Raw genomic sequence first — 56,340 nt, 5'->3', positions numbered from 1 at the left:
CGAGCGCGGCCAGCTGCCGATCTACGCGGAGTTGCAGGTGCCGTTCGGCGCCGGGGCGCACGACGCGCTGCTGGTCGAGATGCTCGACTGCGGCGCGGCGGTCGCCACCAGCTTCGTGGACTGGCTGCACGACGAGGGCGCCCTGCTCTGAGCCGTCCCGGCGGTGCCGGGCGCGGATCGGCGCACGACCCCGGTCGGGCCGACCGGGGTCAGGCCGGGCCCGCCGGGTCCTCCATTGCGTTGACCATGAAGAAGGCGGCCCGCTCCAGGTAGTCCCAGAGCGCCGTGGCGATCTCCGGCGGCAGGGCGAGACGGTCGACGGCGCGGCGCATGTGCAGCAGCCACGCGTCCCGCTCGGCGGCGCCGATCCGGTACGGCGCGTGGCGCATCCGCAGCCGCGGGTGTCCGCGCTGCGCCGAGTACGTGTTGGGGCCGCCCCAGTACTGCATGAGGAACAGGGCCAGCCGGTCCGCGGCCGGGCCCAGGTCCTCCTCGGGATACATGGGGCGCAGCAGCGGGTCGGTGGCGACCCCGGCGTAGAACTCGTCCACCAGCTTGCGGAAGGTGGGCTCGCCGCCGACCGCTTCGAAGAGGGTCATCGACGCACCGGGCCGGTCGGACTCACCTGCGGCATTCACCGTTCCATCCTGCCAGGTGCCGCGCCGGCCGACCGGGGGGTGCCGGCTGTGGGCCGGGTCACCGTGTGCCGCTGCCGTCCCGCCGGGCCGGGGCGACCGCCCAGCGCCCCGCCGGCCTGCCGGCCGGTTCCTCCCCGTGCCGCTCCGGCATGCCCTGACCCGCCTGCCGGGGGGCGGACGCGCCCGGCTGCTGGGCCGCCTCGATGGCCGCGTCGATCGTCGAGCGGCTCGGCCAGTGCAGGGCGGCGAGCGTCATCAGCAGCACCCCGACCGCGCTCCACACCCCGACCACGACCGGGATGGAGAACCGCTCGGCCAGCAGCCCGGTCACCAGGACGGCCAGGCCCTGGATGACCTGGACGCCGGTCGCCATCACGCCGAAGGCGCGGGCCCGGAAACCGTCGGGCAGGGCCCGGACGAAGAGCCCGTTGGCCACCGGCAGCATGCCGGCGACGGCGAACCCGCAGGCGGCGGCGAGCAGCGCCACCACCAGCGGCGGCGGGTCGAGCAGGGCGGGCACCAGGGCCAGCGGCGAGAGCACCGCCAACGGCCGCATCAGACTCAGCCGGCGGTCCGGTCCGAACGCCCGGCTGACGATCAGCCCGCCGAGGATGAAGCCGACGGGGTTCGCGGCCATGATGATGGCCTGGGCGGCCCCGGCGTCCAACTGGCCGGCGTGCTCGTTCGCCCAGGCGGCGGCGAGGCCCTCCGGCACCACGGAGAAGAGCATGGCCGCGAAGACCAGCACGGCGATGGCCCGCAGCACCGGGGTGCCGAACACGATCTGGAAGCCCTGCGCGGTCTCCCGCAGCAGGTGGCTGCGGTGCGCGGCGGTCATCGCCGTCGGCCGGTCGGCCACGCCGAAGCGCACCAGCGCGGCCGACAGGGCGAAGGTCGCGGCGTTCACCAGCAGCGCGGCGGTCGGATCGAACGCGGCGATGGCCGCGCCCGCCAGGTAGCCGACGACCTGCGCGGCCTGGCCGACGCTGCTGATCATCGACAGGCCGACCACCAGGCGGTCCCCGGTGAGGATCAGCGGGATCAGCGCCGACTTGGCGGCCTGGCTCGGTGGATTGGCCAGGGTGGTGGCGAAGAGCAGGGCCAGGATCATCGCGACGGGCATGCCGGGGATGGCGATGCACACCATCAGCAGCATCCGGACGAGATCGCAGATCACCATGACCTGCCGGTAGCGGTGCCGCTCCGCGAGCGTGGCGAGCAGGGGACCGCCGACCAGCCAGGGCAGGTAGCTCACCGCGAAGGCGGCGGCGGAGAGCGCGACGGACCGGGTCTCCTCGTAGACCAGCAGGGTGACCGCGGCCTTGGCGATGTAGTCGCCGATCCAGGAGAGAGCGCTCGCTGTGAAGACGGCGCCGTACTCGCGATTGGCGAACACCTCGCGGAAGGTAGCCGGACCCTCCGGGGATGGTCGCTCGTCAGGCACCGTCGCCTCCATCGTTCCCCTGGGCGGGCCACTTGTGATGGACGGCCCGGGAACCGTCGTCAGATCTACGGATCAGCGAGGACGTGATCACGCTCCGGGGGAGCGCGTGCACCGGATTTTGCCCGATCGTCCGACGACTGGCTAGGGCGAAGGGGTTGATCGTCGCATCCCCGACTGAACGAACGGACGATACCCGAGGGGCCGCCCGGCTCGCGACCCCCGCCGGCCGTCGCCCCGGCGCCTCAGGTGGCGCCCCCCTGCCCGGTCTCGCCGGGGGCGCGGACCGGGATGCCGGGATAGAGCCGGGCGGCGGCGATCTTCGCGGTGATACCCGAATTCTCCAGCGCCTCGGCGAGCCGGCGGCGCAACTCCCGGCCGACGGCGAACTGCCCGTCGGCGCTCGTCTTCACCACCGTACGGATCACCGCGCCGTCGACCGTCATCTGCTCGACGCCCAGCACCTCCGGCGCCTCGACGATCTCCGGCGCCAGGTCGGGGTCCATCGCCACCGACGCGGCGGCGGTCCGCAGCACGGCCGTGGCCTCCTCCGTGCCGGCGAAGCCGATGGGCAGGTCGACCACCACCAGGGCCCAGCCCTGGCTCTTGTTGCCCACCCGGACGATCTCGCCGTTGCGGATGTACCAGAGCACGCCCCGCCCGTCGCGCACGGTGGTGACCCGCAGCCCGACCGACTCCACCACGCCGGTCGCCTCGCCGAGGTCCACGGTGTCGCCGACGCCGTACTGGTCCTCGATCAGCATGAACAGGCCGGCGATCAGGTCCTTGACCAGGCTCTGCGCGCCGAAGCCCAGGGCCACGCCCGCGATGCCGGCGCTGGCCAGCAGCGGGGCCAGGTCGAAGCTGAACTCCTTGAGGATCATCAGCAGCGCGATGCCGAAGATGAACGCGGTGCTCAGGCTGCGCAGCACCGACCCGATCGCCTCGGCCCGCTGCCGGCGTCGCTCCGGCACGAACTCGCCGGGCTCGCCGGCGGCGGTGGGGATCCGCTCGCGCAGCGGACGCAGCATGGTCGGTACGCCGGCGTCGGTGGTCGTCCGCACCAGTCGGCGGATCGTCCGGTGCACCAGCCACCGGGCGGCGACCGCCAGCAGCAGGATCATCACGATCCGCAGCGGCTTGAGCAGGATCCAGTAGCTGCCCTCGGCGAACCACACCGAGCCGGTCATGTCGTAGACGCTCTTGCAGAGGGCGTCGTCCAGACAGGTCGGCGACGGAGCCGGGTCCGGCGCCTCGACGGCGGGCAGGGCGGGCAGCGTCAGGCTGGCAACGGTCACGCTGTCTTCGTACCGCACCCGGCGGGGCCGGATCCCGTCGACCCTCCGCGTCGTGACCCGGCCCCGGCTGAGGCGTGCGGCCGGGCGCGGGCGTACGGGCCAGGTGTGCCCCCGGGAATGCGAGGTGGCAGCGCACCTACCATGATCAAATGACAGCTTCCACCTTCGTCTTCGTGCCCGGTGCCGGCAGCAACTCGTTCACGTGGGCGCCCATGCAGCGGGAGCTGGCCCTGCGCGGGCACCGCTCGCTGGCCGTCGACCTGCCCGGGCACGGCTTCGGCGCGACGTTCCCGGCGGCGTACCAGGCCCCGCAGGACCTGGCCGCCCTGGCGACCACGCCGAGCGCGATGGCCGGCATCGGCCACGCCGACAACGTGGCGCACGTCCTGGACGTCGTGCGGCGGGTACGCGAGCACGGGCCCGTCATCCTGGTCGGGCACAGCCGGGGCGGGCTCACCCTGACCGGGGTCGCGAACGCCGCCCCGGAACTGGTGGACCGCCTGGTCTACATCTCGGCGTGGTGCTGCGCCGCCGACACCCCGGCCGGCTACCAGGCCTCGGCGGAGAACGCGTCGAGCGCCCTGAACGACGTCGGCGGCCTGCTCGCCGCGAACCCGATGGAACTCGGCGCGCTGCGGTTCAACTGGCGCACCGCCGACCCCGCACTGCTCGCCATCCTCCGGGAGGCGGTCCTGGCCGACGGCACCGACGACGAGTTCCACGGCTACCTCAACACCCTGGAGCCGGACGAGAGCCTGGACGCCGGCGAGGAGCGGGCCGACCCCGAGACCTGGGGTCGCGTCCCCCGCACCTACGTGCGGCTCACCGCCGACCGGGCGATGCCGATCGCGCTCCAGGACCGGTTCATCGCCGATGCCGACGAGCTCACCCCGGACAACCCGTTCGACGTCCGGTCCCTCGACGTCAGCCACGCCGCCGTGCTGGTCCGCCCCGAGGAGACCGCGGCACTGCTGTCCTCCCTGGTGCGGGTCTGACGGGGCCCGTGTCGACGCCCGACGCGGCCGGCGACGCGCGAAGGAGACGGCACCGGATCGCACCGCACGGTCGGTGATCGAATGCGGCCCGCCGTGTACGCCGGAAACGGCCTTCGTGGGCGTTTGCTCCCGCCGGCGTCCCATGGTGGATTCCCGCCTGACGTCAGCCACTCCAGCCATCACGATTCTCCTTGATCGTGTTTACCGGATTCAATGCGTAAACATGATCATCGGATCGTGGTTCCGGGGCGGTGGGGCGCGGTGGCGGGCGCCGGGCGGCCGGCGGCGTGGGAAGGGTCCGGCGCTGCTCAGAGGGCGGATCTGCCCGTTTCCGGGTGATGCCCGATCGGCTTCCGACATTAGTGCGTGCAATCCGGGGGCCGATCAGGGACGATGGGCGCACGGACGTCGGTGATCCGGCCGGCGTCGGCCGTGGTGGGCGACTGCGCCCGTTTCCGGTCGGCGGTGGCGAGTAGGGGCCGCTGAACCGGGAGGGTGAACGCGATGCCTGACATACGACCCACGGTGGGCTCCGGTGCGCTGGTCCTCAACGCCACCTACGAGCCGCTGTGCGTCGTGTCGGTGCGTCGAGCCGCCATTCTCGTGCTCTCCGCCAAGGCGATCTGCGTCGCCGACGGGGACGGCATGCTGCACAGCGCCCACGACGCGCTGCCGGTGCCGTCGGTCGTCCGGCTCACCCGCTTCGTGCGGGTGCCCTACCGCACCCACGTCGGGCTCTCCCGCCGCGCCATCTTCGCCCGCGACGGTTGGCGGTGCGCCTACTGCCGGGGGCCCGCCGAGACCATCGACCACGTCTTCCCCCGCAGCCGGGGCGGCCGGCACGCCTGGGAGAACGTCGTGGCCGCCTGCGCCCGGTGCAACCACACCAAGGGCGACAAGACCCCCGCCGAGCTGGGCTGGCGGCTGCACTCGCTGCCGGCGGCCCCGAAAGGCACCGCCTGGCGGGTGCTCGGCCACCGGGCGCCGGACCCTCGCTGGTCCGACTGGCTCGACCTGCGCGAGCCCGAGGCCGCCTGACCGTCGCCCCGCCCCGCCGAACGCGGCGGCGGCGCATGGCCCGGCGGTCGCGGCGTCGAGCGTCAACAGCCGCACCCGGCGGAGCCGCTCGCGGCCGGTGCCGGCGGTCGCCGAGGAGGCGCTGCCACCGGTCACGCCGGACGGGCCCGGACCAGGGACGCGAAGACCACCACGTTGTCGGCGTACCCGGTCTCGCCGCCCACCCAGCGCCCGCCGCAGGTGATCAGGCGCAGCCGGGGGCGGCTGAAGTCCCCGAAGACCTCGTCCACCGGCAGCCGGTCCTTGCCGAAGCGCTCGACGGAGTCCACCTCGAAGACCGCCACCGAACGGTCCTGCCGGGCCACCTCGATGCGGTCGCCGTCCCGCAGGTCCCGCAGCTTGTGGAAGACCGCCGGCCCGGTGCTGGTGTCGACGTGCCCGACGATCACCGAGGGCCCGTACTGACCGGGGGTCGGGCCCTGGTCGTACCAGCCGGCCTCCTGGGCGCGGGCGGCGTCGGGCACCGCGATGCTGCCGTCCGGGGCGATGCCGACCGCGTGCACGGGCGCCCGGACGTCGATCGGGTCGATGGCGATGCCGACCGGCCGGCTGGCGGGCAGCACCGGGAACTTCTTCGGCGCGGGCCGCAGCCCGGCGAGGAACCGCTCCGGCAGCACGCTCACGCCCGCGATCCGCTCCACCCCGAGCATGGTGACGATGAGCGCCATGAGCGTGGCGATCACCAGGACCGGCAGGCCCGGCCCCCGGCCGGAGGCCAGTCGCCCGCCGGCCGGAACCCGGCGGTAGCGGGGTCGGGCGGGCAGCGGACCGGCGGCCGGGTCGGTGGTGGCGACGCTCGCCGACACCGCCTCCCCGGCCACCCGGCGCAAGCGGCGGGCCGTCGCGGCCGCCGCCCGGCGGGACGCCCGCAGCGTCCGCCGGGTGGCCGCCCGGACCCGGCCCGGCCCGGATCGCCTGGTACGCCTCTTCGAGCCGGCCATGGCGACGGCGGGTCAGGAACCGGACCCGGTCCGGCGACGGTTGCCGAGGAAGCCGAAGCCCACGGCCAGCGCCACCACCGCGAGGCCGCCGACCATCAGCATCGAGCCGGTGCCCGAGGCGCCGGCGGTGCCACCGCCCCCGGTGGCCGGGCCCTTGCTGGGCTGCTCCATGTTCAGCACCGTGAGCGTGGTGGTCGCGGTGTTGCCGTTGTCGCAGCGCAGGTCGACCGGGTAGTCGCCGGGTTCCTTGCTGCCGGGGATGGTGACCTGGCCGGTCAGGAAGCCGTTGTCCGGTCGCAGCATCACCCGCCCGAATGCGTCGGAGCGCACGTCGGCCTGGCGGTTGTTCGCGTTGTCGCAACCGGCCCGGATGCTGACCCGGGTGCCGGCCTGCGCACTGTTGGGCACCACCTCGACGAAGGTGTTCTCTCCCGCCCAGCCGGGCGCGACGGTCGTCAGGACGAACGCCGCGACCAGGCCCAGCACGGTCAGGGCGCGCATCAGGGCACGTTGGAACGCTGTGAGCACCGGCATGATCCCCCCTTCCGGTGACGATCACCGGAAATCCTCCCCGGGCAACAGGGCCTGCTTTCCCGCTGGCCGGGGGGCAAACCCGGGGTGGGTCAGCGGGGCCGGTCGGCGGGGGGCAGGGGGGTCACGGGCTGCCACCGGAGCGGAGTGGAGAGCACCATCGTGCTGGACGGCTGGCCGTACGGGGCGAGCCGGTCGATGACCGCCTCGAAGTCGTCGATCGACCCGGCGGCCACCTTGAGCATGCTGCACGCGTCGCCGGTGATGCGGTGGATCTCCAGGATCTCGGGCCACCCCGCCACGTCGGGGTCGTGCAGGATGCACCGCGACCCGTAGCAGGACATCCGGATCAGCGCGACCACTGTGCGGCCGGCCCGGGTCAGGTCGACGTGGGCGTGGTAGCCGGTGATCACGCCCGACTCCTCCAGCCGGCGTACCCGCTCGGCCACGGCCGGCGGCGACAGGTGCACCCGGCGGGAGAGTTCGCTGAAGGAGAGCCGCGCGTCGGCCTGCAGTTCCCGCAGCAGCGCCCAGTCCATGTCGTCCATGCGGCGACCTTACTTCCTCAAACCCGAATCCAGCTCATGCCTTCCGCGCCGCAGGTCAGAGGGCCTGCGTGCCGTTGATCCGGCATTCCGATCAGGGGTTCCGCCGAGAGATCATGTCGGTCACCCCGAAAACGGCCGACCGTCGGTCGTCCCGGGTGACGCAGAGCAGAGGGAGGCCAACCGGTGGAGCAGACGGAGCTGCGGGCACCCGTCCAGGCGGCGGTGCGCCCGGCGACCCCGCGGCAGCGCGCCGCCCGCGCCGCCCGCAACGGCGGCGAACCGACGCTGGAGTTCGCCGAGCGGGTGCCGTACGACGCGTACGTGCACGCCAGCACGCTGCACCAGTTGCAGCAGCCGCTGAGCGACGACCCCGGCGAGATGTCCTTCCTGATGGTCAGCCAGATCATGGAGCTGTACTTCGGGCTGACCTGCCACGAGTTGCGCGAGACGCAGCGGCTGCTGCGGGCCGACCGGGTCTGGGACGCGCTGGCCCCGCTGCGCCGCGCCGCGCTGCACCTGGAGGGGCTGAACGCGGCCTGGAACGGGCTGCGCTGGATGACCCCGGCCGACTTCAACCGGTTCCGCAACCTGCTGGGCGAGGGCTCCGGCTTCCAGTCGGCCATGTACCGCCACCTGGAGTTCCTGCTCGGCCTCCGCGACGAGACGCTGATCCGGCCGTTCCGGCGACAGACCGAGGTGTACGCCGAGCTGCGCGCCACCCTGGGGGCGCCGAGCCTCTGGGACGACGTGCTCGCCCTGCTGGCCCGGCACGGCCACGACCTGCCGGCCGACCTGCTCGACCGGGAGTTCACCGCCGAGCACCAGCCGCACGCCGCCGTCGAAGCGGCCTGGGTACGGATCTACGCCGAGCCCGGCCCGGAGAACCACCTGCGGATGCTGGGTGAGGCGCTGACCGAGGTGGCCGAGCAGTTCGGCGACTGGCGACAGCACCACGTCAAGGCCGTGCAGCGCACAATGGGCGCCAAGGTCGGCAGCGGCGGCTCCGCCGGACTGGCGTGGTTGCAGCGCAGCATGGCCCGGGTGGTCTTCCCCGAGCTGTGGTCGGCCCGGACAGCGATGTGACCCGAGAGCGAGACAACCCCATGAACACCGGAGCACCTGAGTCGTTCGGGCTGGCCGACGGCGAGGCCGAGGCACGCCGCCTCGACGCCGCCGATCCCGGGCACCGCCACCTGTTCCACGTGCCGCCGGCCGACGGCGGCCGGCACCCCGAGGCCGCCTACCTGGCCGGCAACTCCCTCGGCCTGCAACCCCGGGCCACCCGCGACGAACTCGCCGCCGACCTGGACGCGTGGGGCCGGCTCGGCGTCGAGGGTCACCTGGAGGGCGAGCGCCCCTGGCTGCCGTACCACGAGCTGCTGACGGCGCCGGCCGCGCGACTGGTCGGCGCCACCCCGGCGGAGGTCGTGGTGATGAACTCCCTGACCGTCAACCTGCACCTGCTGATGGTCAGTTTCTACCGGCCGGCCGGGGCGCGCACCAGGATCGTCATCGAGGACAGCACCTTTCCCTCGGACAGCTACGCCGTGCGCAGCCAGGCCCGCTTCCACGGCCTCGATCCGGACACCGCGGTCGTCCGGCTTCGGCCGCGAGCCGGCGAGGACACCCTGCGCACCGAGGACGTGACCGCCTTCCTGGCCGCCGAGGGCGACACGGTGGCGCTGGTGCTGCTCGGTGGGGTCAACTACCTCACCGGCGAGCTGATGGACATCCCGGCGATCACGGCCGCCGGCCGCGCGGCGGGGGCCGTGGTCGGCTGGGACCTGGCACACGCCGCCGGCAACGTCCCGCTCGCGCTGCACGACTGGGACGTCGACTTCGCCGCCTGGTGCTCCTACAAGTACCTGAACTCCGGCCCCGGCGCGCTGGCCGGGGTCTTCGTGCACGAGCGGCACCTCGGCGACGCCGATCTGCCCCGCTTCGAGGGCTGGTGGAGCACCGAGGCGGCCACCCGGTTCGAGATGACCCCGGTGTCCCGGCCGCCGGCCACCGTGGAGGCCTGGCAGATCTCCAACCCGCCGATCTTCGCGATGGGCCCGGTGCGGACCTCGCTGGGGCTCTTCGACGCCGTTGGGATGCCCGCGCTGCGCGAGCGCAGCCTCCGGCTCACCGGCTACCTGGCGGGGCTGTTCGACGAGGTGACCGCGAACCGCCCGCTGACCGTGGTCACCCCGCGCGAGCCGGAGCGGCGCGGCTGCCAGCTCTCGGTGCGCATCGGCGCGGGCAGCGCGGCCGAGCTGGCCAAGCGGCTGCGGCACGAGCACGGGGTGATCGCCGACGCCCGGGAGCCGGACATCATCCGGTTCGCCCCGGTGCCGCTCTATTCCACGTTCCACGACTGCTGGCGGGCCGCCGAGGCGCTGGCGGCCACGGTGGCGGAGGTGAACCGATGACCGAGACCGAGGAACGCAACGAGATCGCGGTGGTGGGCGCGGGCCTGGCCGGCTGTCTGCTGGCCTGCTTCCTGGCCCGGCGCGGCTACCCGGTGGCGCTCTACGAGCGGCGGCCCGACCCGCGTACCGGCACCGTCGAGCGGGGCCGCTCCATCAACCTGGCGCTCTCCGAGCGGGGCCTGGACGCGCTGCGCCGCATCGGGCTCGACGAGCAGGTGCTGGCGGACGGGCTGCCGATGCGCGGCCGGATGATCCACCCCGTGGACGGCGAGGCGCAGTTCCAGTCGTACAGCGCCTCCGGCGACCGGGCGATCAACTCGATCAGCCGGGGCGCGCTGAACAACGCGCTGCTGGACGCGGCCACCAGCCTGCCGGGGGTGCGGGTCGCCTTCGACCACCGGCTCGTCGGGCTCGATGCGACCAGCGGCGAGATGACCTTCGAGACCCCGCAGGGCACGGTCGCGGCCGCCGCGTCGGTCGTGCTCGGCGCCGACGGCGCCGGCTCCGCGGTGCGCGGGCAGCTGCTGGCGTACGGGCTGCTGACCGAGAGCGTCGACTTCCTCGACTACGGCTACAAGGAGCTGACGATCCCGCCGCTGGGCGGGGAGTTCGCCCTCGACCCGCAGGCGCTGCACATCTGGCCGCGCGGCACCTCGATGATGATCGCGCTGCCGAACCCGGACCGCTCGTTCACCTGCACGCTCTTCTGGCCCACCCACGGCACCGCCAGCTTCGCCTCGCTGGGCAGCCCGGCGGCCATCGAGCGGCACTTCGCCGAGCACTACCCGGACCTGCCCCCGCTCGCCCCGGGCCTCGTCGACGACTACCAGCACAACCCGGTGGGCGTGCTCGGCACGGTCCGCTGCACCCCGTGGCAGGCGTACGGGAAGGTTGGCCTGCTCGGCGACGCGGCGCACGCCATCGTCCCGTTCTACGGCCAGGGCGCGAACTGCGCCTTCGAGGACGTCGTCGAGCTGGACCGCTGCCTGGACGAGTGCGCCGACGACTGGTCCGAGGCGCTGCCGCTCTTCCAGCAGCGCCGGCAGGACAACGCCGAGGCCATCGCGCAGATGGCGTTGGCCAACTTCGTGGAGATGCGCGACAAGGTCGCCTCGCCGCTGTTCCAGGCCGGCCGCAAGGTCGAGCACGCGCTGGAGCGGCTGCTGCCGGGCCGGTACGTCTCCCGCTACGAACTGGTGTCCTTCTCGACCACCCCGTACGCCCAGGTGCGTCGCCGGGTCCGCCGGCAGCACCGCCTGCTCGGGGCTGTGGCCGCCGGGGCCGTGGCGCTGCTGGCCGGCGCGGTCGGCCTCACGATCAGCCGAGGGAGGCGTCGATGACCGTGACCTGGGATCCCCGGCTGATGGCCGGGTGGGCGCCCGACGGCCCGCCGCTCCTGCGCAATTTCGTCGGTGGTGAGTTCGTCGATGTGGGGCGGCGGTTCACGAAGCGCAGTCCGGTCACCGGTGAGCCGGTCTTCGAGGTGGTGGAGGCCGACCAGGGGTGTGTGGACGACGCCGTCGCCGCCGCGCGGGCCGCGCTGCGCGGGCCGTGGGGCCGGATGGGGGAGCGGGAGCGCGCCGAGGTGTTGCGTCGGGTCGCGGACGAGTTGGAGCGCCGCTTCGACGACCTGGTCACCGCCGAGGTCGCCGACACCGGCAAGTCGATCTCGCAGGCGCGCACGTTGGACATTCCGCGTGGTGCGGCGAACTTCCGCGCCTTTGCGGAGATCGTGGCGACCGCGCCGACCGAGTCCTTCACCACGGTCACCCCGACCGGCGGCCGGGCGCTGAACTATGCGGTGCGTAAGCCGGTCGGGGTGGTGGCGGTGGTCGTGCCGTGGAACCTGCCGCTGCTGCTGCTCACCTGGAAGGTGGCTCCCGCGCTGGCCTGCGGCAACGCCGTGATCGTGAAGCCCAGTGAGGAGACGCCCACCTCGGCGACCCTGCTCGCCGAGGTGATGGCCGCCGCCGGGGTGCCGGAGGGTGTGTTCAATCTGGTGCACGGCTTCGGTCCGGATTCGGCGGGCGAGTTCTTGACCCGTCATCCGGACGTCGACGCGATCACCTTCACCGGCGAGTCGTCGACCGGCAGCGCCATCATGCGGGCCGCCTCCGATGGCGTGAAGGCCGTGTCGTTCGAGTTGGGTGGCAAGAACGCCGGGCTCGTCTTCGCGGATGCGGATCTGGACGCGGCGGTGGCGGGTTCGGTGCGGTCGAGTTTCACCAACGGCGGTCAGGTCTGCCTGTGCACGGAGCGGATCTATGTGCAGCGGCCGGTGTTCGAGGAGTTCACGGCCCGGTTGGCGCAGCGCGCTGGTGAGCTGTCGTTCGGGTGGCCGGCGGACGAGGCGACGGTGAACATGCCGCTGATTTCGCGTCAGCACCGCGACAAGGTGTTGGGCTATTACGACCTGGCTCGTGGTGAGGGTGCGCAGGTGTTGGCCGGTGGTGGTGTGCCGGCGTTTGGTGATGCACGTGATGGTGGTGCGTATGTGCAGCCGACGGTGTTGACGGGGCTTGCTGCGGATGCGCGGACCAATCGTGAGGAGATCTTCGGGCCGGTGGTGCATGTGGCGCCGTTCGATGATGAGGATGAGGCGTTCGCGTTGGCGAATGGTACGGAGTATGGGTTGGCGGCGGCGGTGTGGACGCGGGATGTGGGTCGGGCGCACCGGGCCGGTATGCGGTTGGATGCGGGGATCGTGTGGGTGAACACGTGGTTCCTGCGGGATCTGCGGACGCCGTTTGGTGGGGTGAAGGCGTCGGGTATCGGGCGTGAGGGTGGCGTGCACTCCCTCGATTTCTATTCCGAGCTGACCAACGTCTGCGTGGACCTGACATGAGCGGGCGTGGCGAGCGCATGGGTGTCGCGGAGTGTCGTGGCGGCGGCGAGCGGAGTGGGGAGCTGACATGAGCGTCGATTACGAGGCGGCGGCGCGGGAGCTGGTCGAGGCGCGCGAGAGCGGCAAGCCCTGCCCGCCGCTGCGCGGACGGCTGCTGCCCGAGGGGGACGTCACCTCTGCGTACCTCGTCCAGCAGCTCCAGGTGCGGCAGTGGTTGCAGCGCGGCCATCGGCGGGTCGGTGCGAAGGTCGGGTTGACGTCGCGGGCGGTGCAGGAGAGCTTCGGTGTGTTCCAGCCGGACTTCGGGGTGTTGACCGACGACATGGCGGTGCCCGACGGGGCCGAGGTGCCGATGGGCCGACTGTTGCAGCCCCGGGTGGAGGCTGAGGTCGCCTTCGTCTTGGGTGCGGATCTGCCGGACGAGCGGATCACCAGTGCGGATGTGATCCGGGCGGTGGACCACGTGTTGCCGGCGATCGAGATCGTGGATTCGCGGGTGGCGGGTTGGGACATCTCGATCGTGGACACGGTGGCGGACAACGCCTCCAGTGGCTTGTTCGTGCTGGGTACGGCGCCGCGTCGGCTCGCCGATGTGGACCTGCGGCTGTGCGGGATGGTCCTGGAGCAGGCGGGTGAGCCGGTGTCGGTGGGGGCGGGTGCGGCGTGCCTGGGCAATCCGTTGCACGCGGTGCAGTGGTTGGCGCAGACCCTCGCCCGCTCGGGTGATCCGTTGCGTGCCGGTGATGTGGTGCTGTCCGGGGCGCTCGGCCCGATGGTGCCGGTGACGCCCGGTGCGGCGTACGAGGCGCGCATCTCGGGGCTGGGTTCGGTGCGTACGTGTTTCTCGGCGGAGGCGTCGTGACCGTGCGGGATGGGTTGGCGGCCGGTGCGGTCTTCGGTGACAGGGGTACGTCGTGAGCGTCGGTGTGGCGGTGATCGGGTCGGGCAACATCGGCACCGATCTGATGATCAAGGTGTTGCGGTTGTCGGAGTCGCTGCGGATGGTGGCGATGGTGGGCATCGACCCCGACTCCGACGGGTTGGCGCGGGCCCGCCGGTTGGGTGTGGCGACGACCGCCGAGGGTGTCGACGGTCTGGTCGGGATGCCGGAGTTCGCGGATGTGGAGTTGGTGTTCGACGCCACGTCGGCGGGTGCGCATCGGCGCAACGACGCGGTGCTGGCGGCGCATGGTCGGCTGGTGGTGGATCTGACCCCGGCGGCGATCGGCCCGTATGTGGTGCCGCCGGTGAACCTGGATGAGCATCTGGGCGAGCGCAACGTGAACATGGTGACCTGTGGTGGGCAGGCGACGGTGCCGATCATCGCGGCCGTCGGTCGGGTGACTCCCGTCGTCTATGGAGAGATCGTGGCGTCGATCGCTTCCAGGTCGGCGGGGCCGGGGACGCGGGCGAACATCGACGAGTTCACGGAGACGACGGCGCGGGCGATCGAGGTGGTCGGTGGTGCGCAGCGGGGTAAGGCGATCATCGTGTTGAATCCGGCGGATCCGCCGTTGTTGATGCGCGACACGGTCTACTGCCTCTGCCCCGATGCCGACGCCGATCGGGCGGCGATCGCCGCATCGGTGGCGGAGATGGTGGCGGCGGTGCAGGAGTACGTGCCGGGGTACCGGTTGAAGCAGGACGTGCAGTTCGACCGGGTCGACACCTTTGTGCCGTCGCTGGGTCGGCATCTGAGCGGGTTGCAGGTGTCGGTGTTCCTGGAGGTCTCCGGCGCGGGCCACTACCTGCCGGCGTACGCGGGGAACCTGGACATCATGACGTCGGCGGCGCTGCGTACGGCGGAGCGGCTGGTCGGGCTGCGATCGGCAGCGACTGGCCATGACAGCGCGGGCCGCGACGGCGCTGATGGCGACAGCGCGGGCCATGGCGGCGCTGGTGGCGATGGCGTGGGTCGGGATGTCGTGGAGGTGACCCGGTGACTGATCTGTACATCCAGGACGTGACGTTGCGTGACGGCATGCACGCCGTCGCGCACCGCTACACCGTGGAGCAGGTCCGCACGATCGCGGCGGCGTTGGACGCGGCGGGGGTGGCGGCGATCGAGGTCGCTCACGGCGACGGGCTCGCCGGTTCGAGTGTGAACTACGGTCATGGTGCGGCCAGTGACGCCGACTGGATCGCGGCGGCGGCCGAGGTGATGACGAACGCGAAGCTCACCACGTTGCTGCTGCCGGGGATCGGCACGATCGCCGACCTCAAGGCGGCGAAGGCGCTCGGGGTGACGAGTGTGCGTATCGCGACGCATTGCACGGAGGCCGATATTTCGGCGCAGCACATCGCGTGGGCGCGGGAGAACGGCATGGACGTGTCCGGGTTCCTGATGATGTCGCACATGAACGACCCGGCCGGCCTCGCCGGACAGGCGAAGTTGATGGAGTCGTACGGGGCGCACTGCGTCTACGTCACCGACTCGGGTGGCCGGCTCCTCATGTCCGACGTCGCCGAACGCGTCGACGCCTACCGGCAGGTGTTGAACGCGGATACGCAGATCGGCATCCACGCCCACCACAACCTGTCCCTCGGCGTCGCCAACAGCGTGATTGCCGTCGAGCACGGCCGCATCGCCGGCAACGGGCCGCTGGGTTCGCCGTCGGGTCGCACGGTGCGGGTGGACGCGTCGCTGGCGGGGCAGGGTGCGGGGGCGGGTAACGCGCCGTTGGAGGTGTTCGTGGCGGTGGCGGAGTTGCACGGGTGGGAGCACGGTTGTGACGTGTTCGCGTTGATGGATGCCGCCGACGACATGGTGCGTCCGTTGCAGGACCGCCCGGTGCAGGTCGACCGGGAGACCCTGTCTCTCGGGTATGCGGGGGTGTATTCGAGTTTCCTGCGCCATGCGGAGCGGGCGTCGGACAAGTACGGGGTGGACGTGCGCTCGATCCTGGTCGAGTTGGGTCGCCGCCGGATGGTCGGCGGGCAGGAAGACATGATCGTGGACGTGGCACTGGACCTCGCCGGCAAGGAGACATCATGATCGGGCCGGACACCGCCGGTATCGCTGAACGGCTCGGTAAGGCGGCGGACACCGCCACCGCGATCGCGCAGCTGGCCGCCGAAACCGGTCTGGACGTGGATGCCGCGTACGGGGTGCAGACCGCGTTGATCCAGCGTCGACTGGATCGTGGCGAGCGTGTGGTGGGGTTGAAGATGGGCCTGACCAGCAAGGCGAAGATGGCGCAGGTCGGCGTGGACGAGGTCATCTGGGGCCGGCTCACCGACACCATGCGCATCCCCGACGGCGGCACCCTCGACCCCACCGCGTTCATCCACCCCCGCGTCGAGCCCGAAGTGGCGTTCCTCCTCGACCGCCTCCCCGAACCCGGCGAGCCCGTCGGCGACTTCACCGACGCCGTACGCGCGGTCGCACCCGCCATCGAGGTCATCGACTCCCGCTACGCGAACTTCACGTTCTCCCTGCCCGACGTCATCGCCGACAACACCTCCGCCGCCGCCTTCGTCATCGGCCCGTGGTCTCCTGTGCCGGACGGCCTGGACAACCTGGGTGTGCTGCTGGAGATCGACGGACGCGTGGCGCAGGTCGGCTCGACCGCCGCGATCCTCGGCGACCCCCGCCGCGCATTGGACGAGGGCATCCGCCTCGCCGGCCGCCACGGCGTACGCCTGCGCGAAGGGTGGGTGTTCCTCGCCGGCGCCGCCACCGCCGCCGTGCCCCTGAAACCCGGCGCCCACGTCCGCGCCGTCGTCGAACACCTCGGCACCACCACCCTGCGAGCCACCGCATGACCGCGAGCCAGGGCACCACCGCGAACCAGGGCACCACCGCGAATCAGGACACGACCGCGAGCCAGGGCACGGCAGCAGGCCATGGCACGGGCGCACAGGCGCACGTCGTCGCCGGCAAAGCCGTACCCCGAGGCGCGTTCCCACACGTCAAGGTCGCCGGTGGCTTCGTCTTCGTCTCCGGCACCTCCAGCCGCCGCCCCGACAACACCTTCGCCGGCGTCGAAGTCGACGAACTGGGCACGACCAACCTGGACATCCGCGCGCAGACCAGGGCCGTCATCGACAACATCCGAGACCTGCTGCGGACGGTCGGCGCCGACCTGAGCGACCTCGTGCAGGTCACCACCTACCTCGTCAACATGAACGACTTCGGCGGCTACAACCAGGTCTGGGCCGAATACTTCGACACCACCGGCCCCACCCGCACCACCGTCGCCGTGCACCAACTACCCCACCCGCACCTGCTCATCGAAATCCAGGCCGTGGCCCTTCTTCCGTCAGGAGGTCAGTCGTGAGTGAGATCGCGGAGCCGTTCAGCTTCCCGGGCTGGATCGCGGAGAACCAGCACCTGCTCAAGCCGCCGGTCGGCAACAAGGAGATGTTCCCGGGCGGGGACGACTTCATCGTGATGGTCGTGGGCGGGCCCAACCAGCGCACCGACTTCCACGTCGACCCGTACGAGGAGTTCTTCTACCAGGTCAAGGGCAACATGCACATCAACCTGATGCTCCCGGAGGGGCCGCGTACGGTGCACGTGCGCGAGGGTCAGATGTGGATGCTGCCGCGCAACACCCCGCACTCGCCGCAGCGCCCCGAGGCCGGCTCGATCGGCGTGGTCGTGGAGCGGGTCCGCGAGGAGGGCACGCTGGAGAAGTTCCAGTGGTACTGCGCCGAGTGCGGGCACAAGGTGCACGAGGTCGAGTTGCAGGTCCGGGACATCGCCGCCGACCTGCCCCCGGTCTTCGCGGCGTTCTACGCCGACGAGGCCGCGCGTACCTGCGCGAACTGCGGCGCGCTGCACCCGGGCAAGGGCTGATGCGCGATCCCGGGCAGGCCCGGCCGCCGGTGGTCGACGTGCACACGCACGTCGTACCGAAGGGGTGGCCGGACCTCGGCGCGGCGTGCGGCGGGTCCGACTGGCCCCGGCTGCGGGTCGACTCCGAGCGGGCCGCCATGATCATGGTGGGGGAGACGGAGTTCCGCCCCGTCGGGGCGGAGTGCTGGGACGCGCCGACCCGGCTCGGCGACATGGACGCCGACGGCGTGGACGTGCAGGTCGTCTCGCCCACCCCGGTCTTCTTCAGCTACGACCGCCCCGCCGAGCAGGCAGTGAAGGTGGCGCGGATCTTCAACGACCTGACCCTGGAGGTCACCGCCGCCGGTGGCGACCGGCTGGTGCCGTTCTGTCAGGTGCCGTTGCAGGACCCGGAGGCGGCCTGCGCCGAGCTGGACCGCTGCCTCGCGGCCGGGCACGCTGGGGTGGAGATCGGCAACCACGTCGGCGACCGCGACCTGGACGACGCCGGGATCGTGGAGTTCCTGACGCACTGTGCCGAGGTGGGCGCACCGGTCTTCGTCCATCCGTGGGACATGCCGGGCGGCCCCCGACTGGACCGGTGGATGGCCCGCTGGCTCGCCGGGATGCCCGCCGAGACGCACCTGTCGGTGCTGGCGCTGATCCTCGGCGGCGTCTTCGACCGGGTGCCCGACACACTGCGGATCTGCTTCGCGCACGGCGGCGGCAGCTTTCCGTTCTGGCTGGGCCGGGCCGACAACGCCTGGCACCGCCGTGGCGACCTGGTACGCGGTGCCTCCACCGCCCCGCCCAGCTCGTACGTCGACCGGTTCTGCGTCGACTCGGTGGTCTTCTCCGCGCCCGCCCTGCGGCTGCTGGTCGACACGATGGGTGCCGAGCGGGTGCTCGTCGGCAGCGACTACCCGTACCCGCTGGGGGAACGGCCGGTCGGCCGGGTGGTGCGCGAGGCGGACTTCCTCACCGGCGAGCAGCGCGACCTGCTGCTGGGCGGCAACGCGCTGCGGTTCCTCGGCGCCCGCTCCTGAGCCGCGTCCGGGCGGCGCGGTCCCCGAGGGGCCCGGCGCCGCCCGGCGGGTGGAATCCGGAGCCGTCGCGGCCCCCAGTGCGCGCGACGGCTCCGGAGCTGTGGGTTCAGGAGTGCGGGCAGGTGTCCCGGTACTCCTCGATCGCCGTGCCCCGGGGGGTCGGGCAGAGGAACTGCTCGTAGCGGGTGTCGTCGTCGACGAACCGCTTGAGCCAGGAGATGCTGTACTTCGCCACCGTCACGTTCGACGAGGTGGGCGCCGAGTGGCTGGCCGCGTTCAGCTCCAGATACGCCTTGTCCAGCGTGGCCGGCAGGCTGGTGTAGAACGGCTCCGAGTGCGACGAGACGGGGGCCACCGTGTCGTTCTCGGCCCCGATGACCAGGGTCGGTACGCGCACCGTCGACCAGCTCTTCTGGGTGTGCCAGCCGGTCAGCGGGATCGCCGCCTGCAACGCGGGCCGGGTGCTGGCCGCCGACAGGCTGCCCCCGCCGCCCATCGAGTGGCCCATCACGGCGAGCCGGTTCCGGTCGATGCGGGTGCGGACGGTGCTCGTGTTGGTCAGGTAGTCCAGGGCGGCCAGCAGTTGGGTGCCCCGGCTGGCCGGCTGGTCCCACACGGACCGGGTGTCGATGGTGATGACGACGAAGCCCTGCGAGGCCAGACGGGGGCCGAGCCACGCGACGGAGGTCTGGCGCGCGGTGAAGCCGGGGGAGATGGCGACCGCGCCGAAGGTGCCCTCGGCGGTGCTCGTCGGGTAGTAGATCGTCCCGCCGCCGAAGCCGCTGACGCTGCTGGCGGCCACGGTGGTCTGCGCGGTGGCGAACGGGCCCCGGGTGGCCTCGATGCTGGCCACGGTGGGCGCCGGGCCGCGCTCGTAGGGGTTGGCGGCGAGCGGCGCGGCCGTAGGCAGGTCCCGGGCGCCGGCCGGTGCGGCGGGGGCGGCGGCCAGGCTCGCGCCGACCAGGGCGAGGGCCAGCAGCGGACGGGTTGCGCGCGAGGACCAGCGGCGGCGGGGGACGGGGTGCAGAGCGGGTAGAGGTTGCACGGCGACGCTCCCTGCGGGGGTGGGGGTCGGTGGCGGCGGTGCGGGGGCCACCGGGTGGACGGTGATCGCCATCGATCGGGTCCATCCTGCGGGCCGGGTGCCGGTGGGCGGTCATCCCGATGTGGTCATGTCAGGGGGATATGGCGCGCGTCGCACCGTGGGCCGGCCGTGTCGTACGGCACAGTGGCGGCCGGGCGGGCAGGATGAGGGGATGGCCGAGCCGCACGACCTGACGGCGCTGGAGCAGGCCGCCGCGATCGCCCGCGGCGAGCTGTCCAGCGTCGAGCTGGTCGAGCACCACCTGACCCGGGTCGACGCGCTCGGCGACACCGTCGGCGCGTTCGTCACGGTCACCGGCGAGCGGGCCCGCGCGGCGGCCCGTGCCGCCGACGCCGTACCGGCCGACGAGCGCGGCCCGTTGCACGGCGTGCCGACCGCGATCAAGGACCTCACCCTCACCGCCGGGGTGCGCACCACGTTCGGCTCGGCGGCGTTCGCCGACTTCGTGCCGCCGGTGGACGCCGACGTGGTCCGGTTCATGGCGCAGGCCGGGCTGGTGAGCCTGGGCAAGACCACGACCTCCGAGCTGGGCTGCTCGCTCTACTCCGAAGGGCTGGTCGCGCCGCCGGCCCGCAACCCGTGGGGCCTGGCGTACACCGCCGGCGGCTCCAGCGGAGGGGCGGCGGCGGCCGTCGCGGCCGGGCTGGTCCCGGTCGCCCAGGGCTCCGACGGCGGCGGCTCGCTGCGCATCCCCGCGTCGCTGTGCGGCCTTGTCGGCTACAAGCCGAGCCGGGGCCTGGTCTCCGGCGGGCCGGTGGGCTTCGGCGCCTACGGTCTGCCGACCAACGGGCCGATCGGGCGTACGGTCGCCGACGTGGCGGCGCTGCTCGACGTGCTGGCCCGGCCGGTGCCCGGCGAGCCCTACCTGGCGCCCGCCCCGCCCGAGGGCGGTTGGCTCGGCGCGGCCCGGCGGGCCGACCCGGGGCGGCTGCGGGTCGGCCGGTTCACCGCCCCGATGCTCGCCGACGAGCCGGTGCACCCCGACTGCCTCGCCGCCGTGGACCGGGCCGCGGCGCTGCTGACCGCCGCCGGCCACGAGGTGGTCGACGTCCCCGCGCCCCTCGGGCCCGCCGTGTGGCCGCTGTTCGAGATCGTCTGGTACGTGCTGGCGCTCGCGCCCGTGCCGCCCGGGCGGGAGACCGACCTGCTGCCGCTGACCCGCCACCTGCGCGCCCGGGGCGCGGAGATCTCCGCCGGCACCCTCACCGCCACGCTCGGCGAACTCCAGGCGCAGGTACGCCTCGGCGTACGCCGTACCGCCGGCTGCGACCTGCTGCTCTGCCCCACCCTCGCCGCGCCGCAGGCGCCGCTGGGCTGGTTCGCCTCCGGTGGCGACCCGGCCGAGGACTTCGACCGGCAACGCCGGTTCTCGCCGTACTGCGCGGTCTTCAACGTCACGGGCGATCCGTCGGTTTCGCTGCCGGTGGGCGTCACCGCCGAGGGGCTGCCCGTGGGGGTCCTGCTGACCGGTCGGTACGGCGACGACGCGAGGTTGATCGCCACGGCTGCGCAACTGGAGCACTCCAGTGGCGGATGGGATCGCCACCCCGCAATCTGGCGGGCCGTGGGCTCCGCTAACGTGAATGGCAGCGGTGTCGGGCGGTCGGCGCCATGATCGTCCACCCGACCCGGATCCTTGAGGTCTCTTCTTCCGCCTGGGGGCGTTGGGATTGTCTGTAACCGAGACGTTGCTGGTCTTCGTCGGCATCCCGGCGGCCGCGGTGCTGGTGATCGCCGGTCTGGCGTACGCCGGTAACCGTGGTGGCGGCGGTGGCGGCGCGAAGCGCTACCGACCGGGCCGGCGCTTCGACTTCACTCCGGTCTGGTTCCTGGGCCGGCCGGAGCAGCTGGCCGACTCGGCCGGCACCGCCCTGGCAGCGGGCGCGCAGGCGCCGGCGCTGACCAGCCACAAGCTCGAGCGGGCCGGCGTCGAGGCGCCGGCCGGTGGAACCGGAGGCGCAAGTGACCGTTGGTGAGAAGCAGGCCGGGACTCCGCCCGAGGTGCTGGACGGGCCGTTCTCGACCCGCCAGCTGCTGCGCATCGACGAGGCCCTGCGCCTGGCCGACCAGGGCACCGGCCTGGTCTTCTCCGTCTTCGTCGGCGGCCTCGACGAGCCGATCCGGGAGCACGCCGAGCGGCTGCACCGCCAGCTCGCCGAGCCCGACCGGTCGGTCCTGATCGCGGTGTCGCCCAACCAGCGGCAGCTGGAGATCGTCACCGGCCGGCACGCCCGCAAGCGCATCCCCGACACGTACGCCCGGCTCGCCGCGCTCTCCATGGTGGCGGCGTTCGGCGGCGGCGACCTGGCCGGCGGCATCATCAACGGCCTCGACCAGCTCGCCAGCCACGCCGGCAAGGGCTGACCGACCCCGAGCCCACCCGACGTCCGACGGTGAAGCCCGGTCCGCACAGCGGACCGGGCTTCACCGTGTCGGGCGTACGTCAGGCGCCGCGGGCGTCCCGCTCGCGGGCCCGCAGGGCGCGCACGACGCCGTCGCGGCCCTCCGCCACCAGGCGGCGCAGCGACGCCGGGTGGCCGTCGCCGGCAAGCCAGGCGTCGGTGGCCGCCACCGTCTCCTCGTCCACCAGGAACATCGGGTACGCCAGCTGCGCGAACTCCTGCGCCGGCTCGCTGTCCCGGCTGCCCCAGACCTGGTCCACCACGGCGAAGTACTTCTCCCGGTAGGGCGCGGTCAGCTCCGTCTGGGCCGGGTGGGTGAAGCCCTGCAACAGCGCCCGGTTGCGCCAGTTCGGCAGCGCCTCCGGGCCGGTCAGCTCGGCCCAGACCACGGCCTTGTTCTCCGCCGTCGGCACCAGCGCGTGCGCGTACGCGGCCTCCCGCTCGCCGCTGGCCGTCCGGTCCCCGGCCAGCTCGGCCTCGATCTCGGCGGTGCCGGCCGCGCCGTTGGCGACCAGGGCGTCCAGCACGGCCCAGCGCAGCTCGGTGTCGATGGCCAGGCCGGCCGGGACGTCGTTGCCGGCCAGCCAGCCGCGCAGGGTGGCGAGGTCCTCGGCCGAGCGGGCCGCCTGGGCGTACGCGCGGGCCCAGGTGAGCTGGAAGCCGCTGCCCGCCTCCGCCGCCGCCAGCGCCGTACGCGCGGTGCGCGCCAGCTCCGCCCAGCCGGTCGGCGCCCAGGCCGGGTCGGCGTAGTAGGTGAGCGTCGTGTTGGCCTGGCGCAGGGCCGCGTTGACCAGGTTGATGTCGGTCTCGGCCGGCAGCCCCGCCAGCACCAGCGCCACGTAGTCACGGGCGGCCAGCTCGGCGTCGCGGGTCATGTCCCAGGCGGCGGTCCAGCACAGCGCGCGGGCCAACGACGACTCGAAGCCGGCGATGTGCTGCACGACGGTGGCCATCGACCGCTCGTCGAGGCGCAGCTTGGTGTAGGTGAGGTCGTCGTCGTTGAGCAGCAGCACGTCGGCGGCGGGCACGCCGCGCAGCGCGGGCACCTCGGTGCGGTCGCCGGTGACGTCGACCTCGTGGCGCTCGCGGCGGACCAGCCGGCCGTCGGTCAGGTCGTAGAGGCCGACCCCGATCCGGTGGGTCCGCAGCGTCGGGTGCCCGGCGGGCGCCTCCTGGAGCACGACCACCTGCTCGTAGGTGCCGTCCGCGCCGATCGTCAGCTCCGGGCGCAGGGTGTTGACCTGCGCCGTCTCCAGCCACTGGGCGGCGAACTTGCGCAGCTCCCGGCCGGAGGCCGCCTCCAGCTCGGAGAGCAGGTCGTCGAAGGTGGCGTTGCCCCAGGCGTGCTTGGCGAAGTAGGCGCGCAGCCCGGCCAGGAACGGCTCCTCGCCGACGTACGCGACGAGTTGCTTGAGCACGCTCGCGCCCTTGGCGTAGGTGATGCCGTCGAAGTTGACCTCGACCGCCTCCAGGTCCGGCATCTCGCAGTAGACCGGGTGGGTGGAGGAGAGCTGGTCCTGGCGGTAGCCCCAGTTCTTGCGGATGGACAGGAACGTCGTCCAGGCCTCGGTGAAGCGGGTGGCGTGGGTGTTGCACCAGTGGCTGGCCCACTCGGCGAACGACTCGTTGAGCCACAGGTCGTTCCACCAGCGCATGGTGACCAGGTCACCGAACCACATGTGCGCCAGCTCGTGCAGGATCGTGTTGGCCCGCTGCTCGTACTCGTAGTCGGTCACCTGCGAGCGGAAGAGGTAGTGCGCCTCGGCGTGCGTGACGCAGCCGAAGTTCTCCATCGCGCCGGCGTTGAAGTCGGGCACCCACAGCTGGTCGTACTTGGGCAGCGGGTAGCGCACGCCGAACTGCTCGTGGAAGAAGTCGAAGCCCTGCTTGGTGACCAGGAAGAGGTCGTCCGAGTCGAGGTGCGGCGCCATCGAGGCCCGGCAGAACGCGCCCAGGTCGATGCCGTCGTGGCTGTCGCGCACCTCGTGGTACGGCCCGGCGCAGAGGGCGGTGATGTAGGTGCTCATCCGCACCGAGGTGGCGAAGTGGACCGTCTTCAGCCCCTCGCCCGCCGCCTCCTCCCGCTCCACCGGCATGTTGGAGATCACCTTCCAGTGCTCCGGGACGGTGGCGTGCCAGGTGTAGACGCTCTTCAGGTCGGGCTGGTCGAAGCAGGCGTAGACCCGCTGGGCGTCGGCCGTCTCGAACTGGCTGTAGAGGTAGGTCTCACCGTCGACGGGGTCGACGCTGCGGTGCAGCCCCTGCCCGCTGTTCGAGTACGCGAAGTCCGCCTCGACGACGAGCATGTTGTCGCTGTCCAGTCCCGACAGGGTCAGGCCCTTCTCGGCCGACCAGTCGCCCAGGTCCACCGGGGCGCCGTTGAGCGTGGCGGAGCGTACGGAGTCGGCGGCCAGCTCGATGAAGGTGCTCGCGCCGGGCTCCGTGCACCGGAACCGGACCTCGGTCCTCGAACGGAAGGTGCGAGCCTCGGCCGCCCGTACGGCGGACGAGAGGTCCAGACTGATGTCGTATCCGGTCACGTCGAGCAGGCGGGCCCGCTCCGTGGCCTCGACCTGCGTCAGGTTGCGCACTCCCGGCACTTTCGTCTCCATCCCGTCTCGCCGCACGCCCCGTTGGCGCCGTGATCGGCCGCTCGTGACGGCCGGATTCGAGTCTTCCATGCACGAACACCCCTTGGTGGGCGAGGTCACGCTCTCATTCCGCTGTCGGTCGATACCTGCCGGGGTGAAGATCGCAGGAGGCGCCGGGAGGCCGGCGTACCCCCGTCTCGAAGGGACCAGCCGTGAGCGAGCGTGCCGCCGTAGACATGTTCTTCGACCCCCTCTGCCCGTGGGCGTGGATCACCTCCCGTTGGCTGCTGGAGGTGGAGAAGGTCCGGAACGTGGACGTCCGGTTCCGCGTGATGAGCCTGTCGGTGCTCAACGAGGGCCGGGACCTGCCCGAGGAGTACCAGGAGCTGATGCGGACCGGCTGGGGCCCGGTGCGGGTCTGCATCGCGGTGGAGCAGCGGTACGGCCAGGACGCCGTCCGGAAGCTCTACACCGCGCTCGGCACCCGGATCCACCTCGGGCGGGAGAAGCTCACGCGGGAGCTGTTCGTGGCCGCGCTGACCGACGTCGGGCTCGACCCGGCGCTGGCCGACGTCGCCGAGGGCAGCGACCACGACGAGGCGCTGCGGGCCAGCCACGAGGCCGGAATGCGCCCGGTGGGCACCGACGTCGGCACCCCGGTGATCCACGCTCCCGGTCCCGACGGCGGCACGGTCGCCTTCTTCGGCCCGGTGATCACCCCGGCGCCCAAGGGCGAGGCCGCCGGCCGACTCTGGGACGGCGTCCTGCTCGTCGCCGCCACCCCCGGCTTCTACGAGCTCAAGCGCTCCCGGGACCTCGACCCGATCTTCGACTGACCGCTCTCCCGCCGACCCGAGGGGTCCGGCGCCGGATTCCCGGCCCGGACCCCTCGCCCGGGCCATGGGACGGGGGTGAGCAGGGGCGGGAAGGGCGTGCGGGGCGTCACCGGGACGGCGGCGGGATCGTTGGCCCCGGTGTCCGCCGCAGCGACCCGCAGGGCCGCACCCCGCAGCTCGTGGAGGCAAAACCGATGGCCAAGCACCGTGTGCCCGGTGACGATCCGTCGACCCGGGAGGGGGTGACCGAGAGCCCGGACACGGCGTACTGGTCGGTCGACGACTCCCGCTGGCCGACGCTCCGTCCCGACCTTCCCGCCCACATGGTGGACCTGCTCGCCCCACCGATCGTGGTCGGCGTCGCCCGCGTGCCGGCCACCTCCCGGCTGACCCCGCCGACCGGGCGCCGGCCCGTCGCGGCGGCCGACCGGCCCGTGGCGCCGGCGGAGCACCGGCCCGTCCTGCCCGCCGACCGGTCCGTGGCGCCCGTCCTACCCGCCGAGCATCGGCCGGTGCCGGCGGCGTCGGCCGGGTCCCGCAGGATCGTTCCCGCCGGGCCGGGTGTGCCGGGCCGGCGACCGGCGGGCGCTCCCACGCCGGGCGGTCGGCACCGCCGGGCGGCGGGACAGTCCGACCGCACCGCCTGAACCCGGCGCCCGCCCGGTAGCTCTTTCATCTGGTGGACCACGCGCGGGTCCCGCGTCGGCGGGTCCCGCGCCGCCGGTAGCGTCTTCGCACATGACGGTCGTGCATCCGATCGCCCGGGCCTGGATCACCACTGGCGGCACCGGCGCGCAGAACTACGACGAGTTCGCCGACGACGCGGAGATCACCGCGATCATCGAGGCGAACCCGCACAGTGCCCTCGGCATCGAGATGCCGCATCGGGCGCCGGAGAGCCTGGGCAAGTCCTTCCTCGACGCCCTGCCGGACGCGGTGACCCGGCTCGCCGAGGCGAAGGCCGACGGCAGCTACACCCCGGCCGAGCAGGTCGTGGTCCTCTACCGGATCAGCGCGCCGGGGGAGGAGAACGCGTACGGGCTCTTCGCCATGGTCGACACCGACCAGATCTCCACCCGTGCCGACGAGCCCGGTCTGGTCATCCGCAACGAGGACGTCTTCATCGCCAAGGTGCGGGAGCGGGTGGCCCTCGCCGAGGCGCTGGGCCACCTGCTGTCGCCCGTACTCCTGCTCCAGACCGGGCGCGGCGACGAGCTGCACGCCGCTCTGGCGGCGGCGACCGACGCGGCCGGCGCGCCGGCGGCGACCGACACCGACCAGGCGGGGCGCACCCACGCCATCTGGCTGCTCGGCCCGGGCCCGAGCCAGGACGAGCTGACCGCCCTTGCGGGCGGCGGCGAGCTGGTCGTGGCCGACGGCAACCACCGCAGCCTCGCCGCCCAGACCGGCGGGCTGCCGCGCTTCCTGTCGGTGATCACGACCCCGGCGTCGGTGGCGATCCAGCCCTACAACCGGCTGGTCAGCGAGCTGACCACCACCGCCGACGACCTGCTCGCCCGGCTGCGCGCCGCCGGCGCGGAGATCAACCCGATCGACGGCCCGGTCGAGGTCCCGGCGGCCGGCGGCACCGTGCACCTCCGCCTCGCCGGCCAGGGGTACGCGGTCACCCTGCCGCACGTCGGCGACAACCGGCTGGAGAACCTGGACCACGCGCTGGTCGAGCGGCTGCTGCTGCGCGACGCGCTCGGGCTCGACCCGGGCGACAAGCGGATCACCTACGTCGGCGGCGACTACCCGGCGAGCTGGCTGACCGGCGAGGTCGACGCGGGGCGGGCCGAGCTGGCGGTGCTGGTGGCACCGGTGACGGTGGACGACTTCGTCGCGGTCAACCTGGCGCGGGAGAAGATGCCGCGCAAGAGCACCTGGTTCACCCCGAAGGCGCGCGGCGGCCTGGTGGTCGCCGAGCTGTCCCGCTGACCCTGTGACGAATCCGCCTCCGGGGCGCCGCCCGCGCGCCGCCCCGGAGGCGGGCCTGACAGACTGCGCGGTATGCGCGTCTACCTGGGATCCGACCACGCCGGTTTCGAGTTGAAGGTGCACCTGGTCAACCACCTGACCAAGGAGGGGTACGACGTTATCGACGTCGGCCCGCACGCCTTCGACCCGGACGACGACTACCCGGCCTTCTGCCTGCACACCGGCGACCGGGTGGTGGCTGACGGCGGCAGCCTCGGGGTGGTCATCGGCGGCTCGGGCAACGGCGAGCAGATCGCCGCGAACAAGGTGGCCGGCGTCCGGGCGGCCCTCGCCTGGAGCATCGACACCGCCCAGCTGGCCCGCGAGCACAACGACGCGAACGTCGTGGCGGTCGGCGCCCGTCAGCACACGCTGGACGAGGCGACCGCCATCGTCGAGGCGTTCCTGACCACCGGGTTCTCGGGCAACGAGCGGCACGCTCGCCGGATCGCCCAGGTGGCCGACTACGAGGGCACCCGCCAGCTCCCCGCGCTGCCCTGACCGCCCGACCGGCCGTCCCGGCGCCCGGGTGACTCCGGGCGCCGCCAGGCTGGTGGATCCGGGAGGGTTCGTGGCCCCGAGGGACCGGTTCCGCCACGGTCCGCCGTCGTGGCTCCCGCCACGGTCCGCCGTCAGCGGCGGGGGAGGTCCTCGCGGGGCGTCCAGTTGCGGCGGATGATCACCACGCGTTCCTCGGCCGCGGCCAGGTCCTCGTCCGTGGGGCGGGCGGCGTCGCGGGCCCGCATCGCGGCGGTCACGCTCACCTGGGAGGAGCCGGGGCCGACGAGACCCCGCAGGCCGCGGTCGCCCTCGTCGCCCGGCCCGCTGCGGCGGGCACGCGGGGGCTCGGGGCCGTCGTGCACCCCGGCGGTCGTCGCGTTCGGGCCGCCGGCCCCGCCCGTGTCACCGGTCGGGTGCCGCAGCCGGCGCCGGCGGCGCTCCGTTTCCCCCATCAGCCGACCGTACCGCCCCGGCCCGGTCCGCGCCGGGGCGCGCGCCGCCGTCGGTCGAGCGCTGGCCCTCCTCCGGAAGGCGCGACGGGGCGCGTGCCGAGCCGGGTGGCGCGGCGGGGAAGGGTGACGAGCCGGGTGGCACGGTGGAAGCGTGCCGAGGCGGGTGGGCGGTGACCCCGGTCACGGCGCCACGGCCCTGAGTCCGGCGCCAGGCCCGGCCGGCCCGTGCTCGGGCCGCCGGTTCGGGTGCCGTGCCCCGGTGCGGCCTCGGCGCCCGGTTTGCCGGCTGGCTACCCTCGGAACGGACGGCGGCCGGTGGTCGCCGTCGGTCCAGGGGAGGGACGAGATGGTCGACCAGACGCAGCCGTGGGCCGAGCGGACCGTCGAGGTGCCGCCGCAGCCCGGTGTCGGGGTGCCGCCGCAGCGCGACGCGTTCCAGCGGGGGGTGGCCTCGGTCGGGCAGTCCCGTACGTCGCGCACGGAGCCGTTCCCCGTCGTCGAGCACGAGCCGACGGGCACGGGCTGGCCGGACGCGCCGGCCCCGCGCCGGCCGCTGAGCTGGCACGTCGAGCAGTTGAAGCGCGGCGGCGAGTGGAGTGCCGCCGGCGCGCTCTTCGCCTTCGTCTGCTGGGGGATCTGGGCCATCTCGGGCGGCGGCGATCTCGCCGGCCCGTTCCTGATCTTCCTGCTGAGCCTGCTGGTGGCCGCCGGCCTGTTCGCGTTGGCCCGCCTGCTCGGTCGGGTGGTGCTGGAGCGGCAGTTGGGCCGGGTGCGGCGCAGTGCGCGCGGGGCGCACCTGGTGACGGCGGTCTTCCTCGCCGGTCTCGGGATCGCCTACCTCCAGCAGACCGAGTGGGTCGTGTCGGCCTGGAACTGGATCAGCAACAACTGACCGTACGCCCGGGCGGGCCGGCCTGCGCCGCCCGCCCGCGCGTCCGGTCGCGGGGTCTCGCGACCTCCGGTCGTTCCACCAGGTCGCGGGCTGCTTACCCGGCCCGGCGCGGTTCATCCGTGCCCGGCCGGGGCTGATCCGCAGCTCAGTGCTTCCCGCCGTGGCCCTCCGCGTCCGCCTTCGGGGAGGCCACCCGGGCCTCCGGGTCCTCGACGCCGGGCTCCCCGCCGTCGGGGGCCACCATTCCGTCGTAGTTGTAGACCGTGCCGTCCTCGCCGTGCTGCCTGGTGGTCCGGACGTAGCGGTGCATCATGCCGTCGATCTCCACCTCGAGGAGGGCGTCGCCGCCCGCGTCGATGGTGCTGCCGTCGCGGGGGCCGCCAACGAGGTGTGCCTTCGTGTTCGTGTCCATGCCAAGGCCCTACCCGGGCGGTCCCGGTGCAAAACGGGCGGCGTCCGGTCGGGCGGTCGGATCCCGTCGGGCCACGGTATGACCGACGCGGGATGTGTCGAGCCATTGCCATCGATCGATATCTATCCATAGGCTCCCGCCATCGGTTTTCGGCGCACCGCCTCGGCGCGCCGCGAGGGTTCGGGAGGCTCCCATGGTCCGTTGGCGCACACTCGTCGGCCGGTTGGCCGCCGCGTTGGTGGCGGTCACCGCCGGCTCGTTCGTCCTGGCCGTTCCGGCCTCCGCCAAGCCCGGGCCCGAGGTGACCCCGTACGTCGTCGGCGGGACGCTGGCCGCGCAGGGGGAGTTCCCGTTCATGGTGCGGCTCTCCATGGGCTGCGGCGGTTCGCTCTACAGCCCGCGCCTGGTGCTGACCGCCGCGCACTGTGTCGGCGGGACCGGTACGAACACCAGCATCACCGCCACCCTCGGCGTGGTGGACCTCCAGTCGTCGAGCCGGATCCAGGTGCGCTCGAACTACGTCTACCGGGCGCCCGGCTACAACGGCAACGGCAAGGACTGGGCCCTCATCCGGCTGGCCACGCCGGTCACCACGCTCCCGACGCTGAAGATCGCCACCAGCACCGCGTACGACAACGGCACCTTCACGGTCGCCGGCTGGGGCGCCACCCGCGAGGGCGGCGCGCAGCAGCGCTACCTGCGCAAGGCCACCGTGCCGTTCGTCAGCGACGCGACCTGCAACTCCTACTACGGCGGCCAGATCATCGCGAGCGAGGAGATCTGTGCCGGCTACACCAGCGGCGGCGTCGACACCTGCCAGGGTGACTCGGGTGGCCCGATGTTCCGGCGGGACGCGAGCAACGCCTGGATCCAGGTCGGCATCGTGAGCTGGGGCTACGGCTGCGCCCGGCCGTACTACCCCGGCGTCTACACCCAGGTGAGCACCTTCGCCCCGGCGATCGCCTCGGCGGCGGCGAGCCTCGGCGGCTGAACCGCGACTCCCCCGGGGGCCCGGCCGGCTCGTCCGGCCGGGCCCCCGCACGCGTGCTCCGGCTGGCCCTTGCCGGTGCGCCCGCCCGGTCGCCGGGTGTGCTGCTGGACCGCCTGGTCGCCCGGGCCCCGCGGGGCCAGTTCTTGCACTGTTACCGGGAGGTGGACGCGCGCTGATTACGTTCAGTTCGCGCTCGCGCACTATGGGGAGCGGCGACGGCGGTATCGCCGAGGGCGAGGTGCGGATGGCTCTGGTCAACCCGCCCGGCATGCGTCTCGCGGCTGACGCGGCGTGAGTCGCCTCCATCCGTACGCCCACTGAGGAGGACCCGGTGACTGTTCAGTTGCGCACGCTCGTCGACGTGGCGCGCAGGCACGCCGCCCAGCAGCCGGACGCCGTCGCCATGATCTGCGAGGGTCGGCGTGTCGACTACGCGACGCTGCATCGTGTCAGTAATCAGGTGGCGCGTGGTCTGCAGGCGGCGGGGTTGCGCCCTGGTGACCGGATCGCCTGGTTGGGCAGGGAGTCCGAGCACTTCTACGACCTGTTCTTCGGGGCTGCGAAGGCCGGTGTGGTGCTGGTGCCGATCAACTGGCGGTTGGCTGCCGGCGAGGTCGAGCACATCCTGCGTGACTCGGGTGCCGCTCTGCTGTTCGTCGACTCGGATTCGGCTGCGGTGGCCGAGAAGTTGGCGCCGGAGCTGCCGATGCTCAAGCAGGTGGTCGCGCTGGACTCCGGCGGTGTGGCCCGGGCCGGCTTCGCGGCCTGGGTGTCGGCCCAGCCGGACGCGAACGTCCTGACCAGGGTCACCTCCGACACGCCGCTGGTGCAGATGTACACCAGCGGAACGACGGGCCTGCCGAAGGGCGTCGTCCTCGCGCACCGCAGCTTCTTCTGTGTACGCGACGGGCTCGCCTCGGCGGACCTGGACTGGCTCGACCTGCGTGAGGGCGACGTCAGCCTCCTCTGCAACGGCGGCTTCCACATCGGCGGCCTGTCGTGGGCGGCGATGGGTTTCGCCTCGGGGGCCACGAACGTGGTGATGCGCGAGTTCACCACGGCCGGCGCGGTGGAGCTGATCAGGACGCTGCGCGTCACCACCATCCTCGCGGTGCCCTCGATGCTGCGACTGCTGCTCGCGGAGCCGGGCGTCACCAAGGCGGACTTCGCCTCCCTGCGGAAGATCGTCTACGGCAGCGCGCCCATCTCGGCGGCGCTGCTGGCCCGCTGCATCGAGGGCTTCGGCTGCGAGTTCGCCCAGATCTACGGCCTGACCGAGACCGGCAACTCCGCCGTCTGCCTGCCCCCGGCCGACCACACGCCCGACAGCGGCAAGATGCAGTCGGCGGGGCTGCCGTACCCGGGCTTCGAGGTCAGGGTCGCCGACGACAAGGGCAACCCGTTGCCGGCGGGTGAGGTCGGCGAGGTCTGGCTGCGTTCGCCGGGCGTGATGGTGGAGTACTGGAACATGCCGGAGGCCACGGCGAGGACGCTGGTCGACGGGTGGGTCGTGACCGGGGACGCGGGCGTGCTGGATGAGGACGGCTACCTGTTCATCCGTGACCGGATCAAGGACATGATCATCGTGGCGGGGGAGAACGTCTATCCGGCGGAGGTCGAGAACGTGATCGGCCGGCATCCGCTGGTCGCCGAGTCGGCGGTGGTGGGGGTGCCCGACGAGCGCTGGGGTGAGGCGGTGTACGCGTTCGTGGTGCCGGTGGAGGGCGAGCAGCTCAACGAGCGTGACCTGGCGTTGCATCTGCGGGGGCAGTTGGCCGGTTTCAAGCAGCCGCTGCACTACGAGTTCATCGACCGGGTGCCGCGTAACCCCAGTGGGAAGATCCTGCGCCGCGAGCTGCGGGAGCGGTTCTGGCAGGGTCACGAGCGCAGGGTGAGCTGATCGCGATGACGGCGGTGACCAGGACGAGGCGGCGGCGTACGGCCCCGGCCTGACCGCCGCCGTCACCGCGCCCGCGTCTGGGGCGGGGTCGGTCCAGCGGCCCGCACATCGCCGGCTACCGCGCGTCATCGTGCCTGCTCGTCCGCGTGGCGGGGGCGGTCCGTCCGCCCGTCGGCCCGCCTCCACGCGCGGCCGGTGGTCCAGCGTGGAATCTCCGCGTACGCCGGCGTGCGGGCGAAGGATTCCCTGGTGGAAGGCGTGTCCGCCGGACGGGCGGCGCACGGGGAGCCGCCCGGGGGCGCGGTCGCCACTTCCAAGTGACAGGAATCGATGTAGCAGAAAGTTGCATATTCCCTCCCTTCGATCGGCCCTCTAATGTCCTTGACCAGCAGCCAGGGCATCGACCGGTGCCGATAACTACCCTTGCTGTGCGTCGGGTCGGATTCGTCCCGTCCGCGGCGTGACGACAGGCCTGGCGGGCACGGGGACAGGAGGCGTGATGAGGGCGGGCGACACCGGATCCGCGGCGGCGGTTCCCGTCTCCGACGGGCCCACCTGCCGGTGCACCGCCACCCCTGTGGCGGCCGCCGGGACGCCGTACGGCGACCGGCCCTTCCTGGCCGTGCCCGGCATGGTCGAAGAGCGCGTCGACCGGCACCCGCACCGCCGGGCGGTGTCGTTCCGGGGCCGCTCGCTGACGTACCGCGAACTCGACGACCTGGCCAACGGCGTCGCCGCCGCACTGGCCGGGCGGGGCGTCCGGCGGGGCGACGTGGTGCCCGTCCTGCTCGCCGACGGGCTCGAACTGCCCGTCGTCGACCTGGCGTTGATGAAGCTCGGCGCGGCCTTCGTACCCGTCGATCCCGGCTGGCCGGCGGACCGGCTGCACGCCTCGTTGCGGGTGGTCCGGCCCCGGCTCGCGGTGGTACGCGGCACCGGCCCGCGTCCCGACACCGGAGACGTCCCCTGCCTGCCCGTCGACCTCGACGAGATCACCCCGACCCGCCGCCGGCCCGGCGTGCCGATCGGCCCGGCCGACCTGATCTACGGCATCTTCACCTCCGGCACCACCGGCACCCCGAAGTGCGCGCTGAACCGGCACGACGGCATCGCCAACCGGCTGCGGTTCATGACCCGCCACTTCGCGGCGACCGGCGACGAGGTGGTGCTCCAGAACAGCCGGCACACCTTCGACTCGTCGGTCTGGCAGATGTTCTGGCCGCTGACCACCGGCGGCCGGACGGTGGTGCCGGTCGAGGGCGGGTTCCTCGACGTCGAGCGGACCGTCCGGACCATCGCCGACGAGACCGTCACGATGACCGACTTCGTGCCGAGCGTGCTCGGCGCGCTGGTGTCGGTCCTGGACCGGGACCCGGCGGCCCGACGCGCGGTCGCCTCGCTGCGAAACGTGATCGTCGGCGGCGAGGAGATCGACCCCTGGGCGGTGCACCGGCTGGTCGAACTGGTGCCGGGCGTGGCGGTCACCAACGGCTACGGCCCGACCGAGGCGTCGATCGGAATGATCTTCCACACCGTCGGCCGCAGCGACGGCGACGTCATCCCCATCGGTCGACCCATCGACAACTGCTACGCCGCCGTCGTGGACGACGAGCTGCGGCCCCTGCCGCCGGGCGAGACGGGCGAGATCGTCATCGGCGGCGTGTGCCTGGGCGAGGGGTACCTCGGCGACGCGGCCCGCACCGCCGAGGTGTTCGTGCCCAACCCGCTGCCCGACATCCCGGGTGCCCGGCTCTACCGCACCGGCGACCTCGGCCGGATCGCCCCCGACGGGCGGCTGCACTTCGCCGGCCGGCGCGACCACCAGCTCAAGGTCAACGGCGTCCGGATCGAGGCGGGCGAGATCGAGACCGCCGCCACCCGGCTGGCCGGCGTACGGCAGGCGAAGGTCCTGCTCGCCCGCGAGCACCGGGGGAAGTCGCTGGCCCTCTTCCTCGCCGCCGACCCCGAGGTGACCGAGCCGCAGGCGCGGGCGCACCTGCGGCGGCTGCTGCCCCGCACCCACGTGCCCCGGCACGTCGTCGTGCGCGACGCGCTACCGCTGACCGGCAACGGCAAGGTCGACCGGCAGGCGCTGGAGGCATGGCTGGACCGTACGCTCGCCGACCGGATCCGTCCGTCGGCAGCGCCCGCCGAGGCGCGGACGCTGCCCGAGCGGGTGCTCGGGGTGTTCCGGACGGTCCTCGGCCGACCCGACCTCGACCCCGACACCGACTTCCTCGACGCCGGGGGCGACTCGCTCCAGGCCCTCGACGTGGTCACCGCCCTCGGCGCGGACCAGAGCCTGCGCGTCGGCGTGCAGGACCTGTTCACCCACCGCAGCGCCGCCCGGCTCGCCCGGGCGCTCGCCGTACGGCTGCGCGCGGCCGACCCCACCGAGACCGAGGACGAGCTGGTGGAGCGGGACGCGAAGATCCCGGCCGACCTGCCCGTACGCCCCGTCGGCCGGCGCCGGGCGCCGCGTACGGTCCTGGTCACCGGAGCCACCGGATTCGTCGGCGCGCGCCTGGTGCACGAGCTGCTCGCCACCACCGACGTCCGGGTGCTGTGCCTGGCCCGCGCGGCCGACGACGCCGAGGCCACCGCCCGCGTCGTGCGCGCGCTGGCCGAGCGGGGCCTGTGGCGGCCCGGCTACGACCTGCGCCTGCACGGGTACGCGGCCGACCTCGGCCGCCCGGCCCTCGGCCTGACCCCGCAGGCGTGGGACCGGCTGGCCCACGACTGCGACCTCGTGCTGCACGCCGGGGCGCTGGTCAACTTCCTGTTCGACTACCGGGCCCACCGCGCCGCGAACGTCCTCGGCACCGCCGAGCTGCTGCGGCTGTGCCTGACGGGCCGGCCGAAGCCGCTGCACCACGTCTCCACCCTCGGCGTCCTCGACAGCGAGGCCGCCCGCCATCCGCAGCCGCTGCCCGAGACGTACGACCCGGCCCTCGCCGTCGCGCCGACGAGCGGCTACAGCCGGTCGAAGTGGGTGGCGGAGCGGTACCTCGACGACGCCCGGCGGCGGGGCGCGACCATCACGGTGCTGCGCCTCGGCGAGGTGATGCCCGCGGCCGACGACGGCCACCCCAACCCCCGGGCCCTGACCCACCTGCTGCTGGCGGCCTGCCACCGGCTGCGGATGCGGCCCGACGCGCCCGTGCGCTCCGACTGGACGCCGGTGGACTGGGCCGCCCGGCGGATCGTCGCCACGGTCGTCGACCCGCGCCAGTGGGGCGGCACGCTGCACGTCCTGCACCCGGTGAGCGTCGACTTCACCGACCTGCCGCTGGGCGGCGCGGACGCCCTGCCCCGGGTGAGCTGCGGGCGGTTCCTTGCGGGGCTGCGCGAGGCGGCGGGCGAGGGCGACCGTGACGCCGCCGTACTGCTGGCGCTCTTCCCGCCCGGCGCGGGCACCGACGAGGAGCGGCTGCGCGCGGTCTTCGCGACGCTGCTCACCGACAACCCCCGGCTCTTCCGGCGCGACGGCTGCGCCGAGCTGGAACGGCGCCGGGGCTTCACCGACCACCGGCTCGGCCCGTCCGTCGGCGCCTACCGCGCCTGGCTGGGCGAGCACGAGGGGCGGGCGGCCGACCGGCTGCTGCTGCCGGCGGGACCAGGGTGAACGGCCGCGCGCGACGCGATGACCGGCACGGATGAGGGAGTGGAATGCGATACCGCAGGATGGGTCGGCTCGGCTGGCAGGTCAGCGAGGTCGGGTACGGGATGTGGGGCATCGGCGGTGGACCCGGCGGCTTCACCGGCTGGGACTACGACACCGCACCGGCCTGCCTGGACGAGGCGGTGGAACGGGGCTGCAACTTCTTCGACACCGCCTGGGTCTACGGGCGGGGCGTCAGTGAGCAGCTCCTCGGCGGCCTGGTGCGCCGGCACCCGGACCGCCGGCTGTACCTGGCCACCAAGATCCCGCCGAAGAACCGCGAGTGGCCGCCCGGCCCCCAGGACACCCTGGACGACGTCTTCCCGGCCGAGCACATCCGCGAGTTCACCCACCGCAGCCTCGAGAACCTCGGCGTGGACCGGATCGACCTGCTCCAGTTCCACGTCTGGGAGGACCGCTGGGCCGCCGACGGCCGCTGGCAGGAGGCCGTCGCGGACCTCAAGCGGGAGGGCGTGGTCGACGGCGTCGGGATCAGCGTCAACCGGTGGGAGCCGACGAACTGCCACGCCGCCCTCGACACCGGCCTGATCGACGTCGTGCAGGTCATCTACAACATCTTCGACCAGGCGCCGGAGGACGAGCTGTTCCCGCGCGCGCAGCGCGACGACATCGCGATCATCGCCCGCGTCCCGTTCGACGAGGGGACGCTGACCGGCACGCTGACCGCCGACAGCACCTGGCCGGAGGAGGACTGGCGCAGCACGTACTTCGGGCCGGAGAACCTGCTGCCGAGCGTGGAGCGCGCCGAGCGGCTGGCCGCCGACGTGCCGGCGGGGATGACCATGCCGGAGCTGGCGCTGCGGTTCATCCTGCACCACCCGGCGGTCAGCACGGTGATCCCCGGCATGCGCCGCGTCGAGCACGTGCGCGCCAACCTGGCCGTCAGCGACGGCGTACCGCTGGACGCCGGGATGCTGGACACGCTGCGCGGCCACCGGTGGGACCGCAAGCCCACGTCGTGGTCGCAGTGAGCGCGGCGCACCACCGGGCCGCGTCGCAGCGCCGGCCGACGCGGTACGGGAGGCCGGCATGCCGGTGATCGCCATGTGGGCGCACCCCCGGGCGCTCTCCACCGCGTTCCTGCGCATGATGATCGCCCGCGGCGACGTCACCGTCGTCCACGAGCCCCTGGTCACCCTCGTCGACGAGGGGCACGTGGAGCTGCCCGGCGTGGACGGCGGTACCGTCACCGTGACCGACGCGGCCGAGGTCGTCACGCACCTGCGGAAGCTGGGCCGGGACCGGACGGTCTTCGTCAAGGACACGCTCGAATACCGCTACGAGCACCTGTTCGCCGATCCCGGGGCGATCGCGGACGTCACGCACACCTTCATCGTCCGGGAACCGGCCCGCACGATCAGCTCGCACTACGCGATCAAGCCGACGGTGACCTGCCCGGAGATCGGCTTCGAGCACCAGTGGGAGCTGTTCGACCTGGTCAGCCGGACCGCGCACCGGCCGCCGGTGGTGATCCGGGCCGAGGACCTGCTGCGGCACCCCGCCGAGACGGTGTCGGCCTGGTGCGGGGCCGTGGGGCTGCCGTTCCTGCCCGAGGCGCTGAACTGGGCGCCGGGGGAGCGGGCCGAGTGGCGGCGTACGCGCAAGTGGCACCTCGACGTCGAACGCACCTCGGGGTTCTCGCCGGTCGAGAAGTCCTTCGAGGTGACCGTCGCCAACAACGACACCCTGCGGTCGTACCACGACCACCACCAGCCCTTCTACCAGCGGCTGATCCGGCACGCCATCTGCATCGGGGAGGACTCATGACCATCACCGCCGCGCCACCCGTGACCGCGTCGCCGACGCTGTCGCCCGGTGAGCTGTTCGCCCGCGCGTACGCCGACGATCCCGCCGGCGCCGAGGTGCGCTTCGACTACACCATCACGGACGCCTTCCAGCCGACCAAGGAACGCCCCCGGGTGACCGTGCGCAACCTGTTCCGCAAGCGGTCGGTCGGCATGGAGCCGGTCCGGTTCTGGTCCGAGGGCCGGCCCGACGCGGGCGAGGCCGCCGCCGTGCACGAGTCGGGCCTGCGCCGGGAGGCCGCCTTCCGGTTCGGCACCGCCTCCGCCGGGGTGCACCCGATCCGCGCCTGGGTGCGCATCCCCGAGGAACTCGCCGACGACCCGGAGGCGGTGGCCTCCTTCATCGACTACCGGCTGCTGGTCCGCCTCGCCACGGCGGAGAACCAGGCGCTGACCATCGGCGAGGGCGGCCTGCTGCGGCACCCGGAGATCGGGCGGCTGCCGTACCGGCACGACTGGCTCAGCGGCCTGCTCGCCGCCTGCGACGAGATCGAGCAGACCGGGGCCACCCCGCACGCGATGATCGTCAACCCGAGGGACTACTACACCCACCTGCTCGGGAAGGGCTCCCTCCTGACGGACCTGACCCGCAACGGCGTCCAGATCAGCCGTACGCGGATGGTGGCGCCGGGCGAGGCGGTGGTGGGGGACTTCGCGATGGCGGCCCGCCTGCTGGACGCGGGGCGGTCCGCGATCCGCGTCGGCACCCCGCCGCCCGGTACCCTGTCCATCGATGGACCGGCCGTCTGTGCCGAGATCCACGAGGGGCTGGCCGTGCACCTGCCGACCCACTTCTTCCACGTAGTACCGGCCTAGGAGCGTCGTCGCATAGCCATGACCGGCGGAAAACTGTTGTTCTACCGGCCCATCGCGCCGCTCTTCGCCGCGATCTTCCTGGGCCTGCTCGGCGTCGGCGCGTCCCTGGCCGTGCTGCCGTTCTACGTGCTCGACGAGCTGGACGGCAACCGGGTCGAGGTGGGGGTGGTGATCGCCGCGATCGCGGTCTCCGCGGTGATCGCCCGGCCCATCGCCGGCCGGATCGGCGACCGGCACGGGTACCGGACGGTGATGCTGGGCGGGGCGCTGGTGTGTGCCGCCGCCGGGGCGGCCTACCTGGTGGCCGGCAACGTCGGCGTGCTGGTCGGCGTCCGGGTCCTGCACGGGATCGGTGAGGCGGCCGTCTACACCGCCGGCGCGGCCTGGCTGGTGGCGCTGGCGCCGGCCGACCGGCGGGGCCGCGTCGTCGGCCTGTACGGCATCCACATGTGGCTGGGCATCACGCTGGGCGCCCTGCTCGGCGCGGTGCTGCTGCGTACCTCCGGTTATCCGGCGGTGTGGCTGTTCGCGATCCTGACGGCGGCCGCCGGGGCCGCGCTCGTCGCCGCCCGACCGGGGCCGCAGCAGGCGAGCCCGGCGGGCCGGGCCGGCCTCCTGCCGCGCAGTACGGTGGTCCCTGGCGTCGCGCTCTCCCTGGCCGGGTTCGGCTACGCCGCGCTGGCCGCGTTCGTGGCCCTGCACATGGCCGAGCGGGGAGTCGAGAACGGCATCGCGGCGTTCAACGCGTTCGGCTTCACCTACGTGGGGGTCCGGCTCTTCGTGGGCGGGCTGCCCGACAAGCTCGGTGCCGGCCGGGTGGCCGTCGGGTCGGCCCTGGTGGAGGCGGTGGGGCTGCTCCTCGTCGCGGTCGCGCCGAACCTGCTGGTCGCGGTCCTCGGCGGGCTGGTGATCGGCGCCGGGCTCTCGCTGCTCTTCCCGGCGCTGGCCCTGTTGGTCATCAACCGCACGGACCCGGCCCACCAGGGGGCGGCGCTCGGCGCGTTCACCTCGTTCTGGGACATCGGCCTGGTGGCCGGGGCGCCGCTGGCCGGCCTGGTCGCCAGCGTGGCCGGCTACCCGGCGGTCTTCCAGGTGATGCTGCTGGCGGCGCTGGTGTCGGCGGCCCTCTCGGCGTGGACGATGCTGCCCCGCCGCTCCCCGCGAACCAACACTCCGGCTGACCTCCCACCCACCTCCACGCCCCGCTGATCATGAGGTTGGCGGCGAAGTCGATCTCCTCGGCTGCCGCCAACCTCATGATCGACGCGGGTGGCCGGTGGCCGGTGGCCGGTGGCCGGGGGTCGGGGGTCGGGGGGGGCGGGTGGTGTCAGGGGAAGCGGGAGGGGGAGAAGGGGGCGGGGTCGACCAGGGGCGGGGCGTCGACCGCCAGCGCGGCGAGCAGGGCGCCCGCCGCCGGGGAGGTCTGGACGCCGTAGCCGCCGAGCCCGGCCATCCAGAGGAAGCCCGGCGCGTCGGTCGCCGGGCCGATCACGGGCACGTCGTCCGGGGCGGCGGTCCGCAGCCCGGCCCAGGGCTGGTGGACGCGGCGGATCTCCAGTGTGGTCGCCGCCTGCACCCGGTCTGCGCCGATCGCCACGTCGAGGTCCTCGGGACGGGCGTCGCCGGGCGGCGCCGGGGTGGTGTCGCACGGGGAGACCAGCAGGCGTCCCGACTCCGGCTTGAAGTAGAAGCTGCCGTCGACGTCGTTGACCATCGGCCAGTCCACCGCCGGGACGCCGGCCGGCGCGTCCACCAGGAAGGCGGTGCGCCGCAGGGGCGTCAACCCCACCGGTCGTACGCCGGCCGCCGTCGCGACCTCGTCGGCCCAGGCGCCCGCGGCGTTGACGACGACCCGGGCGGTGAACTCGCCGGCGTCCGTGGTGACCTGCCATCCGCCGCCGCTCCGCCGCAGCCGGCGCACCCGCGCGCCGCACACGACCCGGCCGCCGGCCGCCCGGACGCCCCGCAGGTACCCCTGGTGCAGCGCGGCGACGTCCAGGTCCCGTACGGCCGGCTTCACCATCGCCCGCCGGCACCACTCGGGCCGCACGACGGGGCAGTGCCGGGGCAGGTCGGCGACGTCGATCTCGCGGGCCGGCGGGTCCACCTCGGCCCCGTCGCGCAGCGCCTCCTCGAAGGCGTCCTCGCTGCCGGGTGGGCAGAGGCTGAGCACGCCGCGCGGGGTGAGCAGCGGGTGCTCGGCGAATCCCGGCGGCGGCGCGGTGAGGAAGCCCCGGCTGGCCCGGGTCAGCGCGCGCACCGCCGACCCGCCGTAGTACTCGGAGAACACGGCGGCCGAGCGGCCGGTGGAGTGCTGGCCGGGGACCTGTTCCATCTCCAGCAGCACCACGGTCCCGTACGCGGCGAGGTGGTGTCCGGCGCTGGCGCCCGCGATGCCCCCGCCGATGACCAGATAGTCGATCATCGATTGAACGGTAGTCGGCGGGTCGGGCGCGGACAAGGGTCGACAAGAATCGATCTTCCAGCCGCAGCCGCAGCCGCAGCCGCAGCCGCAGGCTGTGGACGCGGGTGAGCCGCGCGGCCCGCCGGTGCGACGGGCCGCGCGGACCAGGGCCGCGTGGGGTCAGGGGCCGCAGTAGAGCAGGCGGTTCGGCGTGCCGCTGACGACGCCCGTCACCACCCCGATCGTCGCCCGGCCGTTCAGGTGCGCCGCCACCTGCGCGGGGCTCCAGGTGGGATTGGCCGAGAGCGCGAGGGCGGCGCACCCGGCGACGTGCGCGGCGGCCATCGAGGTGCCGCTGATGGTGGTCACCGCCGTGTCGCTGGTGTGCCAGGTGGACCGGATGTTGGCGCCGGGGGCGTACAGGTCGAGGCAACTGCCGTAGTTGCCGCTCGGCATCCGGGCGTCGGTGCTGGTGGTGCCGGCCACCGTGAGCGCCGCCGCCACCCGCGCGGGCGAGTAGTTGCACGCGCTGCCGTTCGAGCTGCCCGCCGAGACGGCGTACGTCACCCCGGAGGAGATCGAACGGTTCACCGCGGCGTCCAGCGTCGTGCTGGCGCCGCCGCCGAGCGCCATGAGCGCCACCGCGGGCCGCACCGCGTTCGCGGTGACCCAGTCCACCCCGGCGATCACCTGGGAGAACGTGCCGCTGCCCGCGCAGTTGAGCACCCGCACCGGCCGCAGCCGCACCTCCTTGGCCACCCCGTGCAGGGTGCCGCCGACGGTTCCGGCGAGGTGGGTGCCGTGGCCGTTGCAGTCGTCCGCCGGGCCGCCGTCGACCAGGTCGACGCCGCCGCTGGCCCGGACGCCGAAGTCGCCGTGCGTGCTCCGGATGCCCGTGTCGATGACGTACGCGTGCACGTTGTGCGCGGTGTTCGGGTAGGCGTACCGGCCGTCGAGCGGGAGGCGGCGCTGGTCGATCCGGTCCAGCCCCCACGACGGCGGGTTGAGCTGCACGCCCGGCCCGACGAGGGTCACCACCCGGTCCCGTTCCACGTACGCCACGGCCGGGTCGGCGGCGAGCCGTCGGGCCGCCCGCTCGGGCAGGTGCGCCACGAATCCGCTGAGCGCGTGCCCGTAGACGCGGCCGACGGTGGCCCCGTAGCGGTCGGCCAGCCGGCCGGCGGCGTCCGTGACGGCGGCCCGCCGACCATCGGCGTGCCCGAGTGCGTCGTCCCTGAGTACCACCACGTATGCGTCGGTCACGGCGCCCGCGGCGTCGGCGTGCAGGATCCCGCCGGTGGCCGTATCCGCCGCCGCGGGGGTGCCCATCGCGGCGACGACCGTGGCGGCGGCGAGTACGCCCACCGCGCGGGCGCGCCATCGCCGGGTACGGGGAAGTGTCATCTGCCGGTCCTCCTCCTGTCGGCCCCGCGCCGGCTCGTGACCGACGCGAAGCTGCCTGGCCGTTGAGAGGAGGCTATCGGCTATATAGATCGTTATGAATCGCTGTCGGGAATCGGCTACTCGGCGAACCGGTAGAGCACGAATCCGTACGGGGACCGTGCCCCGGCGTCCCCGCTCCGCCTCCCGGCGCCGCAGACGATGACGCTGGTGTTCCACGAGCAGCTGTCGCTGCGTACGTCCTTCAACTGGCCCAGCTCGGCCACCTCGCCCGAGCCCACGGACATCCCGGCGACGCTGCGGTCGTCCTCGATCGAGCTCGGCGGGTCGGCGAGGAGGAGCACGTTGCCCGCGTCGAGCCGGACCGCCACCCCGCCGCGCTCGGAGAGCACGGCGCGACCGTCGGGGCCGAACAGCGTGCCGGCCGCCTCCGGGGTGGTCCGTCGGGCGAGCAGGTGCTCACCGAGCGGCACCAGCAGGGTCGCCTCCGGCGCCTTCCAGCGGGTCCACTTCTCCTCGGTCGCCGCCACGACCTCGGCGGTCTCGTCGTCGCCCCCGGTCACCTCCAGGAGGCACGCCCGGTGCTCGCCGCAGGGCACCAGCGACTTCGGCCGTCGCCGGTCGTCCTCTGCGGTGTAGAGCACCTTCGGCTGGGCGTCGCTCGTCAGGTCGTACGCCAGCAGCTGGTAACCGGCGTCGTCGCGCGCCACGTAGAGCCGGTCCCCGTGCGCCACCACCAGGTCGTCGTGGTCGGCCACCCCGGCGCGGGTGGAGACCACCCGGCCGCTGCCCATCTCGATCAGCCGGACGGACCGGTCCGCGCCCACCTGCACGATCCGGCTGACGTCCCCGCGCCACGGATCGCGCGGGGAACCGTCGAGGAAGGCCGGGCCGGCCAGCGCCTCGTCGGTGGTCACCGGGTGGACGGCGGTGCGCGTGTTGTCGTACTCGTCGCGCGGGCTGGGCTGCGCCCAGATCTCCCCGCCGTCGCGCAGGCGCAGCCCGACGAGCCGCTTGCCGGTGCGGTCGACCTGCACCGCGACGCCGTCGCCGAAGAGGACGTCGTCGTCGCCCAGGATCGGCCGGCGCCACCGCTGGTCGCCGGAGGCGCCGTCGAGCAGCACCAGGTCGCGGGGGGTGTCGTCGCCGATGGCGTCGGCGACGACCGCGACCGCGCCGGGCAGCGCGACGATCCGCTCCCACCGCTCGGAGGTCGCCGCCGTCTGCCTGCGCCACTTCACCGCGCCCGTGCCGGCGTCGACCGCCACCACCTCCAGCCGCCCGTCGCCGAGCGGATACCCGAGGTACGCCCGGTCGCCGAGGACGGCGGTGAACATGTCCGCCGGTCGCTCGGTGCCGGCGGGCACCCGCGTCAGCTGGTCGACGGTGCGGAACTCCAGGGCCGGGTAGCGGTCCCGGGTCAGGTACAGCACCGCCGCGGTCGCCACGCCGGCCAGCGCGAGGACGGCGGCGAGCGAGATCCAGAGCGCCCGGCGTCGGGGGAGCGCCAGCCCGCTCCGGCCGCCGCCGGGCGACGGCGACACCGGCGTCCCGGAGACGGGTACGCCCGACCACGCCCCCGCGGCACCGCCCAGGGGTACGCCCGGCGGTGCGTAGGGTGCCGTGCCTCCGGCCGGTGCGCCCGACGACGGGTGAGCCTCCGGCGCCCACGCCTGTGCGACCGGAGACGGGCCGGCGTCCGGCGGCGCGAACGACGACGGGCCGGCGCCCGGCGGGGCGAACGACGACGGGCCGGCGCCCGGCGGGGCGAACGGGGTGGCCGGCGACCGTGTCGCGGGCACGGTCGGAGCGGTCGGCGGGCCGGCGACCATGGTCGGCGCGAGCCCGGCGGGCAGGGCCGGCGTGACGCCCTCCGGTCCGCCGACGGCGGTCGGCGTGGGGGCCGGGCCGGCGGGCACGGTCGGCGCGTTGCCGTCCTGGCCGCCGGCACCCCCACCCGGCGCGGCGGGCCGGTGGGGCGCGGCCGGCTCGTACGGCGGCCCGCCGACGGACCCGGGCTGCGCCGTCAGGCCGGGCGGTGTCGACGCGGCGGCCTGTGGTGCCGGCGCGGCGGGATCGGGCTGTGGTACCCCGGCCGGTCTCGCCGGCACGGCGGGCGCGGCCGGTTGCGCCGGTGCGACGGCGGGTGCGGCGAAGGCGTCGGCGGCACGGCCGCGCCGGGGCAGGGGCAGGTCGGTCAGCGCCCCCTCGGCCACGGGCAGCTCCGGCTGCTCCAACACGGTCGGGGCGACGCCCAGCTCGGCGTGCAGCAGCCGGGCCACCATCGGCATCCGGGTGGCGCCGCCGACCAGGAACAGGCCCGAGAGCTGCTGCGCGTCGAGGCCGGCCGCCGCGATCACCTCCCGGGCCACCGCCACCGCCCGACCCAGCAGCGGCGCGGCCACCCGCTCCAGGTCGGCCCGGGTGAGCGTGACCGCCGCCTCCACCCCCGGTACGGCCACCGGCGCGGCCGGCACCCGCGACAGCATCTCCTTGGCGCCCCGGACGTTCTCCCAGAGCTCGTGGCGCTCCCGCCACTGGGTCGCGGACTCCGGACGGGTCAGCCGCGCCCACCGGTCGGGGTGCGCCTCGGCCACCAGCTCACCGAGGCGACCCAGCAGGGCGGCGTCCACGTCCAGGCCACCGAGATCGTCCGCGCCGCCCGCCGTGACGACCGTGAACCCGGAGTCGCCCCACGGGTCCGCGCCCTCGTTGCGCAGCACCGCGACGTCCAGCGTCCCCGCGCCGAAGTCGAAGACCGCGATCGTCCCGCCCACCGGCACCGGGCGGCGCAGCACCTGGGTGTAGTAGCGGGCGGCGGCCACCGGCTCCCGCAGCAGCCGGGTGCCCGGCGGCGTGGGACCGGAGAGCGTGTGCTCGGCCGCCGACGGCCAGCCGGCCGCCGCCAGGGCGTCGGCCAGCACCTGGCGCCGGGCCGCGTCCCAGGTCGCCGGGCAGGTGAGCACCGCCGGAGGCAGGAACCCGACCGCCTCGACGGCCGCCCGGGCCACCGCGTGCAGCGTCGCGGCCAGCAGCTCGGCCGGCGGGTACCGGCGATCGCCCAGCAGCACGGAGGGCTCGTCGACGCGCCGCTTCGGGTTGGGCTCGTACCGGCCCGGGTCGGTCCGGGCCAGCCGCTGGGCGTCCCGGCCGGCGTGCAGCAGCCCGTCCGCGTCGGCGTACACGCCGGAGGGGATGATCGGCTGCCCGTCCACGAGCAGCGGGCGGGTGTGCCCGTCGGGCCGGCGCAGCACGGCGACGGTGTGGGACGTGCCGAGGTCGACGCCGAGGGCGTACCCCTCGTGCTGGCCTGCCATCTGCCGTTACCTCCGCGGGACGAGGGGATGCCCGGCCCCGCATGGTACGCAGCAGCCGCACCGGCGCCGATCCCGCCCTGACGGACGGCTCAGGCTACGCGGGCCGTCAGCCGACGATCAGGTCCAGCCCGGCGATCTGGTCGGGGTCGGCGACCACCTCGATGCCGAGGACCCGGTCGGTGACCACGAAGCTGAGCACCAGGCGCGTACGGCCGTCGACGAGCACCACCGCTCCCGGCGCGCCGTCGACGAACGCCGGCACCGCTCCCTGCGCCTTGCCGGAGAAGAAGTCGGCCACCGTGGCCGAGCCGCGAGCCTCGCCGACCCCGCCCATCGCGACGGCCGCCGCGTCGGAGCGCAGGACGACGTGCGGGTCGAGCAGGGTGAGCAGGTCGTCGAAGCGCCCCTCGCGGGACGCGGCGAGGAACGCCTGGACGACCCCGCGCTGCCGCGCCCGGTCGGCCTCCGGCGCCGGCGACCCGCCCTGCACGCGCCGGCGGGCCCGGCTGGCGATCTGCCGTACGGCGGCCGGGCTGCGGTCGACCACGGGCGCGAGCTCGTCGAAGGAGACCGCGAACATGTCGTGCAGCACGAACACGAGCCGCTCGGTGGGGCCGAGGGTCCGCAGCACCACGTCCAGCGCACGCCCGACCGACTCCGTGAGCATCGCCTCGCGCTCGGGGTCGGCCTCGCCGGCCGCGGACGTGGTCGACTCGTCGGCGGCCACGTCGGTGGGCCGCTCGTGCCGCGCGGCGCTGGAGCCCAGCCGGTCGAGGCAGACCCGCCCGACGGTGGTGGTGAGCCAGCCCGGCAGGTTCTCGATGCCGTCGACGTCGGCGCGGCTGAGCCGCAGCCAGGTGTCCTGGACCGCGTCGTCGGCCTCCGCCCCGGAGCCGAGCATCCGTCGGGCCACGGAGCGCAGCCGGGGGCGCTGCTCCTCGAAGCGCACGGCGAGCAGGTCGGTGTCGCTCACGGCATCGCCATCCCGGTCGGCCTCCGGCCCTTGTGTGGCCCGGGTCACATCTGTCACGTCGCCCCTCCGACCGTCGACAGCAGGGTGACGAAGAAGGAAGCGCTGCGGCGGGGGCGTCGGCAGCGTAACAGGAAGGACGGCACGCGATGTCCGTACAGGCCCGTATGCAGAACCCCGCGACCCTGCTCCCCGACGTGGTGAAGGCAATCAATCTGCTCTACAAGGCGGCCCACTCGGCCGGGGTGCCGGGCAGCACCCTGGAGCTGGTCCACCTGCGGGCCAGCCAGATCAACGGGTGCAGCGCCTGCGTCGACTCCGGTGCCCGCAACGCCCGGAAGGCGGGGGAGACCGAGGAGCGGCTGTTTGCGCTGGCCGCCTGGCGGGAGACGCCGTACTTCACCGACGCGGAGCGGGCCGCGCTCGCGCTCGCCGAGTCCGCCACGCGGCTCGCCGACCGGGCCGACCCCGTGCCGGACGAGGTGTGGAACGAGGCCGCCCGGCACTTCGAGGAGAAGGAGCTGGCCGCGCTGGTGCTCTGGCTCGCCACCACCAACTTCTTCAACCGGTTGAACGCCACCACCCGCCAGCCCGCCCCGCAGCACTGGGGCTGAGCGGCGGCGACCCGGGCGTGCAGGCGTACGCAACCGCACGCCCGGGCCGCCGGATACCGTCGTCAGACGGTGTGCAGCAGCCGGAAGCGTTCGAGCAGGACCGGGGTGTCGTCGTGGACGGTGAAGCCCGGATCGCCCAGCTCCGCGCGTACCTCCGCGCTGTGCCAGAACGTCTCGTGCCCGGCCCGCCACTGCGCCACCGACTCGTACCCCTCGCCCTCGTCGAGGGCGTGTCGCAGGTCGACGTCGCCGAGCCGGACCACGCGTACCTCGGTCACCTCGATGACCGCGACCCGCTGGCCCGCCGAGTCGAGCACCGCCGAGCGCTGGCCCACCTCGGGCATCGGCTCGTCCGACCGCTCGTAGCCGAGCACGAGGCTGGACGTCGAGGTCTTCGTGCCGGCCAGGATCGCGGCCACCAGGCTGTCCCGCAGCGGTCCCGGAAACGCGAACTCCGCAGCCGGAAGATCATCAAATTCCACGTCGAAAGGCTACCCACGTCGCACGGCGGTCGCCTTCCGATCGCCGTGGCGTCGCTCGCCGACCAGTACCCGAGGACCCACCTGGCGGTGGTGCGGTGCCACCAACCGCTCTCGACGCTAACTACCTCTGATGTACGCGATCGTGGGCTTCTCCGAGTTGTACCGGACGAAATGGTCAGTATTGCTGAAGGTGTTGCACCGGTAACTGTCACCTTCCTGGTCGAAGAAGTCGTAGTCGTAGTGCTCTTCGTTGGAGAATTCCAGCCGGTAGGCATAGCCGCCGACTTCTTCCCCCGACATGTCGGTATTGGAGTGCAGCTTGTACCTCGAGATGGCCGTCGTGGTCTTGAAACTGGCCTCGGTGGTTATCCAGTCGTTTCCACCAACGGGCCAGTTGCAGCTGATGCCGAAGTCGGTCTTCCCCTTGGGCGCAGCCGATCCGCCCTGGTCCGCGTCGGGTTCGCCGAGGTGGCCCACCTCGTACTTCTTCCCCTTGGCGCTGGTGAACTCCTTCCAGACGATGGCATCCTCGTTTACTTTGACGGCAACCTTCTTCGCCATTTCCCACCTTTTCGACAGGGCGGTTGTTGCTCCGCCTCGACATGCTCTGGTGCGCGATCAATGGCCACGATAGGTGAGTGATAGGCAAAGCGACCTGATATGCTCACTACCGCCTCGGCCCGGCGGTGTTTCGGTACCATGTCGCGGTGCCGTACTGCCCGATCGTGACCGCCCGCTGACGGCTGGCGGGTCGGCTGCTGGCGCGTGTTGGCATGGCGACGCGGCGGCGTGGCTGTCCGGCGTCCTACGGCTTACCGCGGTGATCGGCGGGCACCCGATGGGCGTACCGACGGACGATCCCGCTGTCCGAACCGACCTGGGCACTTACCGTGAGCCGGCGGACCTCGGGTGTCGCAGCCCCGAGCAGTCCGACAGGAGTCGAGCCGATCGGCCAGGGAGTTTTCCCCACCTAGACGGGAGATTGAGCGTGCGCGGACTGACGGACAAGGTCGTGCTCGTCACCGGGGGCGGATACAGCCCCGATCAGGTCGGTTCCGGCCTCGGCCAGTCCATGTGCGTGGAGCTGGCCAAGGAAGGGGCGAAGGTCGTCGTGTCCGACCTCTCCCGCGAACGCGCCGACGCGACGGTCGACCGGATCCGTGCCGCCGGGGGCGAGGCGACCGGGGTGGCGGCGGACGTCACCGACGAGGCTTCGGTCCACGGCATGGTGAGCGCCGCCGTCGACGCGTACGGCCACGTCGACGTGCTGGTGAACAATGCCGGCGTGTTCGGCGCCTACCTCCCGCTGCTCGACATCGAGACCAGCCAGTGGGAGCGCGTCATGGAGGTCGACCTGAAGGGGGTCTTCCTCGCGACGAAGGCCACGCTTCCCCACATGCTGGAGCGTGGGAGCGGCGTCGTGATCAACGTTTCCTCAGCATCCGGGCTGGTCGCCAGCGAGGTCGGGGCCGAATACACCACGGCCAAGCACGGTGTCATCGGGCTGACGAAGCAGATCGCCTACGACTACGGCCACCGGGGCATCCGCGCCGTGGGCATCGGACCGGGCGTCATCAAGACGGCAGCGTTCGAGGGCGCGGAGATCACCAGCGACTTCCCGTTCTACGACCTGACGATGCAGGCCCCCGCGGGCCGGTACGGCGAACCCCACGAGGTGGCCCGGGCGGTCTGCTTCCTCGCGAGCGACGACGCCTCCTTCATCCACGGCCACACCATCCCGGTGGACGGTGGGTCGCCGATCAGGTGATGCCGTCCACGCCGCCCTGCGACGACGGCCGGCCCGCCGGCTCCCGTCACGGCCCAGATTGCTGCGTACGACCGGTCCGACGCCTGGCGCGGTGATCAAGGATTCCGTGGGTGACCAGCAGAGCCAACGCAGCCAGTAACAGCACGCCACTGATCCACCGACTCGGAGTGCGCCAGGCGCCGGGCGTGACCTCCGTGAGGCTTCCCAGCCCCAGCAGAACGTAGCAGCCCATGCAGGCTGCCCCTGCGGCCCACAACCGGGGGCGGTGCAGGCTCCGCCCGAACAGCCGCACCGTCGACGCGCCTCGACTGTGGATGACCACCCATGCAGCGGACCCGACCAGGGCGACAGCCGCGCTGGCGAGCAGAAGGTCCACGGCCGTTGCGCCCGCCTCGTAGGTCGTCACGGGCAACACGGTAGCGGCGCCGCGCAGCTGCCGGCTGAGATCACACATCGGTCTCTTCACGGGGTGGTGCGCAACCCGTCGCACCGGATGGTGGTGTCCGTGCCGCGAGCGCGCGTTCCACGCCTCGACGCATCTGTCTCGATGCGTGAGGAATCTGCTGCAAGCGACGCACCTCGTGCGGTTGTCAGCTCACGTCCGGAGGTCACGCCCTGCTCCAACGTGCCGTCGGCAGACAACCATGGACGTCGTTCGAGCCATAGGATCACCGGCACTGCGGCGCCGAGGCAGCAGGGACGCATCCCGGCACGGCGCCGGCAGGGAGGACAGAAGCGCGGGGTCGTGCGACGCCGCGCCAACGGGGAGGTACGAGTGAAGCCTTCGCTAAGGGCACTGACCGTTGCCGCAGTGCTCGCGGCGACGGTGGCGATGCCGGCGGCGCCGGCCGCCGCGGGCGGCACGGGCTGGTGGGCCATGTCCGGCTACCTGGTCAGCAACAGCGGATTCAATCCCAACGAGTCGAAGGTGACGGTCCCGACCGTCCCGAACCTCAAGCTCGCGTACGCCGGCACCCCGGCCCGGACCGGCCAGCGTGCACCGGTCGTCGCCGACGGACTCGTGTACACCCGGGACGACGTCGGTGTCACGGCCACCGACGAGGAGACCGGCGCGCGGAAGTGGCGCTTCGAGCCGGACCCGGAGAGGTACGGCGGGCCGTCGCACCTCGTCCACACGGCCGGCCGGATCGTCTGGGCGGTGAACGATCCCCCGGCCATGCCCGGCGCCGATTCCACCCAGGTCTTCGTCCTGGACGCCGCGACCGGGACGGTGGTCCGGGACTTCCAGGACGAGGGCGTGGTCACGCAGATCCTCGTCGACCGGGATGTCGTCGTGCTCTCCGGCGAGAGCCGCTACAGCAGTGACACACGTGCCTACCGCCTCGCCGACGGGCAGCTGCTGTGGCAGCGCGACCAGCACATGAGACAGCCGGTCTCGGCGAACGGTCGCGTCCTCGTCTCCGGGACCGGACTGGGCGCCGGACCCCTGACGAGCACCATTGTCGACATCGGCACCGGCAGAGTCGTCCACACCACTCAGGACCGCGAGTACCGGCCGCTCGCGGCGGACGAGACGGGGACCAGGTTCTACGTCGGGTGGGGGCACAGCCTGCAGGTCCTCGACGCGACGACCGGCACCCTGACCTGGCTCGCGTCGGGCCTGTACCCGAGGTTCGTGGTGGTCACCCCGACCCGGCTGTACGTCACCTCCACGGGGGGCACCGTCTCCGCGTTGAACCGCAGCTCCGGCGCCACGATCTGGAGCCGGAGCATTTCGGAAAGCCAGCACCAGCGGGCGATCATCGCGGGTGGTGTCTTGTACGTCACCGCCAAGAGCGACCGGGTGTACACCCTGAACCCGGTCGACGGTGCCCCGCTGAAAGCGCCGGCGTTCACCGGCGCGGTCGACCAGCTCGTGGTCACCTACGGCAGGGTGTATGTCACCGACGGCACGAAGCTGACCGTCTACGGCCTCTAGCCCCGGTCCACGGCACGGCCGGCGCCGCTGGCCCCAAGATCCGTACGGTCGGAACAAGAACGGCCCAGGCTCGGCGATCATGTCGCTGGCCTGGGCCGGTACTGCTGGAGCGGGCGACGGGAATCGAACCCGCACCGTCAGTTTGGAAGACTGAAGCTCTGCCATTGAGCTACGCCCGCATGCGCCTTGCCACCGCAGGGCGCGCCGACAGCGTACCCAATGACCCGCGCCGCCCGCTCAGCCGTGTCCCGGCGGGTCCCCGCGACCCGTCCGCAGCGCCCGGATGCCCGGTTGGTCCCTCTTCGGCGCGTTGAGGGACGCCCCGGGACTTCCGGCGGGCCGCGACGGCATAGACTGCTCGTCGCCACGGGGTGTGGCGCAGCTTGGTAGCGCACTCGCTTTGGGAGCGAGGGGCCGTGGGTTCAAATCCCGCCACCCCGACTGTCGTCCGCGGCCGGCCGCCGGGGTCGCCCTTCGCGCGGTTCCCGGCCGCTGCCGGTGCGTCCGGCCGGCTCGCCTACACTCGATGGGCTTATCACGCCCAGACTAAAACCGAGATCCGTCAAGGAGTACGCCTGTGAAGAGCACCGTCGAGACTCTGAGCCCGACGCGCGTGCGGCTCGCCATCGAGGTGCCGTTCGTCGAGCTCGAGCCGAGCCTCAGGAAGGCGTACCGGGAGATCGGACAGCAGGTCCAGGTGCCCGGCTTCCGTAAGGGCAAGGTTCCGGCGGCCGTGATCGACCAGCGGGTCGGCCGGGGCACCGTCCTCAACGAGGCCGTGCAGGAGGCCATCCCGCAGAACATCCTGGCCGCCGTCCGCGAGCACGACCTGAAGACGCTCGGCCGCCCCGAGGTCGAGATCACCGAGTTCAACGACGGTGACTCGCTGAACTTCACCGCCGAGGTCGACGTCCGCCCGGAGATCACCCTGCCGGACCCGGCGACCATCGAGGTGACCGTCGACGAGCTCCAGATCGACGACAGCGAGGTCGACGAGCAGGTGAAGAGCCTGCGTGAGCGGTTCGCCACCCTGAAGACCGTCGAGCGGGCCGCCCAGGAGGGCGACTACGTCCAGATCGACCTGAACGCGACCGTCGACGGCGAGGACGTGCCGGGCGGCTCCGCCAGCAACATCTCCCACGAGGTGGGCAGCAAGCAGCTCCTCCCGGGCCTGGACGAGGCCGTCGTCGGCCTGTCCGCCGGCGAGAGCACCAGCTTCACCACCCAGCTCGTCGGCGGCGACTTCGCCGGCCGCGACGCCGAGGTGGCGGTGACCGTCCGCACGGTCAAGGAGAAGGAGCTGCCGGAGCTCAACGACGAGTTCGCCCAGATGGCGAGCGAGTTCGACACCATCGAGGAGCTGCGCGGCGACCTGCGCGAGCGGGTCACCCGGGGCAAGCGGGTCGAGCAGATCTACGCCGCCCGTGACAAGGCGCTGGAGCAGATGGTGGCCGCCGCCGAGGTGCCCGCGCCGGAGGGCATCGTCCGCGAGGAGGTCGAGAGCCGCAAGCAGGCCATGGTCGACCAGCTCGAGCGGATCGGCGCCTCGCTGGAGGAATACCTCGCGGCCGAGGAGAAGACCGAGGAGCAGATCGACGCCGAGCTGACCGAGGCGGCGACCGAGGGCGTCAAGGTCCAGCTGCTGCTGGACACCCTCGCCGACGCCGAGGACGTGCAGGTCTCCGACGACGAGTTCGGCCACGAGATCGTGCACCGGGCCCAGCGCGCCGGGATGGCTCCGCAGCAGTACTACGACCAGCTGGTCCGCTCGGGCGCGGCCGGTGCCGTCTTCGGTGACGTGCGGCGGGGCAAGGCCCTGGCGTCGGTCATGGAGCGCATCAAGATCAAGGACTCGGCGGGCAACGAGGTCACCCTCGACGCGCTGCGCGCCGAGAGCGAGGCCGAGCACCAGCACGACCACGAGCACTGATCGTCGGGGAAGGCCGCCGTCCGCCGCCAGCGGTGGACGGCGGCCGATTCCCTTTTCGGGTACGCCTCGGCGGTGCTGCGCTGATAGCGAACACTGCCCGGACCGGCGCTCTGCCATCCGGCTGAGCGGTTAGTGTCGGGTAGGACGGTACGGAGAGCGAAGGGCTGCCATGACCGACATGCACATCCAAGCGAAGCCGCTCCGGGCGATCGATGCCCGCGGTGGCGACACCATTGGCAACCTCGACGACTCGGTCTACAACCGGTTGCTCAAGGAGCGCATCATCTTCCTGGGCAGCGAGGTGACCGACCAGGTCGCCAACCGCATCTGCGCGCAGCTCCTGCTGCTCGCCGCGGAGGACCCGGACCGCGACATCAACCTCTGGATCAACTCGCCGGGCGGTTCCGTCTACTCCGGCATGGCGATCTACGACACCATGCAGTTCATCGACAACGACGTCTCGACCGTGGCGATGGGCATGGCGGCGTCGATGGGTCAGCTGCTGCTCTGCGCCGGCACCAAGGGCAAGCGCTACGCCCTGCCGCACGCGCGGATCATGATGCACCAGCCCTCCGGCGGTCTGGGCGGCACCGCGTCCGACATCGCCATCCAGGCGGAGCAGATGCTCTACACCAAGCGGATGTTCCAGGAGCGGGTCGCGCACCACACCGGTCAGGACCAGGCGCAGATCGAGGCGGATTCCGACCGCGACCGCTGGTTCACCGCCCAGGAGGCCCTGGACTACGGCTTCATCGACAAGGTGATCATCGGGGCCGCCCAGGTTCCGGATGGCGCCGGGACCCTGAGCTGAGGAGCTGACGATGACCGACCTGAGCCTGCCGCCCCAGTTCGCGGCCGTGCACAACCGCTACGTCCTGCCGTCGTTCGTCGAGCGCACGTCGTACGGGGTGAAGGAGTCCAACCCCTACAACAAGCTCTTCGAGGACCGGATCATCTTCCTCGGCGTCCAGGTCGACGACGCGTCGGCCAACGACGTGATGGCGCAGCTGCTGACGCTCGAGGGCACCGACCCGGACCGCGACATCATCATGTACATCAACTCGCCCGGTGGCTCGTTCACCGCCATGACGGCGATCTACGACACCATGCAGTACGTCCGGCCGGACATCCAGACGGTCTGCCTCGGCCAGGCCGCCAGCGCGGCCGCCGTGCTGCTGGCCGCCGGCACCCCTGGCAAGCGGATGGCGCTGCCGAACTCGCGGATCATCATCCACCAGCCGGCCACCGAGGGCGGCTACGGGCAGGGCTCGGACATCGAGATCCAGGCCCGGGAGATCCTGCGGATGCGGACGCAGCTCGAGGAGATGCTCTCCCGGCACTGCAACCAGCCGCTCGACAAGGTCCGCAAGGACATCGACCGTGACAAGATCATGACGGCCGAGGAGTCCAAGGAGTACGGGCTGGTGGACACCATCCTCACCAGCCGCAAGAAGGGCCTGCTGGCGGCCAACGCCGCCAGCTGATGAGCTCGGGTCGAGGTCGGCCGGGAGTCCGCTCCCGGCCGACCGTCTGACACACCCGTTTTGGGGGTCGGAGAAACCTCCGCCAGCGGGTAACGTCGGGTCTGTGCGGCTCCACCGGTCCGCCGGCGGGGTGAACGAGCGGGGTGAAACGAGGCGGGCGCTTCCACGTCCGCAGGCGAGGGCCGGGGTCTCCGGTCGACGAGTGCAGGGAGAACGTAGGTGGCACGGATCGGTGACGGCGGCGACCTACTGAAATGCTCGTTCTGCGGTAAGTCGCAGAAGCAGGTCAAGAAGCTCATCGCGGGCCCAGGGGTCTACATCTGCGACGAGTGCATCGATCTCTGCAACGAGATCATCGAGGAGGAGTTGGCCGAGTCCGGCGAGGTGAAGTGGGAAGAGCTTCCCAAGCCGATGGAGATCTGCCAGTTCCTCGACACCTATGTCGTCGGGCAGGACCAGGCCAAGAAGGCGCTCGCCGTCGCGGTCTACAACCACTACAAGCGGATCCAGGCCGAGGCGGCCGGCGCGCCGGGCTCCGGCAGCGACGCCGTCGAGCTGGCCAAGTCCAACATCCTGCTGCTCGGCCCCACGGGGTGCGGCAAGACCCACCTGGCGCAGACCCTGGCCCGGATGTTGAACGTGCCGTTCGCCATCGCCGACGCCACCGCGCTCACGGAGGCCGGCTACGTCGGCGAGGACGTGGAGAACATCCTCCTCAAGCTGATCCAGGCCGCCGACTACGACATCAAGCGCGCCGAGACCGGCATCATCTACATCGACGAGGTCGACAAGATCGCCCGCAAGTCGGAGAACCCGTCGATCACCCGGGACGTCTCCGGTGAGGGCGTCCAGCAGGCGCTGCTCAAGATGCTGGAAGGCACGGTGGCCAACGTGCCGCCGCAGGGCGGGCGCAAGCACCCGCACCAGGAGTTCATCCAGATCGACACCACCAACGTGCTGTTCATCTGCGGTGGCGCCTTCGCCGGGCTCGACCAGATCATCGAGGCCCGCACCGGGCACGGTGGCACGGGCTTCGGCGCCCGGCTCCGGTCGGTCTCCGAGCGGTCGACCGACGACATCTTCAGCCAGGTCATGCCGGAGGACATGCTGAAGTT

Annotated in this window: 50 protein-coding genes, 2 tRNA genes and 3 pseudogenes (2 of these 55 only partly in view); 37 read left to right on the top strand and 18 right to left on the bottom strand. The window is 72.8% G+C overall.

Translation table 11 applies throughout. The features are described from left to right. Positions 1 to 151: the end of a type III secretion system chaperone family protein gene (locus tag CLT72_RS15370; protein WP_088998782.1), read on the top strand. Its footprint begins 437 nt before the window's first position; 151 of the gene's 588 nt are visible here — the last part of the coding sequence; its start codon lies beyond the left edge, outside the window; its stop codon occupies positions 149 to 151. A gap of 58 nt (positions 152 to 209) precedes the next feature. Here CLT72_RS15370 and CLT72_RS15365 read toward each other — a convergent pair. The 3 genes and pseudogenes from CLT72_RS15365 to CLT72_RS15355 form a co-directional block, all read right to left on the bottom strand. Further along, positions 210 to 700 (bottom strand): annotated as a pseudogene (locus tag CLT72_RS15365) (globin). Further along, a pseudogene (locus CLT72_RS15360) lies at positions 695 to 2,094 on the bottom strand (MFS transporter); the annotation flags it as partial. The pseudogenes CLT72_RS15360 and CLT72_RS15365, both read right to left, overlap by 6 nt. 230 nt (positions 2,095 to 2,324) lie before the next feature. Next, entirely contained in the window at positions 2,325 to 3,347 is a 1,023-nt protein-coding gene (locus CLT72_RS15355; protein WP_350823030.1) for a mechanosensitive ion channel family protein, read from the bottom strand. A 179-nt stretch (positions 3,348 to 3,526) separates the two neighbouring features. Here CLT72_RS15355 and CLT72_RS15350 point away from each other — a divergent pair, with 179 nt between their 5' ends. Beyond that, positions 3,527 to 4,372, top strand: a complete 846-nt coding sequence (locus tag CLT72_RS15350) for an alpha/beta hydrolase (protein ID WP_101412443.1) — start codon at positions 3,527 to 3,529, stop codon at positions 4,370 to 4,372. A 504-nt stretch (positions 4,373 to 4,876) separates the two neighbouring features. After that, positions 4,877 to 5,410 (top strand): HNH endonuclease, encoded by a 534-nt coding sequence (locus tag CLT72_RS15345; RefSeq protein WP_101415183.1) that lies wholly within the window; start codon positions 4,877 to 4,879, stop codon positions 5,408 to 5,410. Positions 5,411 to 5,541: 131 nt separating this feature from the next. Here CLT72_RS15345 and CLT72_RS15340 read toward each other — a convergent pair whose 3' ends face one another. From CLT72_RS15340 to CLT72_RS15330, 3 genes are all read right to left on the bottom strand, one after another. After that, positions 5,542 to 6,390 carry a class F sortase gene (locus CLT72_RS15340; RefSeq protein WP_101412442.1) on the bottom strand — a complete coding sequence of 283 codons (849 nt, stop codon included), beginning with the start codon at positions 6,388 to 6,390 and terminating at the stop codon, positions 5,542 to 5,544. Between the two features lie 12 nt (positions 6,391 to 6,402). Next, positions 6,403 to 6,891, bottom strand: coding sequence for a hypothetical protein (locus CLT72_RS15335; protein ID WP_101415182.1), 489 nt, complete (start codon positions 6,889 to 6,891; stop codon positions 6,403 to 6,405). Between the two features lie 122 nt (positions 6,892 to 7,013). After that, positions 7,014 to 7,469, bottom strand: a complete 456-nt coding sequence (locus CLT72_RS15330) for an Lrp/AsnC family transcriptional regulator (RefSeq protein WP_101412441.1) — start codon at positions 7,467 to 7,469, stop codon at positions 7,014 to 7,016. Between the two features lie 183 nt (positions 7,470 to 7,652). On the opposite strand from CLT72_RS15330, the gene CLT72_RS15325 reads away from it, so the two are divergent. From CLT72_RS15325 to CLT72_RS15275, 11 genes and pseudogenes are all read left to right on the top strand, one after another. Next, entirely contained in the window at positions 7,653 to 8,552 is a 900-nt protein-coding gene (locus CLT72_RS15325; RefSeq protein WP_101412440.1) for a tryptophan 2,3-dioxygenase family protein, read from the top strand. A gap of 20 nt (positions 8,553 to 8,572) precedes the next feature. Then, positions 8,573 to 9,883 carry a kynureninase gene (kynU, locus tag CLT72_RS15320; RefSeq protein ID WP_101412439.1) on the top strand — a complete coding sequence of 437 codons (1,311 nt, stop codon included), beginning with the start codon at positions 8,573 to 8,575 and terminating at the stop codon, positions 9,881 to 9,883. After that, positions 9,880 to 11,223 carry an FAD-dependent oxidoreductase gene (locus CLT72_RS15315; RefSeq protein ID WP_101412438.1) on the top strand — a complete coding sequence of 448 codons (1,344 nt, stop codon included), beginning with the start codon at positions 9,880 to 9,882 and terminating at the stop codon, positions 11,221 to 11,223. The genes kynU and CLT72_RS15315 overlap by 4 nt, the downstream gene beginning before the upstream one ends. 23 nt (positions 11,224 to 11,246) lie before the next feature. Beyond that, entirely contained in the window at positions 11,247 to 12,728 is a 1,482-nt protein-coding gene (locus CLT72_RS15310; RefSeq protein ID WP_101415181.1) for a 2-hydroxymuconic semialdehyde dehydrogenase, read from the top strand. Between the two features lie 67 nt (positions 12,729 to 12,795). Beyond that, positions 12,796 to 13,590: a fumarylacetoacetate hydrolase family protein gene (locus tag CLT72_RS15305; protein ID WP_101412437.1), complete on the top strand. Its 795-nt coding sequence runs from the start codon at positions 12,796 to 12,798 to the stop codon at positions 13,588 to 13,590. Between the two features lie 52 nt (positions 13,591 to 13,642). Then, positions 13,643 to 14,557 (top strand): annotated as a pseudogene (locus CLT72_RS15300) (acetaldehyde dehydrogenase (acetylating)); the annotation flags it as partial. Positions 14,558 to 14,667: 110 nt separating this feature from the next. After that, the gene (dmpG, locus tag CLT72_RS15295) at positions 14,668 to 15,723 is read left to right on the top strand and encodes a 4-hydroxy-2-oxovalerate aldolase (RefSeq protein ID WP_101412436.1); all 1,056 of its coding nucleotides are present in this window, start codon (positions 14,668 to 14,670) and stop codon (positions 15,721 to 15,723) included. After that, on the top strand, positions 15,720 to 16,493 hold the full coding sequence (locus CLT72_RS15290) for an FAA hydrolase family protein (RefSeq protein WP_101412435.1): 774 nt from the start codon (positions 15,720 to 15,722) through the stop codon (positions 16,491 to 16,493). Before dmpG ends, CLT72_RS15290 begins: the two co-directional genes overlap by 4 nt. Further along, positions 16,490 to 17,008, top strand: a complete 519-nt coding sequence (locus CLT72_RS15285; RefSeq protein ID WP_101412434.1) for a RidA family protein — start codon at positions 16,490 to 16,492, stop codon at positions 17,006 to 17,008. Before CLT72_RS15290 ends, CLT72_RS15285 begins: the two co-directional genes overlap by 4 nt. Further along, positions 17,005 to 17,529, top strand: a complete 525-nt coding sequence (locus CLT72_RS15280; protein ID WP_088998797.1) for a 3-hydroxyanthranilate 3,4-dioxygenase — start codon at positions 17,005 to 17,007, stop codon at positions 17,527 to 17,529. Before CLT72_RS15285 ends, CLT72_RS15280 begins: the two co-directional genes overlap by 4 nt. Next, the gene (locus CLT72_RS15275) at positions 17,529 to 18,554 is read left to right on the top strand and encodes an amidohydrolase family protein (RefSeq protein ID WP_101412433.1); all 1,026 of its coding nucleotides are present in this window, start codon (positions 17,529 to 17,531) and stop codon (positions 18,552 to 18,554) included. The genes CLT72_RS15280 and CLT72_RS15275 overlap by 1 nt, the downstream gene beginning before the upstream one ends. Before the next feature lie 106 nt (positions 18,555 to 18,660). Here CLT72_RS15275 and CLT72_RS15270 read toward each other — a convergent pair whose 3' ends face one another. Beyond that, positions 18,661 to 19,671 (bottom strand): poly(ethylene terephthalate) hydrolase family protein, encoded by a 1,011-nt coding sequence (locus CLT72_RS15270; RefSeq protein WP_144082258.1) that lies wholly within the window; start codon positions 19,669 to 19,671, stop codon positions 18,661 to 18,663. A 139-nt stretch (positions 19,672 to 19,810) separates the two neighbouring features. On the opposite strand from CLT72_RS15270, the gene CLT72_RS15265 reads away from it, so the two are divergent. The 3 genes from CLT72_RS15265 to CLT72_RS15255 are packed head-to-tail and all read left to right on the top strand — an operon-like array spanning position 19,811 to position 22,023. Continuing rightward, positions 19,811 to 21,274, top strand: a complete 1,464-nt coding sequence (locus tag CLT72_RS15265; protein WP_101412432.1) for an amidase — start codon at positions 19,811 to 19,813, stop codon at positions 21,272 to 21,274. A 55-nt stretch (positions 21,275 to 21,329) separates the two neighbouring features. Further along, positions 21,330 to 21,635 carry an aa3-type cytochrome oxidase subunit CtaJ gene (gene ctaJ, locus CLT72_RS15260; protein WP_434089812.1) on the top strand — a complete coding sequence of 102 codons (306 nt, stop codon included), beginning with the start codon at positions 21,330 to 21,332 and terminating at the stop codon, positions 21,633 to 21,635. Beyond that, positions 21,622 to 22,023, top strand: a complete 402-nt coding sequence (locus tag CLT72_RS15255; RefSeq protein ID WP_088998801.1) for a DUF5130 family protein — start codon at positions 21,622 to 21,624, stop codon at positions 22,021 to 22,023. The genes ctaJ and CLT72_RS15255 overlap by 14 nt, the downstream gene beginning before the upstream one ends. A 79-nt stretch (positions 22,024 to 22,102) precedes the next feature. Here CLT72_RS15255 and pepN read toward each other — a convergent pair whose 3' ends face one another. Further along, the gene (gene pepN / locus CLT72_RS15250) at positions 22,103 to 24,652 is read right to left on the bottom strand and encodes an aminopeptidase N (RefSeq protein WP_101412431.1); all 2,550 of its coding nucleotides are present in this window, start codon (positions 24,650 to 24,652) and stop codon (positions 22,103 to 22,105) included. A gap of 212 nt (positions 24,653 to 24,864) precedes the next feature. On the opposite strand from pepN, the gene CLT72_RS15245 reads away from it, so the two are divergent. The 4 genes from CLT72_RS15245 (at position 24,865) to CLT72_RS15230 (ending at position 27,966) form a co-directional block, all read left to right on the top strand. Then, positions 24,865 to 25,488 (top strand): mycothiol-dependent nitroreductase Rv2466c family protein, encoded by a 624-nt coding sequence (locus CLT72_RS15245; protein WP_101412430.1) that lies wholly within the window; start codon positions 24,865 to 24,867, stop codon positions 25,486 to 25,488. Between the two features lie 194 nt (positions 25,489 to 25,682). After that, complete coding sequence (locus tag CLT72_RS15240) at positions 25,683 to 26,135, top strand: hypothetical protein (protein WP_101412429.1); 453 nt, start codon at positions 25,683 to 25,685, stop codon at positions 26,133 to 26,135. Between the two features lie 91 nt (positions 26,136 to 26,226). Continuing rightward, positions 26,227 to 27,426, top strand: coding sequence for a DUF1015 family protein (locus CLT72_RS15235; protein WP_101412428.1), 1,200 nt, complete (start codon positions 26,227 to 26,229; stop codon positions 27,424 to 27,426). Between the two features lie 72 nt (positions 27,427 to 27,498). Next, a complete protein-coding gene (locus CLT72_RS15230; protein ID WP_101412427.1) occupies positions 27,499 to 27,966 on the top strand; it encodes a ribose-5-phosphate isomerase in 468 nt (155 codons plus the stop codon). A 131-nt stretch (positions 27,967 to 28,097) separates the two neighbouring features. Here the strand turns inward: CLT72_RS15230 and CLT72_RS15225 are convergent, their stop codons facing one another. Next, positions 28,098 to 28,418: a hypothetical protein gene (locus tag CLT72_RS15225; RefSeq protein WP_101412426.1), complete on the bottom strand. Its 321-nt coding sequence runs from the start codon at positions 28,416 to 28,418 to the stop codon at positions 28,098 to 28,100. Between the two features lie 346 nt (positions 28,419 to 28,764). Between CLT72_RS15225 and CLT72_RS15220 the strand changes: the two genes are divergently transcribed. After that, on the top strand, positions 28,765 to 29,310 hold the full coding sequence (locus CLT72_RS15220; RefSeq protein WP_101412425.1) for a hypothetical protein: 546 nt from the start codon (positions 28,765 to 28,767) through the stop codon (positions 29,308 to 29,310). A 145-nt stretch (positions 29,311 to 29,455) separates the two neighbouring features. Here CLT72_RS15220 and CLT72_RS15215 read toward each other — a convergent pair whose 3' ends face one another. After that, positions 29,456 to 29,722, bottom strand: a complete 267-nt coding sequence (locus CLT72_RS15215; protein WP_101412424.1) for a hypothetical protein — start codon at positions 29,720 to 29,722, stop codon at positions 29,456 to 29,458. Between the two features lie 193 nt (positions 29,723 to 29,915). Here CLT72_RS15215 and CLT72_RS15210 point away from each other — a divergent pair, with 193 nt between their 5' ends. From CLT72_RS15210 to CLT72_RS15180, 7 genes are all read left to right on the top strand, one after another. Further along, positions 29,916 to 30,713 carry a S1 family peptidase gene (locus CLT72_RS15210; RefSeq protein WP_101412423.1) on the top strand — a complete coding sequence of 266 codons (798 nt, stop codon included), beginning with the start codon at positions 29,916 to 29,918 and terminating at the stop codon, positions 30,711 to 30,713. A 331-nt stretch (positions 30,714 to 31,044) separates the two neighbouring features. Continuing rightward, complete coding sequence (locus CLT72_RS15205; RefSeq protein WP_101412422.1) at positions 31,045 to 32,613, top strand: fatty acid--CoA ligase; 1,569 nt, start codon at positions 31,045 to 31,047, stop codon at positions 32,611 to 32,613. A 499-nt stretch (positions 32,614 to 33,112) separates the two neighbouring features. Next, the gene (locus tag CLT72_RS15200; protein ID WP_101412421.1) at positions 33,113 to 36,238 is read left to right on the top strand and encodes an amino acid adenylation domain-containing protein; all 3,126 of its coding nucleotides are present in this window, start codon (positions 33,113 to 33,115) and stop codon (positions 36,236 to 36,238) included. A gap of 44 nt (positions 36,239 to 36,282) precedes the next feature. After that, a complete protein-coding gene (locus CLT72_RS15195; RefSeq protein ID WP_101412420.1) occupies positions 36,283 to 37,266 on the top strand; it encodes an aldo/keto reductase in 984 nt (327 codons plus the stop codon). Between the two features lie 58 nt (positions 37,267 to 37,324). Beyond that, positions 37,325 to 38,062, top strand: coding sequence for a sulfotransferase-like domain-containing protein (locus tag CLT72_RS15190; RefSeq protein WP_101412419.1), 738 nt, complete (start codon positions 37,325 to 37,327; stop codon positions 38,060 to 38,062). Next, positions 38,059 to 38,916, top strand: a complete 858-nt coding sequence (locus CLT72_RS15185; protein WP_101412418.1) for a family 3 encapsulin nanocompartment shell protein — start codon at positions 38,059 to 38,061, stop codon at positions 38,914 to 38,916. Before CLT72_RS15190 ends, CLT72_RS15185 begins: the two co-directional genes overlap by 4 nt. An 18-nt stretch (positions 38,917 to 38,934) precedes the next feature. Continuing rightward, entirely contained in the window at positions 38,935 to 40,125 is a 1,191-nt protein-coding gene (locus CLT72_RS15180; RefSeq protein ID WP_101412417.1) for an MFS transporter, read from the top strand. 118 nt (positions 40,126 to 40,243) lie between these two features. Here CLT72_RS15180 and CLT72_RS15175 read toward each other — a convergent pair whose 3' ends face one another. The 4 genes from CLT72_RS15175 to CLT72_RS15160 all read right to left on the bottom strand — a co-directional run bounded on the left by CLT72_RS15175 (position 40,244) and on the right by CLT72_RS15160 (position 47,011). Continuing rightward, on the bottom strand, positions 40,244 to 41,341 hold the full coding sequence (locus CLT72_RS15175) for an NAD(P)/FAD-dependent oxidoreductase (RefSeq protein ID WP_101412416.1): 1,098 nt from the start codon (positions 41,339 to 41,341) through the stop codon (positions 40,244 to 40,246). 159 nt (positions 41,342 to 41,500) lie between these two features. Continuing rightward, positions 41,501 to 42,724: a S8 family peptidase gene (locus CLT72_RS15170; RefSeq protein WP_101412415.1), complete on the bottom strand. Its 1,224-nt coding sequence runs from the start codon at positions 42,722 to 42,724 to the stop codon at positions 41,501 to 41,503. Between the two features lie 116 nt (positions 42,725 to 42,840). Beyond that, positions 42,841 to 46,038, bottom strand: coding sequence for an Hsp70 family protein (locus CLT72_RS15165; RefSeq protein ID WP_101412414.1), 3,198 nt, complete (start codon positions 46,036 to 46,038; stop codon positions 42,841 to 42,843). A 106-nt stretch (positions 46,039 to 46,144) separates the two neighbouring features. Beyond that, positions 46,145 to 47,011 carry a sigma-70 family RNA polymerase sigma factor gene (locus CLT72_RS15160; RefSeq protein ID WP_101412413.1) on the bottom strand — a complete coding sequence of 289 codons (867 nt, stop codon included), beginning with the start codon at positions 47,009 to 47,011 and terminating at the stop codon, positions 46,145 to 46,147. A gap of 146 nt (positions 47,012 to 47,157) precedes the next feature. Between CLT72_RS15160 and CLT72_RS15155 the strand changes: the two genes are divergently transcribed. Beyond that, complete coding sequence (locus tag CLT72_RS15155; protein WP_199184572.1) at positions 47,158 to 47,622, top strand: carboxymuconolactone decarboxylase family protein; 465 nt, start codon at positions 47,158 to 47,160, stop codon at positions 47,620 to 47,622. Between the two features lie 62 nt (positions 47,623 to 47,684). Here CLT72_RS15155 and CLT72_RS15150 read toward each other — a convergent pair whose 3' ends face one another. Further along, the gene (locus tag CLT72_RS15150; protein WP_101412411.1) at positions 47,685 to 48,104 is read right to left on the bottom strand and encodes an ASCH domain-containing protein; all 420 of its coding nucleotides are present in this window, start codon (positions 48,102 to 48,104) and stop codon (positions 47,685 to 47,687) included. A 117-nt stretch (positions 48,105 to 48,221) separates the two neighbouring features. After that, complete coding sequence (locus CLT72_RS15145) at positions 48,222 to 48,665, bottom strand: hypothetical protein (protein ID WP_101412410.1); 444 nt, start codon at positions 48,663 to 48,665, stop codon at positions 48,222 to 48,224. A 427-nt stretch (positions 48,666 to 49,092) separates the two neighbouring features. On the opposite strand from CLT72_RS15145, the gene CLT72_RS15140 reads away from it, so the two are divergent. Then, a complete protein-coding gene (locus tag CLT72_RS15140; RefSeq protein WP_101412409.1) occupies positions 49,093 to 49,872 on the top strand; it encodes an SDR family NAD(P)-dependent oxidoreductase in 780 nt (259 codons plus the stop codon). A 46-nt stretch (positions 49,873 to 49,918) separates the two neighbouring features. Here the strand turns inward: CLT72_RS15140 and CLT72_RS15135 are convergent, their stop codons facing one another. After that, a complete protein-coding gene (locus CLT72_RS15135; protein WP_101415179.1) occupies positions 49,919 to 50,278 on the bottom strand; it encodes a hypothetical protein in 360 nt (119 codons plus the stop codon). 63 nt (positions 50,279 to 50,341) lie between these two features. Here CLT72_RS15135 and CLT72_RS15130 point away from each other — a divergent pair, with 63 nt between their 5' ends. Further along, positions 50,342 to 51,811, top strand: coding sequence for an outer membrane protein assembly factor BamB family protein (locus CLT72_RS15130; protein WP_144082257.1), 1,470 nt, complete (start codon positions 50,342 to 50,344; stop codon positions 51,809 to 51,811). A 105-nt stretch (positions 51,812 to 51,916) separates the two neighbouring features. Here CLT72_RS15130 and CLT72_RS15125 read toward each other — a convergent pair. After that, positions 51,917 to 51,990 (bottom strand) — tRNA-Gly (locus CLT72_RS15125). A 188-nt stretch (positions 51,991 to 52,178) separates the two neighbouring features. Between CLT72_RS15125 and CLT72_RS15120 the strand changes: the two genes are divergently transcribed. From CLT72_RS15120 to clpX, 5 genes are all read left to right on the top strand, one after another. Beyond that, a tRNA-Pro gene (locus CLT72_RS15120) sits at positions 52,179 to 52,252 on the top strand. A 136-nt stretch (positions 52,253 to 52,388) separates the two neighbouring features. Then, entirely contained in the window at positions 52,389 to 53,741 is a 1,353-nt protein-coding gene (gene tig, locus CLT72_RS15115) for a trigger factor (protein WP_101412407.1), read from the top strand. Positions 53,742 to 53,910: 169 nt separating this feature from the next. Beyond that, the gene (locus tag CLT72_RS15110; protein WP_088998841.1) at positions 53,911 to 54,552 is read left to right on the top strand and encodes an ATP-dependent Clp protease proteolytic subunit; all 642 of its coding nucleotides are present in this window, start codon (positions 53,911 to 53,913) and stop codon (positions 54,550 to 54,552) included. A gap of 10 nt (positions 54,553 to 54,562) precedes the next feature. Next, positions 54,563 to 55,225, top strand: a complete 663-nt coding sequence (locus CLT72_RS15105; protein WP_088998842.1) for an ATP-dependent Clp protease proteolytic subunit — start codon at positions 54,563 to 54,565, stop codon at positions 55,223 to 55,225. 219 nt (positions 55,226 to 55,444) lie between these two features. Continuing rightward, positions 55,445 to 56,340: the 5' portion of an ATP-dependent Clp protease ATP-binding subunit ClpX gene (clpX, locus tag CLT72_RS15100; protein ID WP_088998843.1), read on the top strand. It continues 400 nt past the right edge of the window; only the first 896 of its 1,296 coding nucleotides appear in the window; its start codon is at positions 55,445 to 55,447; its stop codon lies off the right edge, out of view.

The organism is Micromonospora sp. CNZ309, from assembly GCF_002846525.1.
The sequence above is the reverse complement of the archived record's forward strand: the minus strand, read 5'-3'. Positions and strand labels throughout refer to the sequence as shown.

What these genes read in the sequence shown, in the direction of transcription:
- CLT72_RS15225 (WP_101412426.1), bottom strand. Translation starts at nt 28,418, where the DNA reads ATGGGGGAAACGGAGCGCCGCCGGCGCCGGCTGCGGCACCCGACCGGT.
- CLT72_RS15180 (WP_101412417.1), top strand. Translation starts at nt 38,935, where the DNA reads ATGACCGGCGGAAAACTGTTGTTCTACCGGCCCATCGCGCCGCTCTTC.
- CLT72_RS15165 (WP_101412414.1), bottom strand. Translation starts at nt 46,038, where the DNA reads ATGGCAGGCCAGCACGAGGGGTACGCCCTCGGCGTCGACCTCGGCACG.
- CLT72_RS15185 (WP_101412418.1), top strand. Translation starts at nt 38,059, where the DNA reads ATGACCATCACCGCCGCGCCACCCGTGACCGCGTCGCCGACGCTGTCG.
- CLT72_RS15105 (WP_088998842.1), top strand. Translation starts at nt 54,563, where the DNA reads ATGACCGACCTGAGCCTGCCGCCCCAGTTCGCGGCCGTGCACAACCGC.
- CLT72_RS15285 (WP_101412434.1), top strand. Translation starts at nt 16,490, where the DNA reads ATGACCGCGAGCCAGGGCACCACCGCGAACCAGGGCACCACCGCGAAT.
- CLT72_RS15190 (WP_101412419.1), top strand. Translation starts at nt 37,325, where the DNA reads ATGCCGGTGATCGCCATGTGGGCGCACCCCCGGGCGCTCTCCACCGCG.
- kynU (WP_101412439.1), top strand. Translation starts at nt 8,573, where the DNA reads ATGAACACCGGAGCACCTGAGTCGTTCGGGCTGGCCGACGGCGAGGCC.
- CLT72_RS15270 (WP_144082258.1), bottom strand. Translation starts at nt 19,671, where the DNA reads ATGGCGATCACCGTCCACCCGGTGGCCCCCGCACCGCCGCCACCGACC.
- CLT72_RS15145 (WP_101412410.1), bottom strand. Translation starts at nt 48,665, where the DNA reads ATGGCGAAGAAGGTTGCCGTCAAAGTAAACGAGGATGCCATCGTCTGG.
- CLT72_RS15220 (WP_101412425.1), top strand. Translation starts at nt 28,765, where the DNA reads ATGGTCGACCAGACGCAGCCGTGGGCCGAGCGGACCGTCGAGGTGCCG.
- CLT72_RS15275 (WP_101412433.1), top strand. Translation starts at nt 17,529, where the DNA reads ATGCGCGATCCCGGGCAGGCCCGGCCGCCGGTGGTCGACGTGCACACG.
- CLT72_RS15235 (WP_101412428.1), top strand. Translation starts at nt 26,227, where the DNA reads ATGACGGTCGTGCATCCGATCGCCCGGGCCTGGATCACCACTGGCGGC.
- CLT72_RS15195 (WP_101412420.1), top strand. Translation starts at nt 36,283, where the DNA reads ATGCGATACCGCAGGATGGGTCGGCTCGGCTGGCAGGTCAGCGAGGTC.
- CLT72_RS15305 (WP_101412437.1), top strand. Translation starts at nt 12,796, where the DNA reads ATGAGCGTCGATTACGAGGCGGCGGCGCGGGAGCTGGTCGAGGCGCGC.
- CLT72_RS15335 (WP_101415182.1), bottom strand. Translation starts at nt 6,891, where the DNA reads ATGCGCGCCCTGACCGTGCTGGGCCTGGTCGCGGCGTTCGTCCTGACG.
- CLT72_RS15240 (WP_101412429.1), top strand. Translation starts at nt 25,683, where the DNA reads ATGGCCAAGCACCGTGTGCCCGGTGACGATCCGTCGACCCGGGAGGGG.
- CLT72_RS15170 (WP_101412415.1), bottom strand. Translation starts at nt 42,724, where the DNA reads ATGACACTTCCCCGTACCCGGCGATGGCGCGCCCGCGCGGTGGGCGTA.
- CLT72_RS15200 (WP_101412421.1), top strand. Translation starts at nt 33,113, where the DNA reads ATGAGGGCGGGCGACACCGGATCCGCGGCGGCGGTTCCCGTCTCCGAC.
- CLT72_RS15210 (WP_101412423.1), top strand. Translation starts at nt 29,916, where the DNA reads ATGGTCCGTTGGCGCACACTCGTCGGCCGGTTGGCCGCCGCGTTGGTG.
- CLT72_RS15345 (WP_101415183.1), top strand. Translation starts at nt 4,877, where the DNA reads ATGCCTGACATACGACCCACGGTGGGCTCCGGTGCGCTGGTCCTCAAC.
- CLT72_RS15265 (WP_101412432.1), top strand. Translation starts at nt 19,811, where the DNA reads ATGGCCGAGCCGCACGACCTGACGGCGCTGGAGCAGGCCGCCGCGATC.
- CLT72_RS15175 (WP_101412416.1), bottom strand. Translation starts at nt 41,341, where the DNA reads ATGATCGACTATCTGGTCATCGGCGGGGGCATCGCGGGCGCCAGCGCC.
- CLT72_RS15315 (WP_101412438.1), top strand. Translation starts at nt 9,880, where the DNA reads ATGACCGAGACCGAGGAACGCAACGAGATCGCGGTGGTGGGCGCGGGC.
- CLT72_RS15155 (WP_199184572.1), top strand. Translation starts at nt 47,158, where the DNA reads ATGTCCGTACAGGCCCGTATGCAGAACCCCGCGACCCTGCTCCCCGAC.
- CLT72_RS15215 (WP_101412424.1), bottom strand. Translation starts at nt 29,722, where the DNA reads ATGGACACGAACACGAAGGCACACCTCGTTGGCGGCCCCCGCGACGGC.
- CLT72_RS15340 (WP_101412442.1), bottom strand. Translation starts at nt 6,390, where the DNA reads ATGGCCGGCTCGAAGAGGCGTACCAGGCGATCCGGGCCGGGCCGGGTC.
- CLT72_RS15330 (WP_101412441.1), bottom strand. Translation starts at nt 7,469, where the DNA reads ATGGACGACATGGACTGGGCGCTGCTGCGGGAACTGCAGGCCGACGCG.
- CLT72_RS15350 (WP_101412443.1), top strand. Translation starts at nt 3,527, where the DNA reads ATGACAGCTTCCACCTTCGTCTTCGTGCCCGGTGCCGGCAGCAACTCG.
- CLT72_RS15310 (WP_101415181.1), top strand. Translation starts at nt 11,247, where the DNA reads ATGGCCGGGTGGGCGCCCGACGGCCCGCCGCTCCTGCGCAATTTCGTC.
- CLT72_RS15230 (WP_101412427.1), top strand. Translation starts at nt 27,499, where the DNA reads ATGCGCGTCTACCTGGGATCCGACCACGCCGGTTTCGAGTTGAAGGTG.
- CLT72_RS15290 (WP_101412435.1), top strand. Translation starts at nt 15,720, where the DNA reads ATGATCGGGCCGGACACCGCCGGTATCGCTGAACGGCTCGGTAAGGCG.
- CLT72_RS15110 (WP_088998841.1), top strand. Translation starts at nt 53,911, where the DNA reads ATGACCGACATGCACATCCAAGCGAAGCCGCTCCGGGCGATCGATGCC.